A 57,671-nucleotide genomic window follows, 5' to 3' on the forward strand; every position below is an offset into this window, starting at 1 on the left:
GAAGCGATTGCCCAATTGGGAAAGCAAGCTTGTTGCTTGGCAGAAGGCCGCCGTAGGGCGGCATTTTTTTTGGGGCGATGCAGATTGTTGTCTGACTGTCTGTGACGGGCTGCTGGCGATTACCGGCATCGATCCGGCAGCGGCGTTTCGCGGCAACTACAAAACCAAACGCGGGGCGTATGGGGCACTCAAACGGTTTGCCGGGGGTGGCCTTGCCGAAACAGTCGAGAAAATTACCGGTGATCTTGGCTGGCCGGAAGTGCCGCGCCTGACCGCGCGCCGCGGTGATGTTGGTCTGGTGGATACCGAACTTGGCGAGGCGCTTGCCATTTGCACCGGCCCGAAATGGGCAGTGCAGGGCGAGCATGGTCTTGTGTTCCTGTCGATAAAATCGGGCCTGCGTGCCTGGAGGGTCTAAGTCATGCCACAGGCTGCTGTTGCAATTGTTGCCGCAGTGGCGGCCAAAGGTGCGGCGGCTGGTCTCGTATCGCTTGGGCTGAGTTCCTTGGCGGCAACCATCGGCGGGGCTGTGATCGGGGCGGCGACATCGTTTGTCGGGGCGTCCCTGTTCTCTCCCAAGCCTGATACGTCGGCTTTGTCGGCAGGGTCGCGCCTGAGTGACCGCACCCAGATGGTGCGCCAATCGATCGCCACCCGTCCGATTGTTTACGGTGAAACGGCAGTTTCCGGGCCGATCACCTTCATGAATGTGACGGATGGCAAGCGTAAGCTGCAGCTCTTGATCACGCTGACCGGCCATCCTGTCGAGGAAATCGGCGATATCTGGTTTGGCGATACAAAGGTGTTTGAGGGGGCTGGCGCCGGTAACGCTACGGGCAAGTTTGCCGGGTATGCGACCTTCTGGAAAGGTGACGGCACCGAAGATGGTGACGCCGATCTTTTGTCGGCCATGCGCGCGCGCAACAGCGAATGGACGGTTGATCACAAGCAGGAAGGCTGCGCAAAGCTTTATTGCGAGCTGACCTGGGATCAGGACGTTTATGCGTCCGGCATCCCCAAGATCAAAGTCCGGGTCAAGGGCAAGAACGATATTTATGACCCGCGCACGGAAACTACCGGTTACACAGATAACTGGGCGCTGGTGACGGCGGACTATGTTGCGTCAAGTGCCGGTGTTGGTGCCGGGTATGCCTCGATCAACGAGGATGACCTGATTGCGTCGGCCAATGTCAGTGATGAAGACGTGGACCTTGCCGCCGGCGGAACCGAAAAACGTTATGTGGTAGCGGGTGTTGTCGATACCGGCAATGCGGTTGGCGATAACCTGCGTGAATTGCTTAATCCAGGTGCCGGCATGGCGTGCCGCGCGGGCGGGGAATGGGCGATCCATGCCGGGTATTACCGCACCCCGGAATATACGGTGGATGAAAGCTGGCTAGACGGGCCGATCCGCTTGCGCACGCGGACGTCAAAGCGTGATCTTTTCAATACGGTACGGGCGGTTTATGCCTCCGAAGACAGCCTTTGGCAGCCGACCGACCTGCCGGTCCTTAAATCCGAGGTATTCATTGCCGAGGATCAGGGAAAGCAGATCGCAACTGATCTGCAATTCCTTTACACCGCATCACCGGCCTGCGGGCAGCGGTTGCAGAAGCAGGCGCTTTTCCGAAATCGCCAGCAGATTGAAGTTGAATTGCAATGCAACCTCAAGGCCATGGCGGTGCGGGTTGGCGATGTGGTTGGCTTCACCCGGTCGGCCTATGGCTGGGATGACAAGCCATTCGAGGTAACGGAATGGCGCTTTGCGCCGCGCAATGATGGCGATGTGATCCGGCTTGGTATCGACATGACCCTGCGCGAAACCAGCGCAGAGGGATATGACTGGACCACGGCGGATGAAAAGATTGTCGCGGTATCAGCGGCGAGCACGCTGCCATCGCCAAGCGATGTCGAACCGCCGGACGGCCTTGATGTCACCGAGGTTAAATATTCGACCCGTGACGGTGGCGGCATCAAGGTCAAGGTGGTTCTGCAATCGGGCGAGGCCGATGACGGCTTTGTTTCCGATTACCAGTTTGAAAGCCGGTTGCTGGGTGAACTGGAATGGACGGTCTATCCGCGTGTGAAGGGCCGTCCGTTCCTTGAACTGTTTGACGTTGCCACCGGCATTTATGACTGGCGCGTCAAGGCGGTCAGTGTCGTCGGTCCTGGGTCGGAATACGTCACGGTGCGCCGTGAAATTAAGGGCCTTGGCGATACGCCTGCTACACCAACCGGTGTGACGATTTCGGTATCTGGTGGCTTTGTGTTCCTGCGCTGGAACCGGTCGCCGGATCTGGATGTTACGCAGGGCGGTGTTGTCCGGTTCCGCCATTGTCAGGCGGCATCAGGTGCGACTTTGGCAACGTCAACCTCGATCGGGGATGACGTGCCGGGCGGTGATACCATGGCGGTGTTGCCGCTTAAGCCGGGATCGTACCTTGTGCAGTTCGTCGATGCGGTCAGCACGGTGTCCGAGCCGGCGGTTGTCACCACCGATGGTGCGACGGTCCTTGAATATTCGACCTATGACACGGTTGTCGAAAGTGCGGTCTATGACGGCACCCATGATGGCACGATTGTCAATGATGACGGTGACCTGACCCTGCAGGGCGTCGGGTTGGTTGATGACATCATTGATTTTGATGCGGTGTCATCGATCGATGCCTATGGCGGTATTCGCACCAGCGGCGAATATGATTGGGGATCGGGGCTTGATTTCGGTTCGAAACGTCGCATGCGCCTGACCGCGTCTGTCACGGTCGAGGTCGTCAATGTTGTCGATCTTATCGATGACAGGGCCGGGACGGTTGATGACTGGCCGGACTGGGATGGCGAGGCATCTGGCGAAGGTGATTGCACCATCTGGGTGCGCACCACCGATGATGACCCGAATATTTCCCCGACCTGGTCGGAATGGCAACGCCTTGACAGTGCAGAGGTTTACTGTCGGGCGGTTGATCCCAAAGCGGTTCTGACGGTGTCGGACCAATCCTACAACATCCGGGTCAGTGACATGCGGATCACCGCAGAAGAGCTGGCCTAAACAGGATTTCCAACATGGCAAAGAAAACCAAGGGTGCGGCTAAGCCCGCGCCAACCATCCGTGTTGCGCGGCTGGATCGATCCGGTCTGCTGACAGGGTACGAAGATGTTGCCGAGGGCAGCAAAGCCACCGTCACCGATGGCATGCCGGAATGGGTTGATGGCGGCGATTGCGACCTTAAGCCGGGTCGTTACCGCTGGAACCCGCAGGCGGGCCGGTTTGATCTGATCAAGGCCGAAAAGGTGGAATCCGAAACGGCGATCATCGAAGGTTTCCGCCACCTGCGCGATGTTGAGGGCATGACGTTGCCGGTCGCGACAGAAAGCTGGATCGCGGAATATGACAAACGCAAAGCACGGGCGGGGCGGTAAATGGCACAGCATGATTATGTCGCGGCCAACGGATCCGGCGCGGTTGTCCGGGGCGATTTCAATGATGCGCTGCTTGCGGTCGCAACGATGAATTCCGGCGCAAGCGCGCCATCGGTAACTTATTCCTACATGCCGTATGTCAATACCAGTGACGGGCATCTGTATCAGCGCAACGCGGCGAATACCGGGTGGATTGATCATGGTTCGGTGGCAAGCGGCCTGCTGCGACTTGAGGATGTGGCTGCTGGTGGTTCTGCAGGACTGCTTCGGTCCGATGGGGATGGTTCGGGGCTGAGCGGGATAGCCGCGTTGCCGGCGGGGTCAGTTTTCTGGTTTGGGGCAGAAGATCCACCGACAGGCTCGCTTGTCGCGGATGGGTCGGCAATATCGCGGACGACATATTCGGACTTGTTTGCCGCCTACGGTGTTGTATTTGGGGCCGGGGATGGTTCAACAACGTTTAACATTCCTGACCTTCGCGGCGAGTTTATTCGTGGTTGGGATGATGGACGTGGCGTTGACTCGGGGCGGGTTTTTGGCGCTTCGCAGCTTGATCAAATGCAGGGGCATCGTCATGGAACCATTGGTGGTGACAGCTTTGTCGTTAATACCGGCGGCGGCATTTATGCGGCTGGCGGTGCCGGTGGCGGTGATAGCGCGACTGGATCTCCTGTTTCAGACACGACCAACGGCACCCCGCGCACCGGTTCAGAAACCCGCCCGCGCAACGTTGCGCTTCTGCCTTGCGTAAAATACTGAGGTGAACATGGAAATTTATCACTATCACCCGGTTACAAAAGAGCACTTGCGGACATCGGATGCGCGCCAGAGTCCAAAGGAACCGGGCACATTCCTTGTTCCCGCCAATGCTACTATTGTCCCGGCTGGCAATGCCCCAGCGGGAAGTGTCCGGGTATTCGATCCGCAGTCAGAGTTGTGGTCTTCGGTCGATGACCATCGCGGCGATTCCGTTTATCGCAAGTCCGATGCGTCCAAGGTTATCGTCGATTGGCTGGGGCCCGTCGGTTCGGACTATACCGAGCAAGTGCCATCATCTCCAAACGACACTTGGGGAGGGGCACAGTGGGTTCCGCCAGCACCGTCGCAATTGGTGGTAGAAACCGAACGCAACCGCCGCCTTGCCGCTGCATCATTTGACTATGATTTCGGCGATGGGCGGGGTGTGCATACCATCGGCACCGATGAAAAGGACATGGCGGCGTGGATCGGTGAAGTCATGCCGATAGCGCAGGCGCGTCTTGCGCTTTCCGATAGCACGGCCATCAACATTGTCACCAATACCGGGACGGTGGCGGTGTCGCCGTCGGAATGGATGGATATCATCAATACCGGTGCCGCCGGGCGGCAGGCGATCTGGCAATATTACTTTGCCCTGATCGCGATGGACCCGATCCCGGCGGATTATCAGGATGATCAATACTGGTCACCGCCACCGGAGCCGGAGGAGGAATAGGGCCATGAACAAGCTCAAGCTTTGTTACGGGATCGCACTGGCTGCGGTCCTTTTTTTGTTGCTGTCGCCCCTCATTTCCGCGCACGCAAGTCAGGTGTGCGGCGATCGGGCCAAGGTGATCGATAGCCTGTCGGCCAAGTATTCCGAGGAACCGGTTGCGGTCGGGGTGACCAGCAATGGCGGCGTGATCGAGGTGCTTAAAGCGCCGGACGGGCAAACATGGACCATCCTGTTTACCTATCCGGGCGGGCCAAGTTGCCTTGTCGCCTCTGGCGAGGCTTGGGAAGACCTTGAGGAAAAGCTCAAGGGGCCGGCGGCCTGATGGTCTGCCGGTAACCTGCCAATTCCTGCATCAGGGGGTGAGATGCAAGAGAACCTGCCGCCGTCATTTTCGATTGAATCGCTTGTGGACCTGATCAAGACAAATGGCCTGCTGGTGTCCTTTGCCGTTCTGGTCCGCATGCTTTGGCATCAGCGCCTTGTGCGGCTGGGGCAGCGGCGGTTCTGGTCGTGGGATCTTCTGTGGGAAGTGCCTATGGCTGTGATGTGTGCGGCGGTCGGGTCCGGCGTCGCCAGCTATTTGCAGCTTGAAGGCAGTCAGACGGTCGCCTGCATCGGCATATGTTCCTGGCTTGGCCCCAGCGGCAGTCAGGCCATCCTTGACCGGATGCTGGCGCATTATGCGAAAGGATCACCAAAATGATGATTATCTTTCACATCATCGCCATGACAATCGGCGGTGCGCTGTTTGGCGGCGTCGCCATGCTTGCCGATCCGGCCATGTGGCTGGTCGTCGCGCTGACCATCATCGGTGCCATCGTTGGCTATGTCATGGTTTGGGTGGCGATGGTTATGGGGTGGATCCGATGATTGATGCATCACAACTGCGCCTTGATGTCATCCGGCCAGTGCTGACCGCAACCGGCCTGTGGTCGCAGGCGGCGGAAAACCTTGTGCTGGGTACAGCCGCACAGGAAAGTGCGTGCGGCAAGTTTGTTGTCCAGCTCAAGGGCGGCCCGGCGCGCGGCATCTTTCAGATGGAGCCGGACACGCTTGACGATATCTATGACAATTACCTGTCCTATCGTGATGACCTGCGTGGGTCGATTGATGCCTGGCTGATCGGGGCGATCGACAAGGCCGAAAACCTGACCGTCAATCTGGCTTATGCGGCGCTGATGTGCCGGGTGCATTACCTGCGCCGGGCCGAACCGCTGCCCAAGGCCGATGACGTGCATGGCATGGCCGCCTATTGGAAGCGGTACTACAACACCGTTCACGGCAAAGGCACGCGGCAGGAATTTGTCGAGAACTATGAACGCTATATCGGGGGTGCGTGATGTTCGGTGGAATTGGGTCGTTCTTCGGCAAGGTGTTTGGCACTGACAAGGCGCTTGCGGGCATCGTGGATGGAGTGTCGAGTGGGCTGGACAAGCTGGTCTATACTGATGAAGAAAAGGCCGATGATCACGCCAAGAGCGTCACAGAAGCCCGCCAGATGGTTGTTGACTGGATGCGTTCCACGCAGGGCCAGAACCTTGCGCGCCGTCTGATTGCGCTGTCAATCACCGGTGTCTGGTTGATGCAGTATGTCGTGGCGTGGCTTCTCGATCTTGTCGCCATCTTTGTCGAAAAAGATCAGGTGCGGCAGATGATCACGAAGGCATCAACCGCAACGGATGCCCGTGCTGACACGATGGTCGGGCCTGTCATGGTGATTCTCGCATTCTATTTTGCCGCCCCGCATATGGGTGATATCGCCAGCGCGGCCCTTGGGAAGATGAAACGCGACAGGGGCGGTTGAACCGCCCCTGTTCTGACCATGGAGTTGTCACCCTGCAACGCGGCATGGTGGAAACCTTCCATGGCTCACCTCGTTCTTTTATCGCCTGACATGTGTCTGTCGTCAAGCCTACACCCATCCTTGCAGGCCCCGTCGCGGTCGCAAGGGTGGGGCCGGTCGGTGTGGATGGCGCAATAGATCGGATTGGCGGGCGTGGTCTTTGTGCCCGGTTCCATGATCGGGAACGCGCCAAGCGACCCGCAGCGGGCACAGCGCAGCTTGCGCAGGATCGTGCCCAGCCCGATATGCGGCCCGTGCCGATAGATCAGCGGAGCAAATTCAAGCCGCCCGGCATGATCACAGCGATGGTTGGCGCAATGGATCCGGCAATGATCATTCATCCGCGCGGCTTCAAGGATGCTGATATAGCCATCCCAATCATGACCCATATATTTTTTACCTGAATTGTTCCCGTTATGTTCTTAATGTGCCAATCGCAGGATAACCGGTCAAGCGCAGTACACCAGGTTTCTAACGCATTGATAAATAAAGGGCTGGTTTGGGTGGTGCGCTGTACAATGATGCATTGATTTCATTGGGTTTTTCGCGCTTTCTCGCGGCCCTCCGGGCCTACCACTTTTCCCGAAAAATTTATGCCGCCTAAGCCCGACGCATATATGCGTCGGGGCTGCTGTTTGTTTGTCATAATTCCGGGTTTTCGAGTATTCTCGCGTTGGAAAACAAGGCGAGAATGTCGCCCGGTTGCGGGGCCTTCAGGTCACATAAGTGGCTCTTTGATGTATCGCTTCTTTCTTCACCGTCCATGTTTGGCGTGAGTAATCGCGTAGGCCGCAACGAGGATCAGAACCGTTATTGGTGCGATGCTGTGGGCGTATTCGCAGTTCAGGATGAGCGTTCCAGCTGCCGCGATCATAACGCTTCCTGCCAATGCTGCGCCGACCAGACGTGTTGCGCGAAACACAAGAAGTATGGCTGCTGCCCACTCCAAGGTTCCAGTGAGATATGGAAACCATGTCGGGTAGCCCCATCTCGCGTAATCTGCTTGCGTTGCATCAGAAGCGAGCAAGTTCATCGTGCCGCCAATGACAAAGAAAACGGCCAGTATCAGGGCATAAATCGTTAGCCAATTTAGTTTCTTCATGTTTCTCGCTCTGTTGGGTGCTGCTGATCAGTAAGCAGGGGTTGGTGATCTCTAGAACAGTCATTTTGGGTCGACGGCGTATTGCAATCCAAAGCCTATCTGTAGCTCCTTTGTGACATCTGTCCTGTTCGCGGGGAAATCCCGTTTGACATAATGTTAGATATCGAAGTATTTAAAAAGAAAAATTCTAAATTGCTTTGATAAAGCACGGAAAAGTCTGGGAGGAAAAATGGAAAAGGTCGAGAATCCTGTTGCGTCAGGATCGGAAGGGGTATGGGGCAGTGACCTGATTGCAGAGATGTTGCGTGCCCTTGATGTCGAATTTGTTGCCCTTAATCCCGGATCAAGCTTCCGCGGTTTGCATGACAGTCTGGTCAACCATCTTGGGAACGAAGATCCCAGAATGCTGCTGTGCCTGCATGAAGAGCATACGGTTGCGATCGCCCATGGTTGGGCGAAGGTTACAGGACGCCCAATGGCGGCCATCGTTCACGCCAATGTCGGGCTGATGCATGCTGCCATGTCGATTTATAACGCGTGGTGTGATCGTGTGCCTGTATTGGTGTTTGGTGCCACCGGTCCCGTCGACGCGGCCGAGCGGCGTCCATGGATTGACTGGATTCATACATCCCGTGATCAGGCCGCTTTGGTGCGCCCCTATGTCAAATGGGACGATCAGCCCGCTTCTGTTCGTGCATCGCTTGAAGCCATGATGCGCGGGGCAACAATTGCCAAAACGGCTCCGATGGCGCCAGTTTACGTTTGTTTTGACGTTTCGGTACAGGAAGAGGAGGTCACCGAACCCATAGAGCTTCCTGATGTCAGTCGTCATGCTTTGCCTGCACAACCTGCAGCATCACGCGAAACTTTGATCGAATTGCAGACGATGCTTCGAACGGCGAAAGCGCCAGTGTTCCTGATGGGCCGTGTTTCGCGCAACGAGGAAGATTGGACGCGCCGCGTCGCACTGGCAGAGGCATTCAATGCCCGCGTCCTGACCGACATCAAGCTTGGGGCAGCATTTCCGACGGATCACGCGCTCCATACCGGTGCTCCGGGCTTCTTTATGTCGCCAGACGGAGCGCGTGTCCTGAGCGATGCTGATCTGATCGTCAGTTTTGACTGGGTCGATGTTGCGGGTACTCTGAAGCAGGCTGGGCCGAGGGCAGAAAACGCAAAGATTGTGCAGATTTCGCTCGATCATCAGATCCACAATGGCTGGAGCATGGATCATCAGGCAAATGTCAGGGCTGATCTGCATATCGCTGCTGAACCGGATGTGGTTATCAAGCAACTTTGCAAAGAAGCTGACATTGCACCTACCAGTAGCCTCGAAAGTTTGCCGGCACTATGCACCGGCGATATCGCAACCCCGTCAGACCCGCTTAACGTAGACAGTCTTGCAGCATCTCTGGGGTCGGCCCTTGCCGAAGAGGTCGTGTCGCTTGTTCGGTTGCCGCTTAGCTGGGGTGGTGATCTTTGGCATTTCCGCCACCCACTTGACTACCTTGGCTATGACGGTGGAGCCGGGATTGCGTCGGGTCCTGGCATGCTGGTCGGTGCGGCCTTGGCGCTGCGCGATACAAATCGTCTTCCGGTTGCCGTTTTGGGTGATGGCGATTTCCTGATGGGGGTTTCGGCGTTTTGGACTGCTGCACGCTATGGCATTGCGTTTCTTGCGATCATTGCCAATAACCGGTCTTTCTATAACGATGAAATTCATCAGGAAAAAGTCGCCATCAGTCGCGAACGTCCGGTCGAAAACAAATGGATTGGCCAGCATATTGGCGGGCCGGATATCGATTTGGCAGCAATGGCCCGGGCGCAAGGGTTGGCGGCATTTGGTCCTGTGTCCACACCGGAAGAACTAAATGCCGCTATTGAAGAAGCGTTGCCAATCGTCAAGGCGGGAAAAGCCGTCGTGATCGATGCGCGCATAACCCCCGGTTACACCAAGGCCATGTCGTCGGGCATGACGCGTACGGCTGAAGAAACTGCCGAAGGTGACGAAGGTTAATCGTTGGCATAATGTGCAAACGTGCTTGGCAAGCTCCCGGCTAAGCACGTTTGACACCGGTAAAATACGGCTGTATCAGTCAATCCGAAAAGCAAGATCAGTTGGTTTTAGGGGCATCCATCAATTCATGGCCGATAGAGAAAACAGAGTTCCGGATTCACGCGAACGTCTTGCGCATATTATCCGGCTGGCAACCCGCGGTTTTAACCGTTCTCTGCAAATACGTCTTGCGTCGCATCACGTGACGTTTGGCCAGTGGATTTTCCTGCGCATCCTGTGGCAGCAGGAAGGTTTGACCCAACGTGAGCTGGCCGAAGAAGCCGGTCTTACCGAGCCAACGACACATACAGCCTTGCAACGTCTTGAAGCGCTTGGCTTTCTTGAAAAACGTACCTTGGCCGGTAACCGCCGCAAACAGCATGTATTCCTGACCAAACGGGGCAAGGAGCTTCGTGTCGAGCTTGAACCGCTCGCGATTGAGGTGAACGAGGTTGCCTTGGATGGTTTGACACCAGACGAGATCGAAACCATCCGGAAGGGCATGCTGGTTATTCTTGAGAATCTCGAGGAGGATGAACGAAAGGCGGGAGAGGAAGGACGTAAAGTCCCACCAACCCGCATTCCGACCTAAGGCTTCCGCTCAGACAGCTGACAGCTTTGCGATCAAGGCATCTGCCGTTGTGATTTCTCGCAGCGGCATTTGGTCCGTTGATGCGTCTGGATTTGCGTCATAGTGTAATCCTTCACCATCCCAGAACCACCAATATACGACGTTGCCTTGCTTGTCGCGGATCGGCATTCGGAACGTAGGAAAGGTGCTGTCGCTGGCCGGTATTTTCGCAGCACCGACTTTTTCGCCTTTGATCATGCCCTGTTTAAGTGCTGAGAATAGCGGGAGCATGAAGGTGAATTCGGTTTTGCCTTTTGCAAGCTCTGCAATGTTTGCCGGGCGAGCCGGATGGCGCCCGGGCAGGGCGCGGACTACTTCTGGGTACGCAGGATGGTTGTGTGTGACTTGCAAGTAGCCAAAGCCTTGGGGGAGCGTGATTTCGATGATATCGCCAGGCTGAAATTGTTTCATTGTTCTACCCCAGTGTGACGTCGAGACCGATATCAAGAGTCGGTGCAGAAATGGTGATCTTGGAGCTTGAGATGAAATCAACCCCTGTTTCGGCAACATCCTTGATTGTGTCGATATTGATACCGCCTGATGCCTCAATCCGCGCGCGACCGTTGTTAAGCTTCACCGCTTCTTTCAGACCATCAATTCCGAAGTTGTCGACAAGAACAGTCGTTGCACCAGCGCTTAGCGCTTCTTCGAGCTGTTCAAGTGTGTCGACTTCGATCTCAATCACAACAAGATGCCCGACATAATTGCGCGCGGCTTCGATTGCCTTGGTGATGCTACCGCAAACGGCGATGTGGTTGTCCTTGATCAGAACCGCATCATCAAGGCCAAAGCGATGGTTCGCACCGCCACCACAACGCACAGCGTATTTTTCAAAGGCTCGTAAACCCGGCGTGGTTTTACGCGTGCAGCAAATCCGCGCATCTGTGTGCGCAATTAAGTCGGCAAACTTTGCGGTTGTGCTCGCAATGCCAGACAGATGGCAGAGGTAGTTCAGTGCTACCCGCTCCGAGGACAGGATGGCACGTGCGTTTCCTGTCACCCGCGCGATTTCGTCACCTGGTGCGAGCGTATCCCCATCCTTTCGGAAGGCCTCGAACTGGAGCCCTGCACCGGCAAGAGCAAAAGAAGTCCGGGCAAAATCAACACCGCATAGGCGCCCGGCTTCGCGGGAAACGAGGGATACTTTTGCGCTCAGCTCAGGGCCGATCGTTGCATCGGTGGTCAGATCACCGGCGCGCCCAAGGTCTTCCTTGAGAGCGGCACGCACGCCCTCTTCGACCAGAATGGCCGGGAGGGAGGGAAATACGCCCGATGTTTTTGCATTATTGGTGGTCATAGGCTGAAAACCTCGCGGGTGGAGGGGTGGAAGAGTTCATCGATAGAAAGCTTCCGCGGTGAGAGGCCTTGGCGGTAATGGTAGTCAAGGAAGGTTTCGATCACTTTGCGGTTTGGTGCCACTCCATATGGCCACAAATCGTCGCCCAGAAGTTTCTTTGCACGATCAAGGGTATCTTCGACAAATGGCATGGTGACCTTGGTTGCGGAGGTATCGCTCAGTGCTTCCAAAGCCATTTGCTTGGATTGCGAGAAAGCCTTAAGCAACGCGCCGGGCAGCCAAGGATGTTGATCTGCAAGACTTCTCCGGACGCCTAGCACATGCATGATCGGGAAAATGCCGGTGCGGTTATAGTGGCCCTCAGCTGCGGAAATGCTGTCTGAGAACAGGCGGCCAACATGCGGGTGACCCTCGTTAAAGCATTTCGGCCAACGCGGGCCGATAAAGCCATCAATCTCGCCATCGGCCAGCATCTGGTTGAGGGTGGCGCCTTCGGGGGCTTGGGTCATTTTGACGTCTTCGGGAAGCTCAACCTTAATCTTTTCCGGGCGGCCCGGGGTGTCCATACCGCCACGTACCCAATGGATATCGGATGGTTTTACACCGTAGTCGTCTTCCAGAATGCCGCGCACCCAAACATTGGCGGTCAGCTGATATTCGGCAATGCCGATCTTGCGGCCCTTGAGGTCCTCTGGCTTGTTAATGCCTTTGTCGGTGCGAATGTAAACCGAGGTATGGCGGAAGGCGCGAGAGAGAAATACCGGGATCGCCACGTAATGTGCTTCGTTACGGGCAAGCTTCACACAATAAGATGAAAATGAAAGTTCACTTACGTCGAAGTCTTCGTTGCGAAACGCCCGGAAGAACATCTCTTCGGGTGACAGGAGCATCGACACCGGGTCGACGCCATCAATTTTGACGCGACCATCAAAAATCGGTCTGGTGCGATCATAGTCCCCATAGGCCAGTGAAAGGGTCAGGTTGCTCACGAGTTTCCTCCGGTGTTTGTTTCTTTTGACGGTATTTGATGAACCAATTTCACGGTTCCGGCTGTTTCTGCCGATTGCAGAATTGCGTGACAGGCTTCGAGTGTTGCCAGTCCCCAGCGGCCAGTTTGTGATGGCGGCGCATTCAGGCGCACTGCGCTGATCAGTGCCGAGACAACCTCGGATCGCGGGCCGGCATGCATTGGAGCTGGCATGAACTTCTGTTCAAAATCGCCATGCAACCAAACGCCATCTGCCGTGATGCGCAAATCGCCTCCTTCGCAGGAAACAACAATTGGTCCGAAATGTTCGTGATGGGGAGCTGGCGGTCGCACAGGTGTCTCCCCATATGTCCGGCCAGATTTAAGGGCGGCTTCCTCTTGCGGGGAGGATACTTTTGAAAGTGCGATGCGGGCCTGACCATAATTTGCAGGGTCTTTGGGGTAACCCAATTCACCAACCCAATCTTGCCAGACGTCTGAATCAAAATGCGCATAGCCCGAATAGGTCAAAGACGCAAAGGCGCCTCCTTCAAAACAGACAAGGGCGCTATACGCACCTTCTGTAGAGCGTTCTGGATCCCAGTTGCCGGTAGCTGCCGTAATGGTCTTCACCATGCCCCCGCCCAGAAGCCGGACGATATCAAGCTGATGGACAGCCTGACTAAAGATGACGCCACCACCTTCTGCTGTAACGAGTTCTTCGGGTCTGCGGGGGCGGTACAGAAAGTCGGTATAGTTCAGGGCGTGGATCATTCTGACCCGACCAACCTTGCCGGACTGAATGAATTCGTGGGCAAGGCTGACGGCACCATCAAAGCTNTGACTTGGTCCCACAATCAGNNGNACGCCAGCCTGCTCGCAGGCCTCNACCATCTTGATGCCATCCTCAAGGCTNATCGCCAGTGGCTTTTCGACGAGCACATGTTTTCCTGCGCGGGCGGCGATTGAAACGTGATCGACATGCATCTGATGTGGNGTTGCGATGTAAACAGCTTCNACGTCTGGGTCAGCACAGATGTCTTCAACGCGGTCATATGTTCGGCCGCCGAATTCCTTTTNGAATGNAGCACGCGATGATGCCCGNGGGGCACAGGCCGCGACGAGTTTGACGCGTTCATCGGCAAGCAGGCTTGGCAATGTCAGCATGAACCCGCGTCCGAGCCCGATNACGCCCAAGCGCAANGGGGGCTGTTCAGACCGGCACTCAGAGTTCGATGACAAGGTTACCCTCCCTGGCGCGGGAGACGCAGATCATGATCTGGCTGTCTTTTTCCTCATCCATCAGCACCATATCGCGATGGTCGACATCACCTTCGATCAGCTTGCAGCGGCATGTGCCNCANGTGCCACTCTCGCATGAGCTNACGGTTTTGATGCCNCTGTCGCGCAAAGCTTCAAGAACAGATCGATCTGCCGGNACCTGTATTGTCTCTCCGGTNTTAAGNAGCGTGACCTCGAACGCCTTGTCATCNTCNCGGACNGCCTCNACNGCCTTGAAATCCTCGAAATGGACACGCCCTTCNGGCCAGTGACCGGAAATCGCCTTGATTTCTTCCATCAANGGTGATGGTCCACAGCAATAGACATGGATTTGGCTGGGCTCTTCGAAGTGGTCCCAGAAATCGTAAACCTGTTCAAGGTCGCCATTGTCATGATGGAAGGTAACGTTTGAGCCGAAGGCTTCCTTCATCTCGGCCATATATGCCGTATCTTCCGCAGTNCGCGTGCAATAGATGATCTTGAAGGGTTTTCCCTCCATCGTCAGGNGATTGGCCATCGCATAGATAGGTGTGACACCGATNCCCCCGGCAATCAGAAGNTATTTTGACGCATTTTTCAGGGNAAAGGTGTTCTCGGGCGGCTGGATCGATAACNCGGTTCCTTCAAGCGCCGACTCGTGCATCGAAGAGGAGCCGCCACGCGATTCAGGTTCACGTTTTACGGCGATCACATACTCCTCGGGGCTGTGTCCATCNTTNANCAGCGAATAGCGNCGCATCGCCCCGGAGGGGGTCTCAACTGTGATGTGCGAGCCGGGTTCAAATGCTGGAAGTTCAATGNCTTCCACNGGNNAAAGCGNNAACTCGCAGATGTGGGGNGTGAGCTCTCGCCGGGCCACAACGCGCATTTTTATGCTTTCTAATTCTATTGACATTTTTTCCTCCCGAATTAACTTTACGCAATAAATTAGATATCTAATAATTCTTGTCAAGTCACTAGACGCCTGTAATCAGGTCATGTATATAANCTTCGATATCTAAGAATAAGTAACACGGAGGAGAGTTCGCGAGATGCTGAGCCATGAGGAGAATGATCTTTTAACCCGCGTCACTGGCGANGCGCCGATGGGCAAGCTGATGCGCCAGCACTGGACGCCGGTTTGCCTGATNGAGGAAGTNGCTGAAGCAGACGGNAAACCNCTGCTTGTTGAAGCGGTNGGTAACCGTTACGTCGCGTTTCGCGACTCAGAAGGCAAGCTTGGNCTGCTTGACGAGCTTTGCCCGCANCGACGTGCGTCTCTTGTGTTCGGTCGTAATGAGGATTGCGGACTGCGCTGCCTTTATCATGGATGGAAATTCGACGTTGAAGGCAACTGCGTTGCCATGTCGTCNGAACCCGAAGGCAGCCCNCTTCANGAAAAGGTCAAACACAAATCCTATAAAACTGTCGAGTGGGGTGGATTTGTCTGGGCGTGGCTTGGNGAAGAAGAAGACATGTATCCGTTTTCTCCGCCCGCTTTTGCNCCGACCGAAGACACGCAGGTTTCCATCCTGAAAATTCGCATCCCGGCAAACTGGGCNCAGATCACTGAAGGTCAGATCGACTCTGCGCACTCTTCAAGCCTGCATTCTTCTGACATGAAACCCGCGCGTGTCGAAGGNGCGTCTGCAGANGATCAGGCGTGGTATCGTCCGTCCACCGACAAATCGCCGCGCATGCANACGCAGACAACCAGCTATGGNTTCCACTATGCTGCNATCCGCAAGCCGATCAAGAATGCCGGCACGCATCATTATCTGCGTATTACCGAATACATCGCGCCATACACTTCATTGATNCCGCCCAACAACAATTACAATGTCGCGAGCGTNATCGTACCNATCGATGATGAAACCACGCACTTCCATTTCATCGCGTGGGGNGGGAAGGCCTGCCCGACAACCGAAGAGTGGCGCAAGTTCAACCATGCCCAAAAAGGCATTCATCTGGATGANCGATGGGTTTCCCAGCGACAACTCCACAACAACTTCCTGCAGGACCGCCAAGCTATGAAGCTTGGGAACTTTACCGGTGTGCTCGGNATTCCGAACCAGGATATCGTGATGTGGGTTTCAATGGGGGCGATTGTTGACCGTTCTGACGATATCTTGGGTGCATCCGATCTGGCGATTGTCGAGTTTCGTCGTCTGATGGTGGACGCCGCAAGGAAAGTTGATGCCGGCGGTGAAGCCCTTGGAACAACGGAACCAAGAGTCCCCCATGTAAACATCGCNTCGCGTGAGGGAGTTTATCCGCAGACCGTTGATTGGCGTACGCTTGTAGAAGNAGCAAGCGTCGCTGCAGAGTAGTGTTTGCAAGGGCAGGTTCGGCTCCGAACCTGCCCTTCAGACAAAAAATAACTAAGATATCTAATTTTATTGTTGACGGATCGTATGTCCTGCCATTTAACTTAGATATCTTATAAAAAATAAAATAACGACCTTTCCGCGCACAATAAAAATATAGAACGCGGATTTTCCTGGGAGGAAAACAGCATGAAGCCATTGAAAGCTTCTACTGCCGAGGTATTGCTGNCTGAGAGAGTTCCCAAAGGGCTCTATTATGGAGGGGCATGGCATCGCGCCNCAAATGCNCAAATCNCGGTCTTTGCGCCGTCTACCGGAACTGAAATCGCAAAGGTAGATAGTGGCTCAGCATNNGATCTTGATGCTGCTGTGACAGCGGCNGCGGCAGGGCAGAAACTTTGGGCGCGCACGACACCGCGNGAACGTTCNCAAGTGATGCGTGAAGCNGCGAACATCATCCGCGCAAACAAGGACGANCTTGCCCGTCTTGATGCGCTCGATAGCGGAAATTCCCTNNCCGGGATGCTGTTTGATGTCGAACTTGCCGCGACCTTGATGGATTTCTTTGCCGGTCTTGCGACGGANCTNAAGGGCGAAACTGTTCCGGTTGGCGCGGGCAAAGTGAACTATGTCGTTCGCGAGCCGGTCGGGGTTGTTGCCCGTATTGTCCCGTTCAACCATCCATTGATGTTTGCATGTGCCAAGCTCGCGCCGCCGATTATGGCTGGTAACAGCGTTATTATTAAGCCGTCCGAAGAAACGCCGCTTTCAAGTCTGAAGGTTGCAGANCTGATCGGNGGTCTTTTNCCGCCCGGTGTTTTGAATATTNTGAATGGTGGNCCCGATCTGGGTGCAGGTCTTTCGACCCATCCGGGGATCGCCAGNGTCAGTGTTGTTGGCAGTGCCGCAACCGGACGTGCTGTTATGCGCCAGTCCGCGGAGACACTTAAGCATGTCTCTCTTGAGCTGGGGGGCAAAAACGCCCTTGTCATATTCCCCGATGCCGATGTTGAAAAAGCCGTTCNAAGTGCNGTTAAGGGCATGAATTTGCCGTGGACGGCGGGGCAGTCATGCGGGTCGACCAGTCGNGTTTTCGTTCANGAGAGCATTTATGATCTGGTTGTCGAACAACTGGCTTCNGCTTTCAACGATATTACCNCGGGTGATCCACTCTCCCCNGACACTCAGATGGGGTGTTTGTCCACACGAGGTCAGTACGAGAAGGTTCTTNNCTACATCGATATTGCCAAAGNTGAAGGGGCAAGGATGGTNGCNGGAGGCGACGTTCCTGCCGATCTGGCGGGTGGCTTCTTCGTCAGGCCGACGGTGTTTGCCGATGTGACGCCTGATATGCGCATTGCCCAAGAAGAAGTGTTTGGTCCCGTACTAAGTATCCTGAAGTGGACGGAGTATGACGCTCTTATCGATGCCGTGAACGGCGTTGATTACGGGTTAACAGCCTCAGTCTGGACGCGTGACCTTTCCCAGGCAATGCGGGCCGTGGATGACATTTGTGCCGGATATGTCTGGGTCAACAATTCCAGCGACCATTTTCTTGGCACCCCATACGGCGGGATGAAGCAATCAGGTATCGGGCGTGAAGAATGCCTCGGTGAGATGCTGTCCTATACCGAACAGAAAAACGTGAATATCACTTTCGAGGCCTGACGCTGCTTTGCGGAAACCTGAAAAGGTTCGGCGTCCAATAACAATAAAACAAAACCATAATCAGAGATCGTACCCATTAGGGAGGAAAGAATGAGGCTTTTGACTCTTGCCGCGGCTATTGGACTGGCCTTCGGCGTTAACACTGCACAAGCTGAACCGGTAAACCTGACATTGTCGGGTGGAAACCCGGGTGGTTTGTGGTCCCTTCTTGGCGCAGGCATTGACCGAGCAGTCAAGCAGTCTGATGCAGACTCTGTCGTTACCTATCAGGCGACTGGTGGCGGCTTTGCCAATATCGGTTTGCTTGCGGCAAACCGGACGGATATGGGGCTGGTTCACAACGCCGAAGTGAAGATTGCTTTGGCTGGCGAAGCGCCTTTCAAGGCCCCTGTGACCAACATGCGTGCAATCGGCTACATGTATAATTGGGCGCCGATGCACTTCTTCCTCGCGAAGTCGATTGCCGATGAATACAACATCGACAGCCTTGATGATCTTGCAACGACAAAAGCACCGGTGCGTATTGGTGTGAACCGTTCCGGTAACATCACCTCGAACGTTGCACTCTTCATGCTCGAGCAAGCCGGCCTCGCCAAAGATGCTGTTGAAGCGAATGGCGGCAGTATTGTGCAGGCCGGTGCAAATGATCAGGCGGACCTGCTTCAGGATGGCCGGATCGATATGGTCACCAACGGTGTCTTCGTTCTGCACTCTTCGTTCCGTGCAATTGACGAGAACAATGAAGTGATTGTTCTCGATATTCCGAAAGACGTGATTGATGCAACCAACGAACGGTTTGGTACGCAGACTTTCACCATCCCGGGCGGCAGCTATTCCAACCAGCCTGCTGATGTTGAAACGCCAGCACTTGGTGCACTTCTGGTGACGACTGATCAGATGCCTGAATCTACCGGATATGAATTGACCAAGGCGTTGATTGATCACATCGAAGAGGTCAAGGCTGTTCACGGGTCCATGAAGGCGCTGAGCCCGGAGCTGATGGTTGACCAGAATGTCATGCCGTTCCACGCAGGTGCGGAAAAAGCATATCGTGAGGCAGGACTTCTCAAATGATGAAGTCACTTGTTAGCACAGGCCGCAAACGTAAGTTTGCGGCCTTACCCCACAAAACCCTGATCGTCATTGCAGCGCTGTTTGCTCTGGGTGTGATCTATGGCAACCTGTTTGTGATCTCCGATCCGCTGATCATCGGGATTTTGTTTCTGAGCGGTCTCTTCTCGATGCTGTTTCTGGTTATCGGTTCGCGTGCAAACGCGGCTGAACGGCCAACGATCATCGACTGGGGGCTCAGCGCACTTAGCTTGGCGACAGGTGCATTCTTCCTTTGGAATGCCGATGTCATTTCCAGCAGGATTACCCTGCTCGAAGAACTTACCCCCCTGCAGTTCTTCTTTGGCTCTTCATTGTTATTTCTCTCCTTAGAGGCTACTCGTCGCACAACTGGCGCTGGTCTGACGGTCGTGGTTTTGGGCTTTATGGCTTACAACCTGTTTGGACACTTGCTGCCGCCGCCCTTCGGGCATGGCTTGATCGAGTATAGCTATCTTCTTGATGCTCTGATTTTCACAACAGACGGCGTGTTCGGCGTACCAATCCAGGTTGTTGCGAGTTACGTTTTCCTGTTTGTCCTGTTCGGGACCTTGCTGTCATTTGCTGGCGGTGGTGACTTCTTTTTCAATCTTGCGGCGGCGCTCACCGGTAAAAGCCCCGGCGGCCCGGCAAAAGTTGCGGTTATCTCGTCGGGCATGTATGGCACGATCTCGGGAAGTCCGGTTTCTGATGTTGTCGCAACCGGATCCATCACGATCCCGATCATGAAACGGCTTGGCTATTCTGCACGGTTTGCTGGTGCAGTTGAGGTCGCAGCTTCCACCGGGGGCAGTGCAATGCCGCCTATCATGGGCTCGGCCGCGTTCATCCTTGCGGAATATACCGGGTTTGCGTATCGCGAAGTGGTGTATGCAGCGATCATTCCAGCCATCCTTTATTACCTTGGCGTTTTTTCGCAGGTCCATCTTCGTGCTGTAAAACGTGATCTGCGTGCTTATCCGGATGATGTTCCCACTCTCAAACAAACGGTCATCAATGGCTGGATGTTTGTCGTCCCGGTGGCGGTGATTGTTTTGGTGCTATCACTTGGCTACTCACCAACCATGACGGCTGGTTTGGGTGCGGCATCGGTGGTGGTTGCGGCAGCATGTTCACCAAGAACCCGCATGAGCCTGTGGCGTGTTGTTGAAGGTCTTGGTGAAACAACTCTGCGTATTCTGCCCGTTGCGGGTGCCTGTGCGGCAGCAGGTCTTGTGATCGGTGGTCTGTCTATGACCGGACTTGGCATGAAAGCTGCCAATGTGATCATGGCCATCAGTGGTGCAGATCCGGTCATCACGCTCATGATTGCGGCTGTCGTGACCATTATCCTTGGTTTGGGCATGCCGACACCAAGTGCATATATCCTGGCCGCGGTTCTGGTCGGACCTGCTCTTGCCAAGTTGGGGTATCCGCTTCTTCAATCGCATATGTTCCTTCTTTACTACGCGATCTTGTCGGCACTCACTCCACCAATTGCTGTTGCGGCTTTGGCTGCCGCTGCCATCGCAGAAGAGGACCCCTTCAAGATAGCCTTTGATGCTGTCAAGCTGGCTGCGGTTGGTTTCCTGTTGCCATTCGTCTTTATATGGAACCCGGCCATCATCGGTGAGGGTTCGGGGCTACAGGTGGCCTTGGCGTTGATGGGCGGTGTTGTTGCTGCAATTTCGCTGGCAGTTGCCATCGAAGGATACCTCAATGGCAAGCAGAACAGGATTGCGCGTTGCATGTTTGTGGGTATTGCGGTGGCCTGTGTCGCGCCATTTATCTATGTCGCAATCCCTGGCATCTTCTTTGGTGGTGTGTTGCTTGTTCGTAATTACAACACCGCTTCAAATACATCCGACAAAATAACAGAGAGTCGAAAAGTTCCTGGAGCGTGATGTCGCTCTAGTGTGCGAAGAAGGTATGTGCCTTTGTGCCATACCTTCTTTTTTTTGTTTGTCGAAAATTGCCATCTTTTCTGTCAATTCTGCAGGTGTTGTCATCTTTTAGAGCATCTGACATCTGTAATCAGGCTCAATTCTCAGGCGAGTTTCAAAGTCGCACTCTTTACCAAGCGCATTGGTACGTGGTCATGGCTTTTAATTTGACTCTGCAATGTTGCATCCCTAAATAAGAACAAATAGTGAACATTTGTTGTTTGGTGTGATGTTGACTGAGCGTCTTAATGAAGCCCGTGCTGCATTGGTACGGGCGGAGAAAATATGCAGAGGCCCAAATTCCGGTTTTCCTGCTCAGGCCGGTCAGGTGGCTTCACATGCATTTGGCGCCATGCCATTAACGTCAAATATCAACCTTGGCGGTATTGCCCTGTTCGGCTTGCATGAAGTGATCTGTGATCATGACGCTGGTGCATCATCGATCTTGGCCTGGTATCTGGCACAGATAGACCAGAGAAAACCGGATACAGAAGCAGCAAGAAGGTCTGTTTTCTGGATCAGGCAGAGGCGGGCGATTGATCAGGGTGGATTTTATCATCTGTCTTTGCCGATGCTTGCTGATGCCGGTTTCCAATCCCTGATGATGGTGGTTGATCAACAGGCAACAGCACTTTGGGCATGTGAGGAGGTCGCCAAATCGGGACAGGTTGCATCCATCATACTCGAAACCACTGATTATGAGCTGACGGCATCGCGCCGTTTGCAACTGGCTTGTGAGGCCGCCGGAACACGGATGATTGTCATGCGCCGGGCTTCTCGGGGCAACCGCATGATGCCATCAAGCGCACTGACACGTTGGAAGATTGAACCAGCATCAACTGCAGCACAGAACAGGACAGGGAATATCCATCATCTCAGCCTGATCGGGGGACGCGGGGTCCGACCGGGAAGCTGGAAAGTCAAAGTCGATGCAACAACGTTTTCTTTATCTGTGGTTGCCCCACTGGAAAACCGACTGCCAGACCACAAGCCAAGAGATCGGTACGTCTAGGCCTGATCACCCCCGCCAACCGGGCGACGTAACGCGATCAGAAACCGGGTCGAAACAGGCGCCGCATGTGATTACGCGCACAGATCACAAAGGTGTTTTTGTCTGTGGTTTGAACCATGAAGCCCGGAATGCTGGGTTGCATGGTGGCATGCGGCTGTCTGATGCGCGCAGTATTCTGCCTGATCTGCAAGACACGCCCGAGGATACTGAACTCGTTGATCGCCATCTGACACAACTGATCCGCCATATGGACCGATACAGCCCGTGGGTGGCTCCGGATCGAGACCTGCATACAAACAGTCTGATGGGGGATGGCGGGCTGTGGCTGGAAATCACCGGGGGCAGTCACCTGTTTGGGGGCGAGCCATCCATGATCGAACAAATCTTGCGGGATATAAAAAATCATGGCCATGAGGCCCGGATTGCCATTGCTGATACTGCAGCCGCCGCTTGGGCGGCGGCACGTTACCATCAAGGTGCTGTATCTGAACGTATTTTGTCTTTGCCTGCTAATCATGAGGTGGCTGCAAGGTTTCCGGTGTCAGCCCTGCGATTGTCTGATGACATCATCGTCCTGTTATCGCGGCTTGGCCTGAAACAGCTTGGGGATATCAATTCGTTACCGCGTGCCAACATCACTACCCGCCTTGGTCCGGATGTGCTGCACCGTCTGGATCAGTTTTATGGCCGTCTGCCCGAATATCTGAATTTCGAGCTGCCCGATGCCCCTTGGCTGATCAGGCAAAGTTTTGGCGAACCATTGGGGAGTGCCGACAATCTGGCGCATGCGATTGAAGGCATGGTCGCCGATCTCTGTGCACAGCTGCGCGATGAAAACCTTGGTCTGCGGCGCCTGATCGTCCGGTCCATCCGGGTCGATGGCCATGCCCATACCATCATGACGACCACAGGCACGCCCTGCCAGTCCGAAAGCCATATCTTGCGATTGCTCGCGGAAAAGATGCCCGGGGTTGATACCGGCTTTGGCATCGAACAGGTGATTGTCTATGCGCCCTGGGTCGAACATGTCGCCTTTCGCCAGGTCCGTCTGGATCGCAAGCAGGATGACAGCAGCGATGCCATTGCATTGGGCGAGTTGCTGGATCGCATTGCCCATCATCTGGGCCCCAAGGACATTTTATATCGCCCGGCCCATCATGCCAGTCACCTGCCCGAACGGGCCGCCATCCGGCAATCGCCCACCGGGCCGACCAAACCGGCACGTATCCCGGATGCCCCGCTGCCCAAACGCCCGATCCGTCTGATTGATCCGCCCGAACCGGTCGATGTTATGGAACGCAGTGCGACCGGCGCACCCACAAAACTACGCTGGCGCAAGATGCTGATTGATGTGTTGCGTGCCGACGGGCCCGAGCGCATCTGCCCGGAATGGTGGACCCATCTGGAGCGGGACAATTACGCCCTGTCGCACATGACACGCGATTATTTCCGCATCTGCGATCAGAAGGGCCGCTTGATCTGGCTCTTTCGCAGCGGCCATGCCGGGCAGGATATCTGGTCGGTGCATGGTTTGTTTGCCGGATAACGCCATGACAAAACAAGTCACCCCCACCTGTGATACGGCCTATGCCGAACTGCATGTCACCAGCAATTTTTCCTTCCTGCGCGGCGCATCGCATGCAGAGGAACTTGTCCTGACCGCCGCCACCAAGGGCCTGCATGCGATTGCAATCACCGACCACAACACATTGGCCGGGGTGGTGCGCGGCCATACAGCACACCGTAATTATGCTGATCGCCTCAATTACATTGTCGGCTGTCGGCTTGATCCGATGGATGGCCCATCCTTGCTGTGTTATCCGACGGACCGGGCATCCTATGCCCGACTGTGCCGGTTGCTTACCCTTGGCAAACGCCGGGCCCCCAAGGGATCGTGCGAGATTTATCTTGCCGATATCGTCACGCACAGCGAAGGCTTGCTGTTTATCGCCGTGCCGCCCCAGGTCCCCGATGATGCCTTTCGCACTGAGCTGATCAGTTTGAAAACGCATTTCGACGGGCGGCTGTGGCTGGCCATCGGGCGGTTCATGGACGGGTTTGACAGCGAACGTCTTGAGTTTACCGAGGCGGTCGAGGCCGAGCTTGGTATTCCCGCCGTGGTCACCAATGACGTGCATATGCACCTTCGGTCGCGCAAACCGTTGCAGGATGTCCTGACTTGCATTCGTCATCACTGCACGATTGAGGATGCCGGGTATCGCCTGTTTCCCAATGGCGAACGCCACATCAAATCGCCGCGTGAAATGGCCCGCTTGTTTCCAGATCACCCGCACTGGATTGCCCGCACGATTGAGATCGCCGATCAATGCAGCTTCAGCCTTGATGAGCTGCGCTATGAATACCCCGACGAAAATGACGGATCAGGCGAAGGCACCCAGGAACGCCTGATCCGCCTGACCTGGGAAGGAGCACAGAAACGCTACCCCGACGGGGTGCCCGACAAGGTCAAAAACCTGATCGAGACAGAGCTCAAGCTGATCGATGAGCTGGGCTACGCCCCCTATTTCCTGACCGTGCATGACATTGTCGCCTTTGCCCGGTCCAAGGGCATCCTCTGTCAGGGGCGCGGATCGGCAGCCAATTCATCGGTCTGTTTTTGTTTGCATGTCACCTCGGTCGATCCCAACAAGGTGGAGTTGCTGTTTTCGCGTTTCATCAGTAATGCGCGCAATGAGCCGCCCGATATCGATGTCGATTTTGAACATGAACGCCGCGAAGAGGTTATTCAGTTCATCTATGAGCGCTATGGCCGCGACCGGGCCGGACTGACCGCAACCGTGATTTCATATCGGTCGCGCAGTGCCATGCGTGATGTTGGCAAGGTCTTTGGCCTGTCGGAAGACACCATCGTCAAACTGACCAAAACCATCTGGGGATCAAGCAGCAAACCCGCCCATGACACCATGATGCGCCAGTCGGGCATTCATCCCGATGAACCGCGCCTGAAGGCTGTGCTGGACCTTGCCGGGGAACTGACCGGTTTCCCCCGCCATCTGTCGCAACATGTCGGCGGCTTTGTCATTACCAGCGGACCGCTTTGCGAACTATCCCCGATTGCCAATGCCGCCATGGCGGACCGCACCACCATTGAATGGGACAAGGATGACATTGATGCGCTGGGTATCCTTAAGGTTGATATCCTGGCCCTTGGCATGCTGACCTGCATCCGCAAGGCATTGGATGAGCTGCGCACGCATAAGAACATTGATTACGATCTCGCCACCCTTCCCAAGGAAGACGTTGCTACCTATCGCATGCTGACCAAGGCCGACAGTATCGGCACTTTTCAGGTGGAATCGCGCGCACAAATGAGCATGCTGCCCCGCCTGAAACCGCAAAGCATTTATGATCTGACCATTCAGGTCGCCATTGTCCGTCCAGGCCCCATTCAGGGCGGCATGGTCCATCCGTTTTTGCAGCGGCGCATGGGACGCGAAAAGGTCGAATATCCATCTCCGGAACTTGAAGCCGTGCTTAAACGCACCTGCGGCGTGCCGCTGTTTCAGGAGCAGGCGATGCAGATCGCCATTGTTGCAGCCGGTTATTCCGGTGGGGAGGCCGACAACCTGCGGCGCGCCATGGCAACATTCAAACGCACCGGCACCATTGGTGAACACCGCACCAAATTCATCAATGGCATGCTGAAAAATGGCTATGACATGGAGTTTGCCGAACGCTGCTTCAAACAGATCGAAGGCTTTGCCGATTATGGTTTTCCCGAAAGCCACGCGGCGAGTTTCGCCATTCTGGCCTATGCGTTGTCCTGGCTGAAATGCCATCACCCGGATGTGTTTTTATGCGCGCTTTTGAATTCCCAACCGATGGGCTTCTATGCCCCGGCACAACTGGTCAATGATGCGCGCAATCACGGGGTGCGCGTGCTTGAAATCGATATCAATTACAGCTTCTGGGACAACAATCTGGAACGCGAACCGGGCCGCACAGCAGGATATCATGCGGTGCGTCTTGGGTTCCGCCAGATCAAGGGATTTGGGGAGCTTGATGCCCTTGCCCTGATTTCCAATCGTCCGTCGGGCGGGTTTCAGGATGTCTACCTGATGGCGCGCCAGACGGGCTTATCACCCGCCGCCCTTGAAAAGCTGGCCGAGGCCGATGCGTTCGGATCACTTGGGCTGTCCCGGCGCGAAGCGCTGTGGTCCGTGCGGCGATTTGGCAAGGGGCGCAAGGCGCCAGCTGCCCTGCCGCTGTTTGAAGCGGCCCAGAACTTTAACCACAATATGGGTATCTCGGCCGAGTTCGGTGCCGAGGCGCCGGTGGATCTGCCGATAATGGGCCCGGGTGAGGAAATCATCGAAGATTACGCCAGCCTGCGCTTGTCTCTAAAGGGACACCCGATGAACATGCTCCGTGACGCGCTTGGAGAAGCCGGTATCTGCAAGGCAAGTGACCTGTCTGCAATACGCGATGGAGAAAAGTTAACACATGCAGGTCTTGCCATTGTCCGTCAGCGCCCGGGTACGGCATCGGGGGTGGTGTTCATCACGCTGGAAGATGAAACGGGCATCACCAATCTGGTGGTCTGGAGCAAGGTGATGGAAAAATATCGCCGTGAAATTATGACAGCAACTGTCCTTGGTGTTTCCGGAAAACTTCAACGTGAAGATGGTGTAACCCATATCATTGCGGACAAATTGGTTGACCTGACCGGAATGCTACAAGGTCTAACTGACAACACCAAAATTGCCCGTAGCAACCACAATCACCCGAGAAATCTGCGCTGGGCAAACGGGTTGGACAATTTGAGCCATTCACACTCATCAGAAGCCCCGGAAGGATCCAAACTGAAAATAGACAGTCACGATTTTCACTGATCAGAAAGCTGTGCCTTGTTGGTAGGTGTGATCATAACTCGGGTTACATCTCGGAAAGCGAAACTCGTACGCCGCTTGTCGCAGATTTGGCAATTGCGTGGATGACTTTTTCGAATTCGTAGGCGTGTTCGAAATCGGGGTATGGCGTGCTGTTATCACCGATTGCGCGAAGGAGTGCGTTGGCTTCGATGACTTTGAGGTCGTTAAAGCCAAGTTGGTGTCCCGGTGCCGGGCAGAATTCGCCGTAGGGCGGGTGGGCTGGGCCGGTCAGGATTGTGGTGAAGCCTTGCTGTGCTTTGTCGCCTGAATTGCGGAAGAGCTGCAGTTCGTTCATGCGTTCCTGATCAAAGCAGATCATCCCCTTGGTGCCGTGAACTTCCCATGCCAGCCGGTTTTTACGCCCCCAGGCCGACCGTGATGTCGAAAGGCTGCCTTGTGCGCCATTGGCGAACCGGACCAGGGCCGATGCCGTATCCTCGTTTTCAACCTTCGCCCGCCCGGTGCCATCCGAGAGCGGGCGCGTGGCGTGCACGGTTTGCATGTCGGCAATCAGGCTTTCGATCGGGCCGGCGATGCCATATGCCATGGAAACAAGGTGGCAGCCCATATCCCCCAGCGCCCCAAGCCCAGCATCGGCAAGTTTCGCCCGCCAAGTCCAGGGAAGGTCCGGATCGGCCTGGTAATCCTCATCGACCCAGCCGCGGAAATGGACGATGTCACCAATCTCGCCTGCTTGGACAAGCCGGCAGGCATGGGTGAAGGCCGGGTTTTTGATGTAGTTATAGCCGACCATGGTTTTTACGCCCGCCTTACGGGCGGCATCGCGCATTTCGCGGGCCTGATCGAGCGTAAGTGCCAGCGGTTTTTCGCAATAGACATGCTTGCCAGCCTTGATCGCGGCAATTGCCATGTCGAAATGAAGGGCATTGGGTGTGGTGATCGAAACGATATCGACATCCGGATCCGAGATCAGCGAGGTCCAGTCAGACGTGCTTTTGGCAAAGCCAAACTGATCGGCCATCTGTTTGGCCTTTTCTGCCGGCGTATCGCATAAAACCGCAAGGTGAGACTCCGGAACATCGCCCATAATTGCCCGTGCCGCGCCAAATGCCAGTGCATGTGCCTTGCCCATGAACCCCGTGCCAATAAGGCCAACACCCAGAGATTTCATTTGTTGGAACTCCTCACCTAGTCAAAATAGAATTTTTGTTCTATTTAATGGATGATCATGGAACGAACATTGCGTCAAGCAGAATCAAAAAAGGAAGAACAAACGCCATGAGTGATCAGACCGCACCTGTTTCGCTTGAGGAATTCAATCATCGCTTGGCCGAGATATCGGAAACCATGCCCAAAAGGCTCCGCCAATGTGCGGAGTATGTTGCGCAGAATACCGATCGTATCGCCGTTTCAACCGTCGCAGAGTTGTCCGCGGGTGCTGGCGTTCAGCCATCAGCTTTTATGCGATTCTGTCAGTTGATGGGGTTCACCGGGTTTTCGGAAATGCAGAAGATGTTCCGCGAGACCTATGCGCAGAAATGGCCGGATTACACCACCCGGCTGGAGAATTTGCGGGCAACCGGGGATGATAGTCCCAGCGCCTTGCTGGCCGAGTTTGTTGAAGCCGGACGGTTGTCGCTGGAAAATCTGGCATCGACGGTTGACCTCGAAACACTGGAAAAGGCGGTGGATGTCCTGGCATCTGCCCCGATGATCCATGTAGTGGGATTCAGGCGCGCTTTCCCGGTCGCGAGTTACCTGTCTTATGCGTTCGAGAAGATGAACATTGCCGCGGTTCTGCATGACGGTGTGGGGAACCTCAATCCTCGACACGCGATCCGCGAGGGCGATGTGGTGATCGCCATCACCTTTGCGCCCTATTCACAGGAAACGATCGATCTTGCCGCCTATGCGCATGACCTTGGAAACAAGGTCGTAGCGATCAGTGATGCGCCGAGCGGACCGATGCGCAAGACGGAGGCCTTGATGTTGTCAGTGTCCGAAGTCGATGTCGGCGCGTTTCGCGCGCTGTCTGCGACGATCTCGTTGGCGATTGCCTTGGCGGTGTCGGTCGGTGCCAAGCGCGACAAGCTGAGCGATGGAAAATAAGTATTGAAAAACGATAAAAATGGAATAAAAATTCCATAGTGTGTTCGGTTATGGAACATGCATGTCAGTAAAACGGGTGCGAGAGACATCCGCAAGATCATCCCGAAATCGCCGTTCCACCGACCGGTCTGCCAGTAAATACCTGCTGGCAGTGGGTGAAGCGGGGTGATTGCCACCAGTCAAGGCGACGACGCCGAAGGGAAGGAACATCGGAATGCTTAAAATAGGTTTGCTGGGCGCAGGGCGTATCGGCCAGGTTCATGCGATCAATATCGTTGCCCATCCGCAAAGTGAACTGGTTGCGGTTTCAGACAAGTTTGATGAACCTGCCCAAAAGCTTGCGCAGATGTATGGCTCCACCGTTCGCACAAATAAGGAAATCATTGCGGATCCGGCAATTGACGCCGTTCTGATCGCAACCTCGACCGATACCCATGCGGACCTGCTTGAAGCAGCAACGGCTGCGGGCAAGGCGGTACTGTGTGAGAAGCCGGTGGATCTTGATCTCAAGCGTGCGCAGGATTGCCTCACGCGCTGCGAACCGCATGGCCGGCCGATCATGGTGGGCTTTAACCGCCGCTTTGATCCGAACTTCGCCAGTCTGAAGGCATCTTTTGATAAGGGCGAAATCGGCAAGGGTGAGTTGCTTTCAATCACGTCCTTTGATCCGGCACCGCCGCCGGTGAGTTATGTGAAGGTATCGGGCGGTATCTTCCGCGATATGGCCATCCATGATTTCGATATGGCTTGCTGGATGTATGGCGCCTTGCCCGACAAGGTGACGGCTATCGGGTCAAGCATTGTCGATCCGGAAATTGGCAAGGCGGGTGATTTTGATACGGCTGTAACGACGCTTGAATTCTCTGGCGGGCGGATGGCTGTCATCAAAAACAGCCGTCGCGCGGCATATGGTTACGATCAGCGCATCGAGTTTCTCGGTTCCGAAGGTTTGCTTGCGGCGCATAACGTTCTGGAAAACACGATTGAGAAAATTACCGCCAACGGTGCGACCAAGGCAAAGCCTGAGCATTTCTTCCTTGAGCGTTATGCTAAGGCCTACCAGATCGAATGGAACAGCTTCATTGAGGGTGTGAAAGGGGCGACACCGCTTCCGGTCACTCTGAAGGACGGGGTCAACGCCCTGGTGGCCGCAGAGGCAGCCGCACTTTCAGCGCGCGAAGGTCGCACAGTTGATGTTGCGGCAGAAATTCTCGCCTGATCATAGCCTATCCTGATTAGCAAGTTCGATAAACCGGCACAGCCCGTAAGCAGTGCCGGTTTTTCTTTGATGCCAGAAGAAGTGGCTGCGAGTCGTTTGCAAAACCGAAAAACAATACCCGTGATCGTCTTCAAGAAGGGATGGCAACGTACCGTACCATATTTTGTCGTTGGGTCGGGTAAGGGGCAGTTTCAGGTGGTTTTGCGAACTTTTTCCTTGCCAGATCGGATGGCGTTTCGCAGCGCAATAGAAAAAAAATGTTGATTTAGTAAAAAAATAGAACAAAAATTCTATTCAACGGTTTCAGGGGCTCAGCTCACCAACGCCGATACAAGCAGTAAGGCCGCGTAAAGACGACTGGCTGCAGGAAGAACACATAAGCTCAATGGGAAAATCCCAACATTTAGCCGACTAGGGAGGCAACAGATGAAAAAGGCGCTTACTGCCATTGCGGCAGCAGCATTTGCATTTGCCGGTTTGTCCGCAACTGCATCCGCAGAAAATGAAAAATTTGTTCTGATCAGCCATGCTCCGGACTCAGATAGCTGGTGGAACGTGATCAAGAACGCAATCCAGGTCGCAGGCGGCCAGATGGGTGCGGAAGTCGAATACCGTAACCCGCCGACCGGTGACCTTGCCGACATGGCGCGTATTGTCGAACAGGCTGCTGCGACCAATCCTGACGGCATCATCGTGACCATCGCAGACTTCAACGTTCTTAAAGGCCCGATCACCGATGCGGTTGACAAGGGCATTCCGGTCATCACCATCAACTCCGGCACGCAGGAGCAGTCCGAAGAACTCGGCGCGCTGATGCATGTTGGTCAGCCGGAATATGATGCCGGTTTTGGTGCCGGTAAACGTGCCGCAGCAGCCGGTGCAAAAAGCTTTGTCTGTGTGAACCACTACATCACCAATCCGGCGTCTGTTGAGCGTTGCCGTGGTTTCGCCGACGCGCTTGGTGTCGAGCTTGGTAGCCAGATGATCGATAGCGGTCAGGACCCGTCGGAAGTCAAAAACAAGGTCAGCGCGTACCTGAATGCCAATCAGGATGTTGATGCTGTCCTGACGCTGGGTCCGAACTCTGCCCATCCGACCCTTGCAGCCCTTCGTGACGCGGGTCTTGCTGGCGAGATCATGTTTGGCACGTTCGATCTGTCTTCCGAGATCGCAGAAGCTATCAAAGCTGGCGAAATCAACTTTGCCATTGATCAGCAGCCGTATCTTCAGGGCTACCTTCCGGTCGTTATCCTGACCAACTATGCCCGTTATAGCGTCCTGCCGTCTGGTCATATCAACTCGGGTCCCGGGTTCATTACCAAGGACAACATCGCGCAGGTCGAAAAATACGCCGGCGAATATCGTTAAGACTTCCTCCCTCCAAGGGCGTGCCTTTGGCCGCCCTTGGCACCCACCCGTTTAGTTAAAAGAGTAATGCCATGTCGGACGAGCGGCTCAAGCAAGTCTCAGCCATTCGCCGTGCCATGATCAGGCCCGAACTCGGTGCGATCTGCGGTACGATCCTGGTCTTTGTTTTCTTCTTCATGATTGCCGGTGATAGCGGGATGTTTTCCCCGGAAGGCATCCAGAACTGGGGTGTCGTTTCGGCCCAGTTTGCGATTATCGCCGTTGGTGCCTGCCTGTTGATGATTGCGGGCGAATTCGATCTTTCGGTTGGCTCAATGATCGGCTTTGCCGGGGTGGTGATTGCCATCCTGTCTGTTCAGTGGGGCCTGCCGGTTTGGCTTTCGATCATTGCAGCCTTTATCGTCTGCACGGCACTGGGTGCCTTGAACGGTTTTCTGGTGATCAAAACCGGTCTGCCGAGCTTCATCGTGACGCTGGCGTTTTTATATATTCTTCGTGGCCTGACCATCTGGCTTTCCATCCTGACCACACGACAGACCATTATCGGTGGCGTGAAGGAAGCCGCCGAGGGCGATCCGCTTGCCTGGTTGTTTGGCGGCGTGATCTTCAAGGGCTTCTTCCAGTGGCTTGGCGATATTGGTGTCATTGATACCTTTACCCGTGGTTCGCGCATGGGTCAGCCGGTTGTCGAAGGCCTGCCGATGCTGGTCATCTGGGCACTTGCACTTATTATTTTCGGTCATTGGCTTTTGACCAAAACGCGTTTCGGGAACTGGATTTTTGCCGCCGGTGGTGATGCACAAGCCGCCCGTTATGTCGGCGTTCCGGTCAATCGGGTTAAAATCCTGATGTTCATGTTTACCGCATTTTGCGCCACCGTATTTGCGACCTGTCAGGTCATGGAGTTCGGGTCGGCTGCGGCAGACCGTGGTTTGCTCAAGGAATTTGAAGCCATCATTTGTGTGGTGATTGGTGGCGCGCTTCTGACGGGCGGTTATGGTTCGGTCATTGGGGCGGCGTTGGGCGCGCTGATCTTTGGTGTTGTTCAGCAAGGCTTGTTCTTTGCCGGTGCGGAAAGCTCGTTATTCCGTGTGTTCCTTGGCGGCATTCTGATCTTTGCTGTCATCATGAATACCTATATCCGCCGCATGATTACGGGAGAACGGTGATGAGCACCCCTTTGATTGAAATGGACAATATCGAAAAGCATTTCGGTCCGGTGATCGCGCTGGGCGGTGTTTCCTTCAACGTTATGGAAGGCGAATGTCACTGTCTTCTCGGGGATAACGGTGCTGGCAAGTCGACCTTCATCAAGACGATGTCCGGGGTTCACAAGCCGACCAAGGGTGTCATGCGGGTCAGCGGTCAGGAGACGATGTTTGACAGTCCGCGTGATGCGATGGAAGCCGGAATTGCGACCGTATACCAGGACTTGGCGATGATCCCGCTGATGTCAGTGACCCGGAACTTCTGGATGGGACGTGAGCCGCGCAAAAGCTTGGGCCCGTTCAAGTGGATCGATTTCAAACATGCCAATAAAGTCACCATGGATGAAATGTCATCGATGGGGATTAATCTGCGCGAACCGGAACAGGCGGTAGGTACGCTTTCAGGCGGCGAGCGCCAAACAGTGGCGATCGCACGTGCGGTCTATTTCGGTGCAAAGGTATTGATCCTTGATGAGCCGACATCGGCCCTTGGTGTGCGCCAGACGTCAAATGTTCTGGCAACCATTGATCGGGTGCGCAAGGCAGGCATTGGCGTGATCTTCATTACCCATAACGTACGCCATGCCATGGCGGTGGGCGACAGGTTTACGGTTTTGAACCGTGGTCAAACCCATGGCACGGCGAAACGTGGCGAAATCAAACCGGAAGAGCTGCAAGACCTTATGGCGGGTGGTCAGGAACTGGCCGAGCTTGAAGGGTCGCTCGGAGGGACGATTTGATGAAGCAGCTTGATGTCATCACGATCGGACGGTCTTCTGTCGACCTGTATGGCGCCCAGATTGGCGGGCGTCTGGAAGACATGGCGTCGTTCAATAAATATATCGGCGGGTCGCCCACCAATATGGCCTGCGGAACTGCACGGCTGGGCCTTAAATCTGCGCTTATCACCCGTGTCGGGGATGAGCATATGGGCCGCTTCATCCGCGAAAAGCTGGTTGCCGAGGGGGTTGATGTACAAGGGGTGATTACTGACCCCGAACGTCTGACAGCCCTTGTCATTCTTGGCGTGCGCGATCAGGAACAATTCCCGCTGATTTTCTATCGCGAGAATTGCGCGGATATGGCGTTGTGCGAGGATGATATCGATCCCGATTTCATCGCCAGCGCCCGCTGCGTCACGGTCACGGGAACGCATCTTTCCCATCCCAAAACACGTGCGGCAGTTCTAAAGGCCGTCCGGCTTGCGCGCGAAGCCGGGGCCAAAACGGCACTCGATATTGATTATCGGCCGAACCTTTGGGGACTGTCGGGGCATGGGGATGGTGAGAACCGCTTTATTGCCTCGGACGCGGTCACCAAAGAATTGCAGGCGACCCTGCATCTGTTTGATCTGATCGTCGGGACCGAGGAAGAATTCCATATTGCGGGTGGCGTGACCGATACGCTTGAAGCACTTGAAAATGTTCGGGTGATTTCAAACGCGACGCTGGTTTGCAAGCGCGGGCCGATGGGGGCTGTGGCGTTTTCGGACAAGATTGGCAAAAGCCTTGATGACGGTGTTTCCGGCCCGGGGTTTGCCGTCGACGTGTTTAATGTTCTGGGGGCAGGCGACGGCTTTATGTCCGGCCTTTTGAAGGGCTGGCTGAGTGATGAAGACTGGCAAACATCGCTGAAATACGCCAATGCCTGTGGGGCATTTGCGGTGTCACGTCATGGCTGTACGCCTGCTTATCCGAGTTGGGATGAACTGCAGTTCTTCTTTGATCGCGGTATCAAAACCCCCGAACTACGCTATGATGCCGAGCTGGAGCAAATCCACTGGTCGACCAACCGGACGGGCAATTGGCCGGATATGCGGGTTTTTGCTTTTGATCACCGGATGCAGCTTGAAGACCTTGCCGATGAGGTGGGTGTTTCAAAAGATCGCATCGGACCGTTCAAGGAGCTGTGTCTGAATGCGGTTCGCACGGTTTCGGGCGGCAAGGAAGGCTATGGCATTCTTTGTGACCGGCGGCTGGGGCGTGACGCGCTTTATGCGGCGGCGGGAACCGGGCTTTGGATCGGACGACCGGTTGAGTTGCCGGGCTCGCGCCCGCTGGAACTCGAAATCGGGCCTGATCTTGGCACGGACCTTAGTGAATGGCCGGTCGAGCATGTGGTCAAGGTTCTGTGTTTCTATCATCCCGATGATGACGACGGGACAAAGGCCGATCAGGAAGCAACCATTCTGCGCCTTGCCGCTGCGGCCCGTGGAAACGGCTTGGAATTCCTGCTTGAAGTTATTCCGTCGAAAGTCGGCGACTGTGATGATGCAACGACAGCCAAGGTGATCGAGCGTTTCTATGAAATCGGTGTTTATCCCGACTGGTGGAAGCTTGAGCCGATGAAATCGGATGCGGCATGGCGCAACGCCTGTGACGCCATCGCAAAAAATGATGCGTATTGCCGTGGGATCGTGGTGCTTGGTCTGGATGCACCAGAGGCAGAGCTGGTCGAGAGCTTCGAAGTCGCAGCCCGCTTTAACATGGTCAAAGGCTTTGCCGTTGGACGCACCATCTTTATCGATGTTGCACGCGACTGGATGCAAGGTACGATCACCGATGATCAGGCTGTTGCATCAATGGCCCAAAAATATCGCGTCCTGTGTGATACTTGGGACGCGGCACGCAAGAAATCGGGAGGAACGGCATGAAAACCGTTCGGTTAACCGCCGCCCAAGCCATGGTGCGGTATCTGAGTGTTCAGCTCAATCATGACGGCGAAGACTTTTTCGGCGGCTGCTGGGCGATCTTTGGTCATGGCAATGTCGCCGGAATTGGCGAGGCCCTGCATGGTGCGGGGGATAGCTTCCCGACATGGCGCGGGCACAATGAACAGGGCATGGCGCATGCGGCAATTGCCTATGCCAAGGCATCTAATCGCAAACGTGCCATGGCGGTCACAACATCCATCGGCCCGGGTGCGACCAACATGGTGACGGCCGCGGCACTGGCGCATGTCAACCGTTTGCCGGTTCTGTTTATCCCCGGCGATATCTTTGCTAATCGTGCTCCAGATCCGGTTTTGCAGCAGGTCGAAGATTTTGGGGATGGTACGATTTCGGCCAATGACTGCTTCAAACCGGTCAGTCGGTATTTTGATCGTATTACCCGCCCCGAGCAGCTTTTGACGGCATTGCCACGGGCGATGGCGGTTTTGACAGATCCGGCTGATTGTGGGCCGGTGACCTTGGCATTTTGTCAGGATGTTCAGGCAGAGGCCTATGATTGGCCGGAAAGCTTCTTTGCGCCCAAGACATGGAAGCAACTGCGTCCACGTGCAGACCTTGAACAGATTGAAGACGCGATTACGGTGATCCGGTCGGCTGAAAAGCCGCTGATCATTGCGGGCGGTGGGGTGCATTACGCCGGGGCATGTGACGATCTGCGCGATTTTGCCCATCGTCACAATATCCCGGTGGCCGAAACGCAGGCCGGGAAATCGGCCTTGCCGTGGGACGATAACCTCAATCTGGGATCGATCGGTGTGACCGGGGCAAGCAGTGCCAACGCCATTGCCGAGGAAGCCGATCTGATCATTGCGGTGGGCACACGCCTGCAGGATTTTACGACCGGCAGCTGGGCTCTGTTCAAGAACCCGGGTCGTCGGATTCTGTCGATCAATGTTGCGGCGTATGATGCGTGCAAACATGACGCAATTTCCGTCGTCGGTGATGCCAAGGTCACATTGGCGGAATTGACCAATGGCCTGAGCGGCTATTGCGCAGGGGCCGTGGACGCGGACCTGAAGAAAAGCTGGATTGATGCGGTCGATGGTGTCACCGCGGCACCGACAGGCAACGCGCTGCCAACCGACGCGCAAGTGATTGGGGCGGTTCAGCGCAGCACCGATGAAAATGCCATCGTTGTTTGTGCCGCAGGCGGTCTTCCGGGTGAGCTTCACAAGCTTTGGAAGGCATCGCAGCCTAATGGCTATCACGTTGAATATGGCTTTTCGTGCATGGGGTACGAGATTGCCGGCGGCCTTGGCGTGAAGATGGCCTGTCCCGATCGCGACGTCGTCGTCATGGTCGGCGATGGGTCCTACATGATGATGAATTCCGAGCTCGCAACCAGTGTGATGCTTGGCCACAAGATCATCACCGTCATTCTTGATAACCGTGGATTTGGCTGCATCAACCGATTGCAGATGGCAACCGGTGGGGAAAGCTTCAACAACCTTCTTGATACCGCGCGTCATACTGTGCCGTCGGCCATTGACTTTACCGCGCATGCTGGCGCGATGGGGGCGATTGCCGAAAAGGTCTCCTCTATCGCCGAACTTGAAGCGGCCATGACCCGCGCCAAAGAAGCCGACCGATCCTACGCCATTGTGATTGATACCGATCCTTTGCCAAGCACCGAGGCAGGTGGCCATTGGTGGGACGTTGCCGTGCCGGAAGTCTCGGTTCGCCCAACAGTCAATGAAGCCCGAAAAAATTACGAAGCCGCGCTGAAAAAACAGCGCCCCGGAGATTAAGATTATGATCCTTTACGGTACCAATCCGATTGCCTGGTCCAATGATGATGACCAGACCCTTGGTGCAGAAAACAGCCTTGAAACCTGCTTATCCGAAGCCGGTAAGATCGGATTTGATGGCATCGAAAAAGGCCACAAGATGCCGACCGAGCCAGCAGCGCTTAAGGCGGCCCTTGATCCGCATGGCCTGAAATTTATCTCGGGCTGGCATTCGCTTAATCTTCTGACGCATTCGGTCGAGGACGAGAAAAAAGCCATCCAGCCGCATCTCGATTTGCTGAAATCGATGGGGTGCAAGGTTTGCATTGTCTGTGAAACATCGAACGCCATTCACGGCAATGATGATGCTGCGCTAAATGACAGCCCTGTTCTGGCTGATGACCAGTGGGCGAAATTTGGTGCCGATGTCGAAGAAATCGCGGCTTATTGTGCCGATCAGGGGATAGATCTGGTCTATCACCACCACATGGGAACGATTGTTGAAACGGTCGATGAAATTCATGCTTTTATGGATAATACCGGTCTGAGAACCAAGCTTCTGCTTGATACCGGTCATGCGTGGTTCGGCGGAGCGGATCCGGAAGAGCTTGCCGCGCGTTACATGGATCGTGTGGGCCATATCCATTGCAAAAATGTCCGCCCAGCCATCAGCAAGCAGGTCCGTGAACAAGGGCTTAGTTTCCTTGAGGGCGTGCGTCGGGGTGTGTTTACAGTTCCCGGTGATGCCGAGGGCGGCGTTGCGTTCGAACCGGTTCTCAAAATTGCGGGCGAACACGGATATAGCGGTTGGTTGGTGATTGAAGCCGAACAGGATCCGAATGTTCGCAACCCTTTTGAGTATCAGTCTTTGGGGCTGAAATCGCTTCGTGACATGGCACGGAAAGCCGGACTTGATAAAGGAGATGCCTGATGGCGGATCTGCTGCGAAAACCAAATGGAACGACCGGCAAGGTCCACGATATTACGGCCGAAAGTGCCAATTGGGGCTATGTCGGGTTCGGGCTTTATCACCTCAAGGCCGGTGAAACTGCCGCCGAGGTGACCGGGGACCGCGAAGTCATTCTGGTGCTGGTCGAAGGCAAGGCCAAGGTTTCGGTTGGAGATCAGGATTTTGGTGAGCTTGGCAAACGGATGAATGTGTTTGAACGCATTCCCCCCGCCTGCGTTTATGCCCCGAATGACAGTGAATGGAAGGTTGTGGCGACCACGGATTGCACGATCGGGGTTTGTACCGCACCGGGCAAGGGAAACCATCCGGCGCGTGTGATCGAAAATATTGAGCTGGTCGAACGTGGAAAGGGGGGCAATACCCGCTATATCCACCCGATTGCCATGGAAGAAAAAGACATTGCCGATAGCCTTCTGGTGACAGAGGTGTTTACCCCTCAAGGCAACTGGTCAAGCTATCCGCCGCACCGTCATGACGAGGATAATTATCCCGATATGACCTATCTGGAAGAGACTTATTACCATCGCCTCAATCCGAAACAGGGCTTTGGTTTCCAGCGGGTCTTTACCGAAGATGGCGAACTTGATGAAACCATGGCGGTATCAGACGGTGATGTCGTTCTGGTGCCCAAAGGACACCATCCGTGTGGCAGCCCGTATGGCTATGAGATGTATTACCTCAATGTCATGGCCGGCCCGATGCGTAAATGGCGTTTCCAGAACCACCCGGATCACGACTGGATTTTCCAACGCGACAGTAAATGAAGGCGTTGTTTAATCTAGGGTCAAGGAAAGCGGCTGCTCAAGGTTCCAGCAGGGTTGTCGCCATGGCGGCTGTCCATGTTGCTGTGGCAGGATAGCCGTGTTTTGGCTCAACACTCGCCTCTTATCGTCGGCAGTGTTTAGCAATGAGGTCCAGAGTACGGAACGGGAAGATGCCCCCTCAACGGAGCTGGCCTTGCCAGCCCGTTATGCTATCCGCCGATGGTTGGCGATTCTCGCCACGTACGCTTATGCAGAAGCTCGTAGCCATCCATCAGTGATGGCGAGATTTTCTTCCTGGACCATCATTTTTCCCGGTGCGAAACGCGTGCCGGGTCGGGCTCAGCCTTCAAAATTGTGCCGGGCATAAAACCTGTTGAGCTCGTTTTGCGTTGGAGGCTGTCCGCAGAATGTTTCGACATAACCCGGAATGCGGGCCATGCGGACAGACAGATCTTCGTTGGCTTTCATTGAGATATAGCCGATCTGCACCAGATAAATGGCGCGCGCACGAACATCAGCCATGCGTTCGTCCTGACCAAATCGGGTGAACAGTTTGGCGAGCGCATCAAGGCGTTGCTGGTCTGCCTTTTCAATTTCGGCCCTGACATCATCGGACTGCATGGACCAGCTGCGCACGGCAAATTCCAGGCGCGAATCAAACAGATCAGGCATCAGCCAGAGATCGATGATGTTAAGCATCGCCTCTGAAATGGACTCGGCATAGGCCTCTGTCTGTTTGATCAGATTGCCGGTGTTTTTTTCACGCCAAAGATCCAGCAGGGCGCCCAGCAGTTCCTTTCGGTCCTTGAAAAACCAATAGAAGCTGGTGCGTGACAGGTTCAGGCGCTTTGCCAGTGGCTGAATTTTTACGCCATCGACACCGGTTTCAAGCAGCGCCTCATAGGCCGCGTTCAGCCAGATCTCGGCCGATCCGCGCCAGCCGCTGTTTTGTCCGGCGCCATTTTGCCCGGCGGTATTTTCAATCTGTTCTTCCATGGACCTGTCCTTAGCAAACTGCCCGGATCGGGACAAGCAGAGTGTACACCAATGTATCTGAAATATACATCAGTGAACTTAAAATTGACATAACTGTACATTTCTGAATATCGTCATTGGCAGAGAGATCAAACCGGAGCCCCGCACATGTCCAACGACCCGCTTCTTCAGCCCTATCAGCTTAAACATCTGACGCTGCGCAACCGCATCATGATGACGTCGCACGAACCGGCCTATCCCGAGGATGGCATGCCGAAAGACCGTTATCGCGCCTACCATGTGGAGCGCGCCAAGGGTGGTGTTGCCATGACCATGACGGCAGGGTCGGCTGCGGTGTCAAAGGACAGCCCGCCGGTCTTTAACAACCTGCTGGTCTGGAAGGATGAAGTTGTTCCGTGGATGAAGGACCTGACCGATGCGGTGCACGAACAGGGTGCCGCGGTCATGATCCAGCTGACCCATCTGGGCCGCCGCACGCGCTGGGACAAGGCAAACTGGTTGCCAGTGGTATCCCCATCACACAGGCGCGAAGCCGCACACCGGGCCTTCCCGAAAAAGATGGAAGACTGGGATATCGAGCGCATTATCAAGGATTATGCCGACGCGGCCGAGCGTATGAAGGCCGGCGGCATGGACGGGATCGAGCTTCAGGCCTATGGCCATCTGATGGATCAGTTCTGGTCGCCGCTGACCAACGATCTTGATGGTCCTTATGGGGGCAGTATCGATAACCGCCTGCGCTTTACCTTTGATGTGCTGACCGAAATCCGCAAACGCGTCGGCCCGGATTTCATTGTCGGTGTGCGCTATACCGGGGATGAGGACCTTGATGGTGGCTTGACTCAGGAAGATGGCCTGGCGATTTCCATGCGCCTTAAAGACAGTGGCATGGTTGATTTCCTCAATGTCATTCGCGGGCATATCGATACCGATGCCGGTCTGACTGATGTGATCCCGATTCAGGGCATGGCGAACTCGCCGCATTTGGACTTTGCTGGTGAAATTCGTGCCGCCACCGATTTCCCGACTTTCCATGGCGCCAAAATTCCAGATGTCGCAACCGCACGCCATGCGATTGCATCGGGTAAGATCGATATGGTTGGCATGACGCGTGCGCATATGACCGATCCGCATGTCGTGCGCAAGATCATCGAGAAACGCGAGGAAGAAATCCGTCCCTGTGTCGGGGCGAACTATTGCCTTGATCGCATTTATCAGGGCGGCTCAGCTTATTGCATCCACAATGCGGCCACTGGGCGTGAGCTTTCGATGCCGCAAATCGTGGAAAAGGCCGAAACCCGCAAAAAGGTCGTGATCGTCGGATCCGGTCCGGCGGGTATGGAAGCCGCCCGTGTTGCTGGTGAACGCGGTCATGAAGTTGTAGTGTTTGAAGCTGGCCCCAATCCGGGCGGACAAATTCGCCTGACCGCGCAGAACGAGCGTCGCCGCGAAATGATCAGCATCATCGACTGGCGGATGGCCGAATGCACCCGCCTGGGCGTGAGCTTCCATTTCAATACCTGGGCCGAGGCCGATACAATCACGGCTGAAAACCCGGATGTCGTGATCATCGCCACCGGCGGGATGCCCGATACCGAAGTCCTGTCGAAGGGCAATGATCTTGTGGTTTCAAGCTGGGATATCATTTCAGGTGACGTCAAACCGGGCACCAATGTTCTGGTTTATGACGATGCCGGGGACCATGCGGGTTTGCAGGCTGCAGAACTGATTGCCCAAAGCGGTGCCAAGGTCGAAATCATGACGCCGGATCGCGCCTTTGCACCCGAAGTCATGGCGATGAACCTTGTGCCCTATATGCGCAGCATGCAGAAGCTTGATACCACCTTTACCGTGACCTATCGCCTTGAGGCGGTCGAAAAGCAGGGCAACCAGCTGATCGCGCATGTCGGTAGCGACTATGGTGGGGTGGCCAAGCAACGGGTCGTTGATCAGATCGTGATTAACCACGGCACCATTCCGCTTGATGATATCTATTTCGATCTCAAGCCCGGTTCAACAAACCATGGTGAAATGTCCCATGATCTGCTTCTGGCGGGGCAGCCGCAATCGGTTGTGCGCAATCCGGACGGGGCCTATCAGCTGTTCCGGATCGGCGATGCGGTGTCCGCGCGTAATACCCATGCGGCAATCTATGATGCGTTGCGTCTGTTAAAAGACGTCTGATGTGCAGGGCAAGCGTGGCCATGTGTCACGCTTGCCCTTGCCTTTCTGTCAGGCGGCATCAATCAGCCAGTCGACAAAGATACGCGCCTTTTCCGAGGCACGCGGATGGACGCGTAAGTAAAATCCCATGGGCGAGGGGATTTCATCGGGCACCAGTTTGATCAGGCGGCCGTCTTCAAGGAGCGGCCCCACCAGTTCGTCCCAGCCAAGCACCGCGCCGACGTCATCCTGGGCGGCCTGTAAGGCAATCGTGTAGTTGTTAAGCTTGAAGCTGCGTCCCTTGGGGGCTGGCCGTCCTAGTGCGCGGAACCAGTCGGTCCATGTTGTCCAGTCGGTTTCCTCGTTATGCAGATGGATCAGGGGGCTTCGCAGCAAGTCGTCAATCGTTTCGATGTTTTGCTCGGCCTTAAACGCCGGTGTGCCGATCGCGGCCACACGGTCCTGAAACAGTTTGTAGTATCCTTCGGTCCCGTCATCGGGGTTGCTGTAATGGATGCTCAGATCGCATTGCCCGGTCATGCCCGGCACGTCAGAGACAATTTGTGACACCGTGATGTCGGGGTGAATTTTCCAGAAAGCTGCAATTTTTGGCGTAAGCCAAAGTGAACTGACCGCCGTTGTTGTGCGGATTGTGACATCTACTGTTTCGGGCTGGTCACGTAGCTGCAGGACCGTGTCGGAAATGGTTTCAAAGCCCCGTTGCAGGGCGACGAGCAGAAATGCGCCCTTTTCAGTCAGCTCCACGCCGCGGTTGCGACGAATGAAAAGGGCACTGCCAATATCGGCCTCAAGTGCCTTGATCTGGTGGCTTACAGCTGCCGGCGTGACATTGAGTTCTGCCGCCGCATGCTTGAAGCTCATATTGCGACCGGCTGCTTCAAAGCAGATCAGGGCATTTATCGAAGACAGATCATAGGGGCGGGCCAATAGGCTCTCCTGAAAACAACGCAGGGCATAATAGGTGAGTTTTTCAGATTAGTTGAACTAAACCAAGGTGAAAATTAATGCCGTTGTAAATCGTGGCATGACGTTCACACTTTTGGTTGCTTCAAAACATCAAAAGACGGAATTTCGCCATGCCCGCTACCCCGCCTTCCGTTCAGGAACTTCTGGCCCGTCGTGTGTCCGGATATTCACTGGAACAACCTTTCTATACCGATCCATCGATCTATCAGCTTGATCTGGAAAACATCCACTACAAGGAATGGCTGTTTGCGATCCCGTCGTGCGAGATCCCGAAGGCGGGTGACTACGTCATTTATGAAGTCGGTGCCTATTCCGTTGTGATCGTGCGCGGCAATGATCAGGTCGTGCGGGCATTCCACAATTCATGCCGTCATCGCGGATCAGTTCTGTGCAAAACCAAAAAGGGCCGCAATCCGCGGCTTGTATGCCCCTATCATCAATGGACCTATGATCTTGATGGTAAGTTGCTTTGGGCGCGTGACATGGGGCCGGACTTTGACAATTCGAAATTCGGGTTAAGTCCGGTTCATTGCCGGGTGATCCATGGATTGGTTTATATTTGTCTTGCCGAAAACGCCCCGGATATCGAACCGTTTGCCAAGGCCGCCGAGCGATATCTGGCGCCGCATGATCTTGAAAATTCCAAGGTTGCGTTTGAAAGCACGATTATCGAAAACGCCAACTGGAAGCTGGTCTGGGAAAACAACCGGGAATGCTATCACTGTGGTGGGAACCACCCATCGCTTTGCCGAACCTTCCCGGAAGATGCGCGTGCGATTGGCAGTACGTCCGATGGTGTTGTGGCCGGTGTGCTTGATGATCATGTCGCCCGTTGCGAGGCGGTTGGGGCGCCATCGGCCTATCAGATATCTGATGCCGGTGAATGGCGTCTGGTGCGGGTACCGCTTCTGGGGGAAGCGGAAAGTTATACGCTTGATACCAAGGCGGCTGTCAGCCTGCCTAATTCCAGCATCCCTTTCAAAAATGGCGGGTCGCTTTTGAAGTTCCATTATCCGTCGACATGGAACCATTTCCTGTCAGATCATGCGCTTGTTTTCCGTGTGACCCCGATCAGTCCGACGGAAACCGAAGTCTCGACCAAGTGGCTTGTGCACAAGGATGCGGTCGAAGGCCGTGATTATGACCTCAAGCGTCTGACCGAGGTCTGGCTTGCGACCAATGCCGAGGACAAGGAAGTGGTCGAAAACAATCAGCGTGGCATCGCGACACCGGCCTATAAGGTCGGCCCCTATTCCGATATCCACGAAGCCGGCGTTGCCCAGTTTGGCGACTGGTATGCGAAAACCCTGTCGGACAATCTGGCCCAAACCACACCGCTTGCGGCGGAGTAGGGCGATGTCTGTGATTGAAAAGCCGAAGCTTGCCTTTTGGTCGGATGCTGAAGAACTCGAATGTGTTTCGTTCCTGCCCGAAGCACCAGATGTTATGACCTTTTGCTTCCAGTCGGTGTCCGGTGCGTTGTTCAGCTATGACCCGGGGCAGTTTTTAACGCTGGAATTGCCGGTGCCGGGCGGGCCGCTTTATCGGACATACACCATCTCGTCCTCGCCTTCGCGTCCGACGTCCTTGACTGTGACGGTCAAGGCGCAGGCGGGATCGATCGGGACGCGCTGGATGCTTGATCATTTGCGCCCGGGCATGCGCATTCGTGCCAAGGGACCGTCTGGCAGCTTTTCGCTGATCAATCATCCGGCGGAGAAATACCTGTTTATTTCGGCGGGGTCGGGCATCACGCCGATGATGTCGATGACGACCTATCTCTATGATGCCGGGCGTGATCCCGACATTGTGTTCGTGAACTGCGCAAAACGTCCGTCCGAGATCATCTTTCGTGAACGTCTGGAGCACAGCGCATCGCGGATCAATGGCATCGCGCTTAAATGGGTGGTCGAGGAAGAAGACCCTTACAAACCCTGGACCGGATATCTGGGCACATTCAATCAGCTGATGCTGGGTCTGATGGCTCAGGATTATCTGGAACGTGAAGTGTTCTGTTGCGGGCCGGAGCCCTTCATGCAGGCCGTGCGCGAGGTTCTTGTCGGGCTTGGCTATGACATGGATCGTTACCATCAGGAAAGCTTCCACGCGCCGACACCGGATGTCGAAGACGTGCCCGATGATGTCGTCCCGGATGAGGAAAGCAAGGCGGTTATCGCCTTTACCGCATCGGGCATCACCGCCAGTTGCACCCAAACCGATACCATCCTTGCCGCAGCACGGACTGCCGGGCTTGTCATCCCGTCAGGCTGTTCGATGGGGATTTGCGGAACATGCAAGGTGCGCAAGACAGAAGGTCAGGTGCATATGGTCCATAACGGTGGCATCACCGATGACGATATCGAGGAGGGCTATATCCTTGCCTGCTGCTCAAACCCGATCGGACAGGTCACCATCGATGCATGATGCTGTCAGGGCAGGGTGGCCGGGACAGGAACGGTGTTGCGATATTCCGACGGGTTCATGCCGATCTCGGCCTTGAAGGCGTGAATGAAATGCGATGCGTCGCAAAAGCCGGTGCTGATCGCGATCTGGGTGGTGGTCTTGTTCGACTCGCCCAGCAGCTTCTTGGCGGCATCAAGCCGGATGCGAAGGGCCGCGCGTGATGGCGAAATGCCAAGATCGGCATTGAACGCGCGTTCAAGCTTGCGGCGGGTGACACCCAGTTTCTCGGCCATCTTGGCGATGGTTTCGGGCGACTCGATATTCTGGCGCATCCGCAAAAGCGCCTTTTTCACCAGCGGTTCGCGGGCGACCAGATCAGTCTGGAAGCCCGGTTGCGGGTTTTCGCCTGTCATCGCCTCGTTGATGATCATGATGCTCAGGCTTTTGGTCGCAGCTGTGCGGCCAATGTGTTTTTCCACGACCCAGGCCGCAAGATGGGCCGCACCATGCCCGCCTGAGCAGGTCAGGCGATCGCGGTCGACGACAAAAATCTGATCGGAAACCGGCTGGGCGGCTTCGAACCGCGCGACAAATTCGTCATGATGAAACCAGCTGACACAGCAACGATACCCTTCAAGCAGGCCTGCCTCATAAAGTTCGAAAACCCCGGTACACAAGCCGATCAGGTTCTTGCCCTTGGCTGCAGCCGCCTTGAGGTAGGCGATGCAATCAGATGAAAGTCCGCCTTCTTCTTGAATAAGCCCCCCGACAACCACGATATAGTCGTAGTCTCCGGCATTGCGCAGGCGCGTGTCGGGCTGCACCTTGACCCCGCAACTCGACCGTACCGGGTTCATGGTGTCAGACAGCACTGTCCAGTCGCAGTGGATCGGCCGCGAACGGTCCGCTTCATCGGCTGCCAGACGCAAAACATCGACGAAACTTGCGAACGCTGTCAGTGTGAAATTGTCTGCCAGCAGAAAGGCGACGCGAAGGCGCTTTTTTGCAAGGGGTTTGCCGGAGTTCGGCCCCGGGCTCGAAAAAGAGTTCATGGCAAAAATATACAATGAAATTGTCGCAATTATCCAGTCCGCAAACCAAGGACATTGATAGAGTTCCGGCAATGGTAAATCGGGGGATCGTATAATCATGACCCATTTTTCTGCGCTATCGCTTATCAAGAATGCCCTTAGTGGCCAAAAGAACTGGGAGCCGCAGTGGCCCGACAGTGAGCCGAAAGCCGAGTACGATGTCATCATCGTCGGCGCGGGTGGTCATGGTCTTGGTGCGGCTTATTATCTGGCCAAGGAACACGGCATCACCAATGTCGCCGTGATCGACAAGGGCTGGCTTGGCGGTGGTAACACCGGCCGTAACACGACGATCATTCGTTCAAACTATCTCTATGATGAAAGTGCGAAGCTTTATGACCACGCACTTGATCTGTGGGATGGGCTGAGCCAGGAACTGAACTACAACGTCATGTATTCGCAGCGCGGCGTTCTGATGCTCGCGCATAACGTTCATGATGTTCAAAGCTTCCAGCGTCACGTGCATGCCAACCGTCTGAACGGTGTGGATAACGTCTGGCTGTCCAAGGAAGAAGCCAAGGAATTCTGCCCGCCGCTCGATATTTCGCCAAATGCGCGTTATCCCGTCGTCGGTGCAGCGCTGCAGCGTCGCGCAGGAACTGCCCGCCATGATGCGGTGGCATGGGGTTATGCCCGTGGGGCCGCGGCACGTGGTGTCGACATCATTCAGAACTGCCCGGTAACCGCTATTCGTCGTGGCCCGGATGGCCGCGTCACGGGTGTTGAAACCGCCAAGGGCTTCATCGGTGCGAAAAAGGTTGCTGTTTCGGCTGCTGGTCATACCTCGGTCGTGATGGATACGGCCGGTGTGCGCATGCCGCTTGAAAGCTATCCGCTGCAGGCACTGGTGTCCGAGCCGATCAAACCAATCTTCCCGTGTGTTGTCATGTCCAACAGTGTGCACGCCTATATCAGCCAGTCTGACAAGGGCGAGCTCGTCATTGGGTCGGGGACCGATCAGTATACCAGTTACTCCCAGCGTGGCGGCCTGCCGCTGATCGAGCACACGGTTGCTGCGATTTGCGAGATTTTCCCGATCTTCAACCGCATGCGCATGCTGCGTAAATGGGGCGGTATCGTTGATGTGACCCCGGACCGTTCGGCCATCCTTGGCAAGACGCCGGTGCCGGGTCTTTACGTCAACTGTGGTTGGGGTACTGGCGGGTTCAAGGCGACCCCGGGTGCAGCCCACACACTGGCATGGACCGTGGCAAAGGATGATCCGCATCCGGCCAACGCGCCCTTCACCCTTGAACGTTTCAGCACCGGTCGTCTGATTGACGAAGCCGCTGCTGCAGCTGTTGCGCACTAAGGAGACCGGACATGCTTCTGATCCATTGCCCCTATTGCAATCAGACCCTGCCGGAGGCGGAATTTACCTATGCCGGTGAAGCCCATATCGCACGCCCAAGCGATCCGTCGTCGGTCAGTGACGAGGAATGGCGCGACTTCCTGTTCATCCGCACCAACGTCAAGGGCCCGCATTATGAACGCTGGCGCCACTTCCATGGCTGCGGTCGATATTTCAACGCTGTACGTGACACTGTCAGTGACCGGTTCCTGATCACCTATAAAACCGATGATCCCCGTCCTGAACTGTCCAAATTGTTGGAGAAATCGAAATGAGCAGCTTCCGCGTTTCCGGGCGTGGTCGCGTCGATCACACCCAACCGATCCAGTTCACCTTTGATGGCAAGAAAATCAAAGGCTTCAAAGGCGATACCGTTGCATCAGCACTGCTGGCCAATGGCATTCACCTGATGGGTCGTTCGTTTAAATATCACCGCCCGCGTGGTGCTGTGACCGCCGGTTCGGAAGAGCCGAACGCGCTGGTCGGTACCCGTCGTGGTCCGGGCCGGTTCGAGCCGAACACCCGTGCAACCGTCCAGGAAATCTGGGACGGCCTGCAGGTCAACAGCCAAAACCGTTATCCCAGCCTGTCCTTTGACATTGGCGCGATCAATGACAAGGCCTACATGCTGTTTTCCGCCGGGTTCTACTACAAGACCTTCATGTGGCCGAAATCCTTCTGGGACAAGGTCTATGAGCCGTTCATTCGCGCGGCCGCCGGCCTTGGTGTTTCGCCGACCGAACCTGATCCGGATCACTATGCATCGCGTTACCTGCATACCGATGTTCTGATCATTGGGGCTGGCCCTGCCGGTCTTGCTGCCGCCGTTTCGGCGGCACGTGCCGGTTCGCGTGTGACCCTTGTTGATGAAAACCCGGAAGCAGGTGGTTCGCTTCTGTCCGAACCGTCGGCCATGATCGAAGACATGCCGGCATGGGACTGGGTTGCCAAAACCCTGGCCGAGCTCAAGGAGCTTGGCGTCAAGGTGATGACCCGCACGACCGCGATTGGCTATTACCATCAGAACATGGTTGGTCTCTGTGAAAAGCTGACCGACCATCTTGCAAGCCCGGATGGGGAAACCCCGCGCGAACGCATGTGGCGTGTCCGCGCCAAGCAGGTTGTTCTCGCACAGGGTGCGCTTGAAAAGCCGCTGGTCTTTGATGGCAACGATCGCCCGGGCGTGATGCTGGCCGGTTCGGCTCAGACGTACCTTAACCGTTATGGCGTGCGCGTTGGCAACAAGGCCGTCATCGTCACCAGCCATGACAGCGCATGGTATGCCGCCTTTGATCTGGCCGATGCCGGCACCACCATTGCCGCCATCATGGATACCCGTGCCGAGCCGAATGGCGATCTCGTTGCCGAGGCGACCAAACGTGGCATCCGTATCATGGCCGGTCATACCGTTACCGGGACCGAAGGCCGCCTGCGTATCAAATCGGTTCGCGTCAACCCGATCACCGGATCGTCGGTCGGTGCTGCCGAGGTTATCGGTTGCGATTGCCTTCTGATGTCGGGTGGCTGGACGCCGTCACTTCACTTGTTCTCGCACACCAAGGGTACTCTCAAGTGGGACGAAGAACGCCAGACCTTCCTGCCGGATCACAAGGCAGAAGAATGCGAAATCGCCGGTGCAGGCCGTGGCCTGTGGGGCATTGAAGCGGTCCTGAATGATGGCGCGGAAATGGGCGCGGCAGCGGTCAAAAGCCTTGGCAAGACGTCCAAGGCTGCAAGCTATGCAGTCGCTAATGACCGTCCGGGAACCGGTGTCAGCCACAAGGAACTGCCGACCGATCTGGATGCTGGCAAGGCACGCGCCTTTGTCGATTACCAGAACGATGTTACGGCCAAGGACCTCCGTCTGGCGGTACGTGAAGGCATGCGTTCGATCGAGCATGTCAAACGCTACACCACCAACGGCATGGCGACCGATCAGGGCAAGATGTCCAACATCAACGGCCTGAACATTGCGTCTGACGCGTTGGGTGTGCCGCAGCCGAAAGTTGGTCTGACGACTTTCCGTCCGCCGTATACCCCGACCACCTTTGGTGCGTTCTGCGGCTATCATAAGGGCAGTCACTTTGAAGTGACGCGTAAAACCCCGATTGATAGCTGGGCCGAAGAAAACGGTGCAGCCTACGAGCCGGTCAGCCTGTGGCGCCGTGCATGGTACTTCCCGAAAGACGGCGAAGACATGCATGCCGCCGTATCGCGTGAATGCCGTGCGACGCGTGCCAGTGTCGGCATCTTTGATGCATCGACCCTTGGCAAGATCGAGGTGGTTGGCCCCGATGCGGTTGAATTCATGAACCGCATGTACACCAACCCCTGGACCAAGCTGGCACCGGGGCGGGCACGTTATGGCCTGCTTCTGGGTGATGACGGGTTTATCCGTGATGACGGTGTCATTGGCCGTCTGGCCGATGACCGCTTCCATGTCACCACCACGACCGGTGGTGCGGCACGTGTGCTGAATATGATGGAAGACTACCTTCAGACCGAATGGCCGGACCTTGATGTCTGGCTGACCTCGACGACCGAGCAGTGGGCGACCATTGCGCTGAACGGCCCGAATGCGCGCAAGGTGCTTGAGCCGTTTGTCGAAGGTCTTGATATGTCTGATGAAGCCTTCCCGCACATGTCGGTTGCGGAATGCCGCGTTGGTGGTTTCCCGGCACGCCTGTTCCGCATCAGCTTTACCGGTGAAGTCGGCTTTGAGGTCAACGTTCCGGCCCATGCTGGTCGCGCCCTTTGGGAAATGCTGTTCGAGGCTGGCAAGAAATACGATATCTGCCCCTATGGTACCGAAACCATGCACGTGCTGCGTGCCGAGAAGGGCTATATCATTGTCGGTCAGGACACCGATGGCACGGTCACCCCGCATGATGCAGGGCTAAGCTGGGCAATCGGTAAAATGAAACCCGACTTTGTTGGTAAACGCGGTCTGGCACGTCCGGATCTGGTTGCCGAAGGTCGCAAGCAGCTGATCGGTCTTCTGACCGAAGATGGCAAAACCAAGCTTGAGGAAGGTGCACAGATCGTTCTTGATCCGAACCAGCCCAAGCCGATGAAAATGGTTGGCCATGTGACATCCAGCTATCACAGCGATGCCGCAGGCCGCCCGATTGCCATGGCGCTGCTTGAAGACGGTTTCAATCGCATGGGGGAAACCATTTACATTCCGATGCCTGATCGTGTGATCAAGGCAACTGTCACCGGGACGGTCTTCTTCGATCCCGAAGGCGCACGGTTGAAACTCTAGGCGGGGAACAGAAAAATGACGGTACTTACACACGCATTTACGCCGGGTCCGATCGTTGCATCAGGACCGGTCAAGCTGACCCTGATGGCACCGGTTGCCCGTTTCTCGCTGCGTCTGCGTGCGGCCAATATTCCGGCCGTATCCAAGGCGATCGGTGTTGATCTGGCAACCACCGTTGGCGCACGTGCTGCCAACGGCACCACCGAGACGATCTGTCTTGGCCCGGATGAATGGCTGATCATTGCCAAGCCGGACGATACCGAGACCTTGGTTAAGGCCTGTGCGGATGTTTATGCATCCGCAACCCACAGCCTGACTGAGGTATCCGCCCGTGAAGTTACGGTCCGGATCGAAGGCGAACGTGCTGCCGAGTTGCTTACCATCGGCTGCCCGCGCGACATCGACACCATCCCGGTCGGCGGTGGTTGCCGCACAGTGATTGACGGTGTCACGGTCGTTCTCTGGCGTGACGCGGAACAAAGCTTCCGCATGGACATCTGGCGATCGTTTGCCCTGCACGTCATCGATCTGCTGTGCACCGGCTGCAAGGAATTTGCTGCAGAATAAATCAAGTCGGGGCGGGGTTCTGGCAATTGCCAACCCCGCCCTTACTGTATCTGGATATTGGTGACCTGCTGGGTGCCTGATCCCTCGCTTGTGTTTCTCAACGTGATCAAAGCGCCACCCGATTGCAATTTCGGGATTAATCCGCATGCCTCTGGGTTGAATTTCTCGCGGCCCGCCCCATTAGTATAATTAACCCCACTTTATTGCTGTTCTCGCCCATACCCTTGCTTAGGCGGTGAGGGAGCGGGAATGAGTTTTTCAAATTAAAAACAGGTGGGGTCGCGGTGTCAGTAACCAGGGGTAGATAATGAGCGACAGGCGCGACGCCAGGCTTTCTGGCAATGAGATTTATCTTGAGCCGGACGAGATCATCGTCACCAAAACCGATACCACCGGCAAGATGACCTATGGCAACCGGACATTTTACAAGCTCGCCGGTTACACCGAACAGGAATGCATTGGCAAGCAGCACAACATTGTCCGTCACCCGGAAATGCCGCGTGTTGTGTTCAAGCTTGCATGGGACACCATCAAGGATGGTCGTGAAATCTTTGCCTATGTGAATAACCGTTCGAAGAACGGTGATAATTACTGGGTGCTGGCGCACATGACGCCGAGCCGGAACACAGCCGGCGAAATTACCGGTTTTCACAGTAACCGCCGGGCGCCCGACAAGAAGGTCATCGAAGAGTCTATCGTCCCGCTTTATGACCACCTTCTGAAGCTTGAAAAATCCGCGGCGTCACCAAAGGACGGTTTGGATGCGTCCTATGCCTATCTCACCGAATTGCTCGCCTCAAAAAAACAAACATTCAACGAATTCACTTTGTCTCTTGGAGGGTAGTAGGGGTCATGTTTGGGTCGAGTAATGCCGAAATCAAGAAAGCGACCGAAATTGTAAAGCGCGCAGCAGCAGGGGACTTCGAAGCACGCATTACCAATATTCAAAGTAGCGGGGAAATTGGCGAACTTCTGAACGCGATCAATGATCTGATCGACCGCAATGACACCTATGTCCGGGAATCTGTCGCCTGCATGGAAAAGGTGCGTGATAACCGCTATTTCCGCCGGATCATGGAAACCAGCATGCAAGGCACCTTCCTGACCGCCAGCCGGTCGGTCAATAGTGCGCTGGGCATGATGCAGAAACGCACCGACGAATTTCGCGGCCTTGCCACGACATTTGAAGACACTGTCGTAAGCATCGTCAACTCCGTGTCGAGTTCGGCAACCCAGCTTACCGGATCGTCCGAGAGCCTCACTGCCATTGCTGCAAACGCATCGGAGAAATCGCTTCTGGTGTCTTCTGCTGCCGAGCAGGCATCAGCCAATGTGCAGGCAGTGTCATCGGCATCCGAAGAACTCTCGGCTTCTATTCGTGAAATCAGTGGGCAGGTCTCGAACGCAGCGGTGGTCGCGAATGAGGCCGGTGAAACATCCAAACGTGTTACCGCGCAAGTCACGGAACTGACCGAGGCAGCCGATCAGATCGCGACCGTGGTTGCATTGATCAATGACATTGCTTCCCAAACCAACCTTCTGGCGCTGAATGCGACGATCGAGGCCGCGCGGGCAGGCGAGGCTGGCAAGGGCTTTGCCGTTGTCGCCAACGAGGTCAAGAACCTCGCCAGTCAGACGGCGCGGGCAACCAGCGAGATCAGCCAGTATGTCGACAACATTCAGGGTGCGACGACATCGACCGTTGAGGGTATTGATCGGATTTCGGCGATTATTTCCGAAGTGAATGACGCCAATACCTCGGTCGCGGCCGCGGTCGAGCAGCAATCTGCAGCAACCAACGAGATATCGCGCAACGTTCAGGAAGCTTCAACCGGAACGGACGAGGTATCGCGCAACATCGTCACCGTGACCACCGGGGCACAGGAAACTGGCAACGCAGCCGAAGAACTGACCGAGGCAGCGCGTGATCTTTCGGACAAGGCGGCAACCCTGAAAGCGGAGATCGGGAACTTCCTGACCGAAGTGCGCCGGGTGGTGTGATTGCCGGGGGTACCCTGTTGTAATGTTATCTATCTCGTAAACTTGTTTTACATCTGTGGGATGGCTAGTCTCTGGTGCACCTTGCCCCATTGAAAGCCATCCCGATGATCCGATCTGTTCTTGCCCTTCTTGATATCCGTCCGGCCCACACGCGCCTGATCGCGGAACGTCATGACCTGCATCGCTATGACCTGATCGAGGACAAGCAAAAGTTCCTTGTTGAGATGGGTGATCAGATCCGCGCGATTGTCACATCCGCACGCTTTGGCGTGCCGGCAGACCTGATGGCGCAACTGCCCAATCTTGAGGTCATCACGAGTTTCGGTGTGGGCCATGATCTGATTGATCTTGAAGCCTGCCGGGCGCGGGGTATCCGCGTTTCAACCACCCCGGACATCCTGACCGATGATGTTGCCGATACGGCGATCATGTTGATGCACGCCACCTTGCGACAGCTGCGCGCAGGTGACGACTGGGTGCGCAGCGGAAAATGGGCGGCCAAGGGGCCGATGGCGCTTGCGCGCACTGTACGCGGCAGGAAACTTGGTATTGTCGGACTGGGGCGGATCGGGCAGGCGATTGCATCGCGCTCCATTCCAAGTGGCGTCGAAGTCGGCTATTTCGGTCGCAGCAAGAAGGCCGTCGATTACAAGTTTTTCGAGGACCTTGTGGCGCTTGCCGAGTGGGCGGATATTTTGGTGCTGGCATGCCCCGGTGGGGCGGCGACCAAGGGGATTGTTAATCAAGCGGTGCTGGATGCGCTCGGCCGTGCTGGGATCGTGATCAACATCGCGCGTGGATCGGTGATTGATGAACCGGCCCTGATCCGGGCTTTGCAAGACCGGTCGATTGCCGGTGCCGGTCTTGATGTTTTTGATAACGAACCAAATATCGATCCGGCCTTTGCCCAACTTGATAACGTTGTTCTGTATCCGCATCTGGCCAGTGGGACGGTCGAAACCCGTGATACCATGGCGCAGTTGGTTGTTGATAATCTGGATGCTTGGGACGAGCGCGGCGCGTTGATCACGCCGATTGTGTGATCGGCATTTCACATTAAACCGATGCCTGGTCGCGCAGCCATTGCCGCAGTAATTCCGCGTCAGAAGACAGGGCATGTGCCCCAATCAGCCAGTAGTATTTATCGGTATCAGCGGCATCTTCGGACAGCACGACAAGATTACCCGATGCGATGTCACTTTCGATGAGCGCCGTCGGGCAAAGGCCAATCCCATGGCCAGCCTGTATGGAGCTGATCAGCAGGTTGAAATCACCAAACACCGGCGCATTACCGCCGGGCAGTTCAAGGCCGTACTGCCGGAACCACAGACGCCAGGCGTCTTCGGTCTCGTCATGCAGCAATCGCGCATCCCGGATCGCAACGGGCCCATCAAGCGGTCCTGCCTTTTCGAGATAGGATTTGGCACAGGTCGGGCGTGTTGCGGCACTTAGGAGTTTTTCAGCTGTCCGGTCCGGTGTCGTGCCATGACGGATCAGAAGGTCCGCGCCAACTTCCTCGGGCGTGGTGGCGCCGAACGGATAGACGATGGAGACCTGAATTTCAGGATGTCGTTCCATGAAGTCCGGCAGGCGGCTGGTCAGCCAAAGCGACACGACAGAAGGTTGGCAAGCAAGGCCAACTTTGCGTTTGGTATTTTGCGGGGAAACCCGTTCGGCGCCATCGCGAATTTCGCGTAACGCATTCTGACAGGAGTCGGCAAACTCTCGCCCCTCTCGGGTCAGTTGAACCCCGCGTGCCTTACGGACAAAAAGCGGTGTGCCAAGCCAGTTCTCAAGGGCCCGCACATGCTGACTGACTGCCGTTGACGTAATGCCAAGTGCCTTTGCAGCCCGGATAAAACTTTCGAAGCGCGCCGCGGCTTCAAAGGCCGGAATATGCGATAGGGGCGGGATATCCTTCATGAATTATGGGTAAGTATTTCTTGGTCTAATGGCAAGAAGAAACATGCTTGTCAGATGGCATGACTATGCGATCCTGTTGTCTATTCATTTTCCCCTGATCAAGGTCATGTCATGACGATGAAGCCCCAGCACCCCGCCCCTGCAGACGCCGATGCCCGCCGCGCGGTAAAGCCCGTGGTGGTTTATCCCAACGGAACGTTACCCGAACCGGATTTCGCGACCTTGGCCGAAATCAAGGCATCGATGAAAAAGACCGACGAGGTCATCGTGCCGCCGCGCGACGCCCGCACATTTCATGTGCCCAAAGGATGCTTTTTCCGCATTGTCAGTGTCGAGGGACCGCAGGTCGGGGACCTTAACCTGTGGAATGCCAATGACCTTAAGGAACGTTTTTTCAGTGGCAAGACGCGCGCCCTGCATCGGACCCATGTAACGACCGGTGATAGGCTGTGGTCAAACATGCCCTATTTGCGGTCGATGGCGTTGATCAGTGAAGATACGCTCGACTGGTATGGCTTTGATGAAGATGGCGGCAGTGTCCATGACGTGATCGGCACCCGCTGCGATCCGTTTACCAACCGGCTGTTGTCCGGGCAGGATTATCATCATTGCTGCCATTCGAACCTGTGCCGGGCGCTGAGCGGTGAAACCGGCATGTCGATGCAGGAAGCCGATCATTATGTGCATGATGTGCTTAATGTTTTCATGTGCACCGGTTTCACCAAGGACACCCATCAGTATTTCATGAAGGCAAGCCCGGTGCGCCCGGGGGATTATATTGAAATGTTTGCCGAGATTGATTTGCTGGGCAATTTGTCGACCTGTCCGGGCGGTGATTGCAGCACCGGACATTCAAGCGATGAGGCGGCCTGTTATCCGCTTAAGGTCGAGATCTATGAAACCGATCCGACCTTGCGCGGCAAATGGGATTTCCCGGCGCCGAACGCCTATCAGCATCCCTGATCATATTGCAAAAGCCCCGTCGGTTTGTACGACGGGGCTTTTTCGTGGGGGGCTCAAAGCCCCTAGCGATCGCGTAACTGGCCATTGACCGTGACCGATTTGATCACGGCAAAGACCTTTTGATGGGGTTGCAGTTTCAGGCGTGACCCAGACCATTTCGTTATGCGGGCATGAATTTTCGGGCGGCCACTGGTTTCAGCCAGAAGGGTGGCGTCCGCATCCTGACCAAAGCACATGGTGACATCGATGGTATCGCCGGGCGTATCGGTAATTTTGGTGATGGTCACGGGAATGATGTTATTCGCACTGATGTCGCGCGGCGGGGTGCGGGCAATCATCACGTCACGCGCCCTTACATGCAATCGAACCCGGTCTGTGTTTGGTCGACCAAGATAGGGGACAACAAGACGCTGTTCGCCGCATTCAAGGAAGCTGACCTCGGCCTTGGGATCGCGGCTGACGATCCGGGCGGGCAGGACAGTACCGGCGTCAAAGCGCCCGGCCAGTGTTGCCAGATCCGTGCGGCCCAGCATGTCAAACACCGAACCGGTCGCAAGCGTTTTGCCCTGATCAATCACCACCATGTGGTCGGCAAGACGGGCGACCTCGTCAATCGCGTGGGTGACATACAGGATGGGTATCTTGCGATGATCGCGCAGCCATTCAAGATACGGCAGGATTTCCTGTTTGCGGGCGTGATCAAGGGCCGAAAGCGGCTCATCAAGCAGCAACACATCCGGATTGGACAGAAGCGCGCGGCCAAGCGCCACCCTTTGCTTTTCCCCGCCAGACAGAAGGTTGGGGCGACGATCCATCAGATACGCGATATTAAGCATATCAAGGATCGACTGTTGTTCGTCCTGCGGCAGTTTGTGGGGGTTGCGGCGTGCGCCGTAAAACAGGTTGTCGCGCACCGATTTATGCGG

52 protein-coding genes (2 of these 52 running past the window's edge) are annotated in these 57,671 nt (G+C 55.5%); 39 read left to right on the forward strand and 13 right to left on the reverse strand.

The window, feature by feature from the left end; genetic code table 11:
- The 10 genes in view from CMO10_RS05455 to CMO10_RS05500 are tightly spaced (at most 42 nt apart) and all read left to right on the forward strand, a layout consistent with a single transcriptional unit that may run on beyond the window.
- Positions 1 to 418 carry the 3' portion of a DUF6950 family protein gene (locus CMO10_RS05455; protein WP_297019383.1) on the forward strand. 2 nt of this gene lie to the left of the window's left edge, so the window shows 418 of its 420 coding nt (coding positions 3-420); the start codon is cut by the window's left edge — 1 of its three bases falls inside, at position 1; its stop codon occupies positions 416 to 418.
- A gap of 3 nt (positions 419 to 421) precedes the next feature.
- Positions 422 to 3,046 (forward strand): phage tail protein, encoded by a 2,625-nt coding sequence (locus tag CMO10_RS05460; RefSeq protein WP_297019385.1) that lies wholly within the window; start codon positions 422 to 424, stop codon positions 3,044 to 3,046.
- Positions 3,047 to 3,060: 14 nt separating this feature from the next.
- Positions 3,061 to 3,417: a hypothetical protein gene (locus tag CMO10_RS05465; protein WP_297019387.1), complete on the forward strand. Its 357-nt coding sequence runs from the start codon at positions 3,061 to 3,063 to the stop codon at positions 3,415 to 3,417.
- Positions 3,418 to 4,176, forward strand: a complete 759-nt coding sequence (locus CMO10_RS05470) for a phage tail protein (RefSeq protein WP_297019388.1) — start codon at positions 3,418 to 3,420, stop codon at positions 4,174 to 4,176.
- A 7-nt stretch (positions 4,177 to 4,183) separates the two neighbouring features.
- Entirely contained in the window at positions 4,184 to 4,891 is a 708-nt protein-coding gene (locus tag CMO10_RS05475) for a hypothetical protein (RefSeq protein WP_297019390.1), read from the forward strand.
- A gap of 4 nt (positions 4,892 to 4,895) precedes the next feature.
- Positions 4,896 to 5,213: a hypothetical protein gene (locus CMO10_RS05480; protein ID WP_297019392.1), complete on the forward strand. Its 318-nt coding sequence runs from the start codon at positions 4,896 to 4,898 to the stop codon at positions 5,211 to 5,213.
- 42 nt (positions 5,214 to 5,255) lie between these two features.
- Positions 5,256 to 5,594, forward strand: coding sequence for a phage holin family protein (locus CMO10_RS05485; protein WP_297019394.1), 339 nt, complete (start codon positions 5,256 to 5,258; stop codon positions 5,592 to 5,594).
- A complete protein-coding gene (locus CMO10_RS05490) occupies positions 5,591 to 5,761 on the forward strand; it encodes a hypothetical protein (protein ID WP_297019396.1) in 171 nt (56 codons plus the stop codon). The genes CMO10_RS05485 and CMO10_RS05490 overlap by 4 nt, the downstream gene beginning before the upstream one ends.
- A complete protein-coding gene (locus CMO10_RS05495; protein ID WP_296988218.1) occupies positions 5,758 to 6,231 on the forward strand; it encodes a hypothetical protein in 474 nt (157 codons plus the stop codon). The genes CMO10_RS05490 and CMO10_RS05495 overlap by 4 nt, the downstream gene beginning before the upstream one ends.
- Positions 6,231 to 6,695 (forward strand): hypothetical protein, encoded by a 465-nt coding sequence (locus CMO10_RS05500; protein WP_297019398.1) that lies wholly within the window; start codon positions 6,231 to 6,233, stop codon positions 6,693 to 6,695. The genes CMO10_RS05495 and CMO10_RS05500 overlap by 1 nt, the downstream gene beginning before the upstream one ends.
- 65 nt (positions 6,696 to 6,760) lie before the next feature.
- Here CMO10_RS05500 and CMO10_RS05505 read toward each other — a convergent pair whose 3' ends face one another.
- Positions 6,761 to 7,123 carry a hypothetical protein gene (locus CMO10_RS05505; RefSeq protein ID WP_297019401.1) on the reverse strand — a complete coding sequence of 121 codons (363 nt, stop codon included), beginning with the start codon at positions 7,121 to 7,123 and terminating at the stop codon, positions 6,761 to 6,763.
- Positions 7,124 to 7,488: 365 nt separating this feature from the next.
- Entirely contained in the window at positions 7,489 to 7,836 is a 348-nt protein-coding gene (locus tag CMO10_RS05510) for a DoxX family protein (protein ID WP_297019403.1), read from the reverse strand.
- A gap of 229 nt (positions 7,837 to 8,065) precedes the next feature.
- Between CMO10_RS05510 and CMO10_RS05515 the strand changes: the two genes are divergently transcribed.
- Together CMO10_RS05515 and CMO10_RS05520 are read left to right on the forward strand one after the other, a co-directional pair.
- The gene (locus CMO10_RS05515; protein WP_297019405.1) at positions 8,066 to 9,853 is read left to right on the forward strand and encodes a thiamine pyrophosphate-binding protein; all 1,788 of its coding nucleotides are present in this window, start codon (positions 8,066 to 8,068) and stop codon (positions 9,851 to 9,853) included.
- Positions 9,840 to 10,484 carry a MarR family winged helix-turn-helix transcriptional regulator gene (locus CMO10_RS05520; protein WP_297019406.1) on the forward strand — a complete coding sequence of 215 codons (645 nt, stop codon included), beginning with the start codon at positions 9,840 to 9,842 and terminating at the stop codon, positions 10,482 to 10,484. Before CMO10_RS05515 ends, CMO10_RS05520 begins: the two co-directional genes overlap by 14 nt.
- A gap of 9 nt (positions 10,485 to 10,493) precedes the next feature.
- On the opposite strand, the gene CMO10_RS05525 is transcribed toward CMO10_RS05520, so the two are convergent.
- From CMO10_RS05525 to CMO10_RS05545, 5 genes are all read right to left on the reverse strand, one after another.
- Positions 10,494 to 10,934, reverse strand: coding sequence for a hypothetical protein (locus tag CMO10_RS05525; protein WP_297019408.1), 441 nt, complete (start codon positions 10,932 to 10,934; stop codon positions 10,494 to 10,496).
- 4 nt (positions 10,935 to 10,938) lie between these two features.
- Positions 10,939 to 11,820, reverse strand: a complete 882-nt coding sequence (nadC, locus tag CMO10_RS05530; protein WP_297019410.1) for a carboxylating nicotinate-nucleotide diphosphorylase — start codon at positions 11,818 to 11,820, stop codon at positions 10,939 to 10,941.
- Positions 11,817 to 12,809, reverse strand: coding sequence for an ABC transporter substrate-binding protein (locus CMO10_RS05535; protein ID WP_297019412.1), 993 nt, complete (start codon positions 12,807 to 12,809; stop codon positions 11,817 to 11,819). Before CMO10_RS05535 ends, nadC begins: the two co-directional genes overlap by 4 nt.
- The gene (locus CMO10_RS05540) at positions 12,806 to 13,954 is read right to left on the reverse strand and encodes a Gfo/Idh/MocA family oxidoreductase (protein ID WP_297019414.1); all 1,149 of its coding nucleotides are present in this window, start codon (positions 13,952 to 13,954) and stop codon (positions 12,806 to 12,808) included. The genes CMO10_RS05535 and CMO10_RS05540 overlap by 4 nt, the downstream gene beginning before the upstream one ends.
- Positions 13,955 to 14,012: 58 nt before the next feature.
- Positions 14,013 to 14,963, reverse strand: coding sequence for a PDR/VanB family oxidoreductase (locus CMO10_RS05545; protein ID WP_363928327.1), 951 nt, complete (start codon positions 14,961 to 14,963; stop codon positions 14,013 to 14,015).
- A gap of 202 nt (positions 14,964 to 15,165) precedes the next feature.
- Between CMO10_RS05545 and CMO10_RS05550 the strand changes: the two genes are divergently transcribed.
- The 7 genes from CMO10_RS05550 to CMO10_RS05580 all read left to right on the forward strand — a co-directional run bounded on the left by CMO10_RS05550 (position 15,166) and on the right by CMO10_RS05580 (position 26,939).
- Positions 15,166 to 16,377, forward strand: coding sequence for a Rieske 2Fe-2S domain-containing protein (locus CMO10_RS05550; RefSeq protein ID WP_472910350.1), 1,212 nt, complete (start codon positions 15,166 to 15,168; stop codon positions 16,375 to 16,377).
- Positions 16,378 to 16,563: 186 nt separating this feature from the next.
- Entirely contained in the window at positions 16,564 to 18,042 is a 1,479-nt protein-coding gene (locus CMO10_RS05555) for an aldehyde dehydrogenase family protein (protein ID WP_297019419.1), read from the forward strand.
- A 90-nt stretch (positions 18,043 to 18,132) separates the two neighbouring features.
- Positions 18,133 to 19,116 (forward strand): TAXI family TRAP transporter solute-binding subunit, encoded by a 984-nt coding sequence (locus CMO10_RS05560; RefSeq protein ID WP_296997260.1) that lies wholly within the window; start codon positions 18,133 to 18,135, stop codon positions 19,114 to 19,116.
- Complete coding sequence (locus CMO10_RS05565) at positions 19,113 to 21,035, forward strand: TRAP transporter permease (protein ID WP_297019422.1); 1,923 nt, start codon at positions 19,113 to 19,115, stop codon at positions 21,033 to 21,035. Before CMO10_RS05560 ends, CMO10_RS05565 begins: the two co-directional genes overlap by 4 nt.
- A 265-nt stretch (positions 21,036 to 21,300) precedes the next feature.
- Positions 21,301 to 22,086 (forward strand): ImuA family protein, encoded by a 786-nt coding sequence (locus CMO10_RS05570; protein WP_297019608.1) that lies wholly within the window; start codon positions 21,301 to 21,303, stop codon positions 22,084 to 22,086.
- Positions 22,073 to 23,632 (forward strand): Y-family DNA polymerase, encoded by a 1,560-nt coding sequence (locus CMO10_RS05575; protein ID WP_472910351.1) that lies wholly within the window; start codon positions 22,073 to 22,075, stop codon positions 23,630 to 23,632. The genes CMO10_RS05570 and CMO10_RS05575 overlap by 14 nt, the downstream gene beginning before the upstream one ends.
- Before the next feature lie 4 nt (positions 23,633 to 23,636).
- Complete coding sequence (locus CMO10_RS05580; protein WP_297019427.1) at positions 23,637 to 26,939, forward strand: error-prone DNA polymerase; 3,303 nt, start codon at positions 23,637 to 23,639, stop codon at positions 26,937 to 26,939.
- A 43-nt stretch (positions 26,940 to 26,982) separates the two neighbouring features.
- Here CMO10_RS05580 and CMO10_RS05585 read toward each other — a convergent pair whose 3' ends face one another.
- Positions 26,983 to 28,110: a Gfo/Idh/MocA family protein gene (locus tag CMO10_RS05585; protein WP_297019429.1), complete on the reverse strand. Its 1,128-nt coding sequence runs from the start codon at positions 28,108 to 28,110 to the stop codon at positions 26,983 to 26,985.
- 107 nt (positions 28,111 to 28,217) lie between these two features.
- Between CMO10_RS05585 and CMO10_RS05590 the strand changes: the two genes are divergently transcribed.
- The 9 genes from CMO10_RS05590 to iolB all read left to right on the forward strand — a co-directional run bounded on the left by CMO10_RS05590 (position 28,218) and on the right by iolB (position 39,035).
- On the forward strand, positions 28,218 to 29,048 hold the full coding sequence (locus tag CMO10_RS05590; protein WP_297019431.1) for a MurR/RpiR family transcriptional regulator: 831 nt from the start codon (positions 28,218 to 28,220) through the stop codon (positions 29,046 to 29,048).
- 214 nt (positions 29,049 to 29,262) lie between these two features.
- The gene (gene iolG, locus CMO10_RS05595; RefSeq protein WP_297019434.1) at positions 29,263 to 30,267 is read left to right on the forward strand and encodes an inositol 2-dehydrogenase; all 1,005 of its coding nucleotides are present in this window, start codon (positions 29,263 to 29,265) and stop codon (positions 30,265 to 30,267) included.
- 426 nt (positions 30,268 to 30,693) lie between these two features.
- Entirely contained in the window at positions 30,694 to 31,635 is a 942-nt protein-coding gene (locus tag CMO10_RS05600) for a sugar ABC transporter substrate-binding protein (RefSeq protein ID WP_297019437.1), read from the forward strand.
- Between the two features lie 71 nt (positions 31,636 to 31,706).
- Positions 31,707 to 32,804: an ABC transporter permease gene (locus CMO10_RS05605; protein WP_297019438.1), complete on the forward strand. Its 1,098-nt coding sequence runs from the start codon at positions 31,707 to 31,709 to the stop codon at positions 32,802 to 32,804.
- Complete coding sequence (locus CMO10_RS05610; RefSeq protein WP_297019441.1) at positions 32,804 to 33,583, forward strand: ATP-binding cassette domain-containing protein; 780 nt, start codon at positions 32,804 to 32,806, stop codon at positions 33,581 to 33,583. Before CMO10_RS05605 ends, CMO10_RS05610 begins: the two co-directional genes overlap by 1 nt.
- Positions 33,583 to 35,496 (forward strand): bifunctional 5-dehydro-2-deoxygluconokinase/5-dehydro-2-deoxyphosphogluconate aldolase, encoded by a 1,914-nt coding sequence (locus CMO10_RS05615; RefSeq protein WP_297019444.1) that lies wholly within the window; start codon positions 33,583 to 33,585, stop codon positions 35,494 to 35,496. The genes CMO10_RS05610 and CMO10_RS05615 overlap by 1 nt, the downstream gene beginning before the upstream one ends.
- Complete coding sequence (gene iolD, locus CMO10_RS05620) at positions 35,493 to 37,322, forward strand: 3D-(3,5/4)-trihydroxycyclohexane-1,2-dione acylhydrolase (decyclizing) (protein ID WP_297019446.1); 1,830 nt, start codon at positions 35,493 to 35,495, stop codon at positions 37,320 to 37,322. Before CMO10_RS05615 ends, iolD begins: the two co-directional genes overlap by 4 nt.
- Positions 37,323 to 37,326: 4 nt before the next feature.
- Entirely contained in the window at positions 37,327 to 38,232 is a 906-nt protein-coding gene (gene iolE, locus CMO10_RS05625; protein WP_297019449.1) for a myo-inosose-2 dehydratase, read from the forward strand.
- Positions 38,232 to 39,035 carry a 5-deoxy-glucuronate isomerase gene (gene iolB / locus CMO10_RS05630; protein ID WP_297019452.1) on the forward strand — a complete coding sequence of 268 codons (804 nt, stop codon included), beginning with the start codon at positions 38,232 to 38,234 and terminating at the stop codon, positions 39,033 to 39,035. Before iolE ends, iolB begins: the two co-directional genes overlap by 1 nt.
- A 339-nt stretch (positions 39,036 to 39,374) precedes the next feature.
- Here iolB and CMO10_RS05635 read toward each other — a convergent pair whose 3' ends face one another.
- The gene (locus CMO10_RS05635) at positions 39,375 to 40,031 is read right to left on the reverse strand and encodes a TetR/AcrR family transcriptional regulator (protein ID WP_297019454.1); all 657 of its coding nucleotides are present in this window, start codon (positions 40,029 to 40,031) and stop codon (positions 39,375 to 39,377) included.
- 147 nt (positions 40,032 to 40,178) lie between these two features.
- Here CMO10_RS05635 and CMO10_RS05640 point away from each other — a divergent pair, with 147 nt between their 5' ends.
- The gene (locus tag CMO10_RS05640; RefSeq protein WP_297019456.1) at positions 40,179 to 42,215 is read left to right on the forward strand and encodes an NADH:flavin oxidoreductase; all 2,037 of its coding nucleotides are present in this window, start codon (positions 40,179 to 40,181) and stop codon (positions 42,213 to 42,215) included.
- 48 nt (positions 42,216 to 42,263) lie between these two features.
- On the opposite strand, the gene CMO10_RS05645 is transcribed toward CMO10_RS05640, so the two are convergent.
- Positions 42,264 to 43,142 carry a LysR substrate-binding domain-containing protein gene (locus CMO10_RS05645; RefSeq protein WP_297019457.1) on the reverse strand — a complete coding sequence of 293 codons (879 nt, stop codon included), beginning with the start codon at positions 43,140 to 43,142 and terminating at the stop codon, positions 42,264 to 42,266.
- Between the two features lie 149 nt (positions 43,143 to 43,291).
- Here CMO10_RS05645 and CMO10_RS05650 point away from each other — a divergent pair, with 149 nt between their 5' ends.
- Both CMO10_RS05650 and CMO10_RS05655 read left to right on the forward strand, forming a co-directional pair.
- A complete protein-coding gene (locus CMO10_RS05650) occupies positions 43,292 to 44,533 on the forward strand; it encodes an aromatic ring-hydroxylating oxygenase subunit alpha (protein ID WP_297019461.1) in 1,242 nt (413 codons plus the stop codon).
- Between the two features lie 4 nt (positions 44,534 to 44,537).
- Entirely contained in the window at positions 44,538 to 45,605 is a 1,068-nt protein-coding gene (locus CMO10_RS05655; protein ID WP_297019463.1) for an FAD-binding oxidoreductase, read from the forward strand.
- Between the two features lie 5 nt (positions 45,606 to 45,610).
- On the opposite strand, the gene CMO10_RS05660 is transcribed toward CMO10_RS05655, so the two are convergent.
- Entirely contained in the window at positions 45,611 to 46,636 is a 1,026-nt protein-coding gene (locus CMO10_RS05660; RefSeq protein ID WP_297019464.1) for a GlxA family transcriptional regulator, read from the reverse strand.
- 97 nt (positions 46,637 to 46,733) lie between these two features.
- Here CMO10_RS05660 and CMO10_RS05665 point away from each other — a divergent pair, with 97 nt between their 5' ends.
- From CMO10_RS05665 to CMO10_RS05695, 7 genes are all read left to right on the forward strand, one after another.
- Positions 46,734 to 47,987, forward strand: a complete 1,254-nt coding sequence (locus tag CMO10_RS05665; protein ID WP_044827950.1) for a sarcosine oxidase subunit beta family protein — start codon at positions 46,734 to 46,736, stop codon at positions 47,985 to 47,987.
- 11 nt (positions 47,988 to 47,998) lie between these two features.
- Entirely contained in the window at positions 47,999 to 48,301 is a 303-nt protein-coding gene (locus CMO10_RS05670; RefSeq protein ID WP_044827951.1) for a sarcosine oxidase subunit delta, read from the forward strand.
- The gene (locus CMO10_RS05675; protein WP_297019471.1) at positions 48,298 to 51,291 is read left to right on the forward strand and encodes a sarcosine oxidase subunit alpha; all 2,994 of its coding nucleotides are present in this window, start codon (positions 48,298 to 48,300) and stop codon (positions 51,289 to 51,291) included. Before CMO10_RS05670 ends, CMO10_RS05675 begins: the two co-directional genes overlap by 4 nt.
- A 15-nt stretch (positions 51,292 to 51,306) precedes the next feature.
- The gene (locus tag CMO10_RS05680; RefSeq protein WP_297019474.1) at positions 51,307 to 51,858 is read left to right on the forward strand and encodes a sarcosine oxidase subunit gamma; all 552 of its coding nucleotides are present in this window, start codon (positions 51,307 to 51,309) and stop codon (positions 51,856 to 51,858) included.
- 307 nt (positions 51,859 to 52,165) lie between these two features.
- Complete coding sequence (locus CMO10_RS05685; protein ID WP_044827954.1) at positions 52,166 to 52,702, forward strand: PAS domain-containing protein; 537 nt, start codon at positions 52,166 to 52,168, stop codon at positions 52,700 to 52,702.
- Between the two features lie 8 nt (positions 52,703 to 52,710).
- Positions 52,711 to 53,859 (forward strand): methyl-accepting chemotaxis protein, encoded by a 1,149-nt coding sequence (locus CMO10_RS05690; protein ID WP_297019477.1) that lies wholly within the window; start codon positions 52,711 to 52,713, stop codon positions 53,857 to 53,859.
- 104 nt (positions 53,860 to 53,963) lie between these two features.
- Positions 53,964 to 54,902 (forward strand): 2-hydroxyacid dehydrogenase, encoded by a 939-nt coding sequence (locus tag CMO10_RS05695; RefSeq protein ID WP_297019480.1) that lies wholly within the window; start codon positions 53,964 to 53,966, stop codon positions 54,900 to 54,902.
- A gap of 13 nt (positions 54,903 to 54,915) precedes the next feature.
- On the opposite strand, the gene CMO10_RS05700 is transcribed toward CMO10_RS05695, so the two are convergent.
- Positions 54,916 to 55,782 (reverse strand): LysR family transcriptional regulator, encoded by an 867-nt coding sequence (locus tag CMO10_RS05700; protein ID WP_297019483.1) that lies wholly within the window; start codon positions 55,780 to 55,782, stop codon positions 54,916 to 54,918.
- Positions 55,783 to 55,893: 111 nt separating this feature from the next.
- Between CMO10_RS05700 and CMO10_RS05705 the strand changes: the two genes are divergently transcribed.
- Positions 55,894 to 56,745 (forward strand): urea carboxylase-associated family protein, encoded by an 852-nt coding sequence (locus CMO10_RS05705; protein WP_297019486.1) that lies wholly within the window; start codon positions 55,894 to 55,896, stop codon positions 56,743 to 56,745.
- Positions 56,746 to 56,807: 62 nt separating this feature from the next.
- Here CMO10_RS05705 and modC read toward each other — a convergent pair whose 3' ends face one another.
- On the reverse strand, positions 56,808 to 57,671 hold the 3' portion of the coding sequence (gene modC / locus CMO10_RS05710; protein ID WP_297019487.1) for a molybdenum ABC transporter ATP-binding protein. The gene runs 267 nt beyond the window's last position; the window shows 864 of its 1,131 coding nt (coding positions 268-1,131); the start codon falls outside the window, past its right edge; its stop codon occupies positions 56,808 to 56,810.

The organism is Thalassospira sp. (assembly GCF_002709775.1).
Lineage (GTDB): Bacteria > Pseudomonadota > Alphaproteobacteria > Rhodospirillales > Thalassospiraceae > Thalassospira.

Coding starts and splice junctions, on each gene's coding strand:
- CMO10_RS05460 (WP_297019385.1), top strand. CDS start 422: ATGCCACAGGCTGCTGTTGCAATTGTTGCCGCAGTGGCGGCCAAAGGT.
- CMO10_RS05465 (WP_297019387.1), top strand. CDS start 3,061: ATGGCAAAGAAAACCAAGGGTGCGGCTAAGCCCGCGCCAACCATCCGT.
- CMO10_RS05470 (WP_297019388.1), top strand. CDS start 3,418: ATGGCACAGCATGATTATGTCGCGGCCAACGGATCCGGCGCGGTTGTC.
- CMO10_RS05475 (WP_297019390.1), top strand. CDS start 4,184: ATGGAAATTTATCACTATCACCCGGTTACAAAAGAGCACTTGCGGACA.
- CMO10_RS05480 (WP_297019392.1), top strand. CDS start 4,896: ATGAACAAGCTCAAGCTTTGTTACGGGATCGCACTGGCTGCGGTCCTT.
- CMO10_RS05485 (WP_297019394.1), top strand. CDS start 5,256: ATGCAAGAGAACCTGCCGCCGTCATTTTCGATTGAATCGCTTGTGGAC.
- CMO10_RS05490 (WP_297019396.1), top strand. CDS start 5,591: ATGATGATTATCTTTCACATCATCGCCATGACAATCGGCGGTGCGCTG.
- CMO10_RS05495 (WP_296988218.1), top strand. CDS start 5,758: ATGATTGATGCATCACAACTGCGCCTTGATGTCATCCGGCCAGTGCTG.
- CMO10_RS05500 (WP_297019398.1), top strand. CDS start 6,231: ATGTTCGGTGGAATTGGGTCGTTCTTCGGCAAGGTGTTTGGCACTGAC.
- CMO10_RS05505 (WP_297019401.1), bottom strand. CDS start 7,123: ATGGGTCATGATTGGGATGGCTATATCAGCATCCTTGAAGCCGCGCGG.
- CMO10_RS05510 (WP_297019403.1), bottom strand. CDS start 7,836: ATGAAGAAACTAAATTGGCTAACGATTTATGCCCTGATACTGGCCGTT.
- CMO10_RS05515 (WP_297019405.1), top strand. CDS start 8,066: ATGGAAAAGGTCGAGAATCCTGTTGCGTCAGGATCGGAAGGGGTATGG.
- CMO10_RS05525 (WP_297019408.1), bottom strand. CDS start 10,934: ATGAAACAATTTCAGCCTGGCGATATCATCGAAATCACGCTCCCCCAA.
- nadC (WP_297019410.1), bottom strand. CDS start 11,820: ATGACCACCAATAATGCAAAAACATCGGGCGTATTTCCCTCCCTCCCG.
- CMO10_RS05560 (WP_296997260.1), top strand. CDS start 18,133: ATGAGGCTTTTGACTCTTGCCGCGGCTATTGGACTGGCCTTCGGCGTT.
- CMO10_RS05565 (WP_297019422.1), top strand. CDS start 19,113: ATGATGAAGTCACTTGTTAGCACAGGCCGCAAACGTAAGTTTGCGGCC.
- CMO10_RS05580 (WP_297019427.1), top strand. CDS start 23,637: ATGACAAAACAAGTCACCCCCACCTGTGATACGGCCTATGCCGAACTG.
- CMO10_RS05585 (WP_297019429.1), bottom strand. CDS start 28,110: ATGAAATCTCTGGGTGTTGGCCTTATTGGCACGGGGTTCATGGGCAAG.
- CMO10_RS05590 (WP_297019431.1), top strand. CDS start 28,218: ATGAGTGATCAGACCGCACCTGTTTCGCTTGAGGAATTCAATCATCGC.
- iolG (WP_297019434.1), top strand. CDS start 29,263: ATGCTTAAAATAGGTTTGCTGGGCGCAGGGCGTATCGGCCAGGTTCAT.
- CMO10_RS05600 (WP_297019437.1), top strand. CDS start 30,694: ATGAAAAAGGCGCTTACTGCCATTGCGGCAGCAGCATTTGCATTTGCC.
- CMO10_RS05605 (WP_297019438.1), top strand. CDS start 31,707: ATGTCGGACGAGCGGCTCAAGCAAGTCTCAGCCATTCGCCGTGCCATG.
- CMO10_RS05610 (WP_297019441.1), top strand. CDS start 32,804: ATGAGCACCCCTTTGATTGAAATGGACAATATCGAAAAGCATTTCGGT.
- CMO10_RS05615 (WP_297019444.1), top strand. CDS start 33,583: ATGAAGCAGCTTGATGTCATCACGATCGGACGGTCTTCTGTCGACCTG.
- iolD (WP_297019446.1), top strand. CDS start 35,493: ATGAAAACCGTTCGGTTAACCGCCGCCCAAGCCATGGTGCGGTATCTG.
- iolE (WP_297019449.1), top strand. CDS start 37,327: ATGATCCTTTACGGTACCAATCCGATTGCCTGGTCCAATGATGATGAC.
- iolB (WP_297019452.1), top strand. CDS start 38,232: ATGGCGGATCTGCTGCGAAAACCAAATGGAACGACCGGCAAGGTCCAC.
- CMO10_RS05635 (WP_297019454.1), bottom strand. CDS start 40,031: ATGGAAGAACAGATTGAAAATACCGCCGGGCAAAATGGCGCCGGACAA.
- CMO10_RS05640 (WP_297019456.1), top strand. CDS start 40,179: ATGTCCAACGACCCGCTTCTTCAGCCCTATCAGCTTAAACATCTGACG.
- CMO10_RS05650 (WP_297019461.1), top strand. CDS start 43,292: ATGCCCGCTACCCCGCCTTCCGTTCAGGAACTTCTGGCCCGTCGTGTG.
- CMO10_RS05655 (WP_297019463.1), top strand. CDS start 44,538: ATGTCTGTGATTGAAAAGCCGAAGCTTGCCTTTTGGTCGGATGCTGAA.
- CMO10_RS05660 (WP_297019464.1), bottom strand. CDS start 46,636: ATGAACTCTTTTTCGAGCCCGGGGCCGAACTCCGGCAAACCCCTTGCA.
- CMO10_RS05665 (WP_044827950.1), top strand. CDS start 46,734: ATGACCCATTTTTCTGCGCTATCGCTTATCAAGAATGCCCTTAGTGGC.
- CMO10_RS05670 (WP_044827951.1), top strand. CDS start 47,999: ATGCTTCTGATCCATTGCCCCTATTGCAATCAGACCCTGCCGGAGGCG.
- CMO10_RS05675 (WP_297019471.1), top strand. CDS start 48,298: ATGAGCAGCTTCCGCGTTTCCGGGCGTGGTCGCGTCGATCACACCCAA.
- CMO10_RS05680 (WP_297019474.1), top strand. CDS start 51,307: ATGACGGTACTTACACACGCATTTACGCCGGGTCCGATCGTTGCATCA.
- CMO10_RS05685 (WP_044827954.1), top strand. CDS start 52,166: ATGAGCGACAGGCGCGACGCCAGGCTTTCTGGCAATGAGATTTATCTT.
- CMO10_RS05690 (WP_297019477.1), top strand. CDS start 52,711: ATGTTTGGGTCGAGTAATGCCGAAATCAAGAAAGCGACCGAAATTGTA.
- CMO10_RS05695 (WP_297019480.1), top strand. CDS start 53,964: ATGATCCGATCTGTTCTTGCCCTTCTTGATATCCGTCCGGCCCACACG.
- CMO10_RS05700 (WP_297019483.1), bottom strand. CDS start 55,782: ATGAAGGATATCCCGCCCCTATCGCATATTCCGGCCTTTGAAGCCGCG.
- CMO10_RS05705 (WP_297019486.1), top strand. CDS start 55,894: ATGACGATGAAGCCCCAGCACCCCGCCCCTGCAGACGCCGATGCCCGC.